This is a genomic window from Spirochaetota bacterium (assembly GCA_026414805.1).
GTDB lineage: Bacteria > Spirochaetota > UBA4802 > UBA4802 > UB4802 > UBA4802.
In genome coordinates, this window is record JAOAIH010000016.1 from 1 (window position 1) to 50,403 (window position 50,403).

Consider the following 50,403-nt stretch of genomic DNA (forward strand, 5'->3'; position numbering starts at 1 on the left):
TGAAGCCTGTCAGGAAGACAGGCTTTAGTTTTTTGGAGAAACCAGCAGGTCGTCCCGAGGCAAGTCGGGACCGGGGGAGCATGAAGCCTGTCAGGAAGACAGGCTTTAGTTTTTTGGAGAAACCAGCAGGTCGTCCCGAGGCAAGTCGGGACCGGGGGGCAGTTTATATAATTTTTAATTCATATTCCTTGCGCAAAGCATTTTTTACAAATTTTGTTTTTGGATAACCCAGTGCTATTACTGCATGGATTCTATGGTTTTTAGGAATAAGTAATTTTTGCTTTATATAGTTTGCATTGTTAATTGTTGCAGATGCATATCCAATGAAGCAGCTTCCCAAGCCCATTGCATGTGCTACCAGTGTAATGTTATAGGCAGCATATTGTCCATCTTCAACGGGCATACTCCCTTCCATGTCGCTGTGGACAATAATCACACATGGAGCTTCATGGAATAAAAGATCCTTCCCTTCTTTTGCACGTTGAAGACCTAGTTTTACTGATTCATAATTATTTTTATAGTAATGTAGTATTCTTGTACCGGCAAAAAAGATTGACATGTATCGTAACAATGGATTCCCAGCAATCTTATTAAGCCTGATGAAAAAAGATTTAATATCTTCAGCAAGGGCTAAAACCTTTTCCCTGCTATTTATGACTACAAATTGCCATCGCTGGCAATTACTTGCAGATGGTGCAAGTACTGCTGCTTCAATTAAATCCTTTATTATGTCTTCCTTGATTGGTTCTGGTTTGAATTGCCGTACACTTCTTCGCGAATGAATAAAACTGATAATATCTGCTGGTTTAATTTTGGGTTTTGCTATTGTAGTATCTCCAAACGAAAAAACTAATTTTTTTAGTTCTTTAAAGCTTATGGCATCAAATCTACAGACACAATAGCAATGTGAACATAATATACAATCGTCATTTATAATTGTGATTTGTTTATTTTGTATTGATAAGACCTCTTTGGGGCATATGTTTATGCATTCACCACAACGTGTACATTTTTGTTTGTCAATAATTGGACCAGTCAAACTAACACCTCCTTAATTGAATGTATACAATAATTTATAATTTGGTTGTGCGTTTTTTCAGTAATTTTTAAGAAAAAACAATCTTAATATATTTATATTCAAATAAGTCAATTCTTGTTTATTTTTATTGTTTAAAAATTCAGTAAATGGCATCTCTTTGAATAGTAAAACTCACCATCACAATTGATGATTTCATTTGTAATCCATTTGAAAACGTTTTGTTGTACCATGATGTTTCACTGTATGTACAAGACCCAAACTAAGTGATACTGATACCGATTTGTTGCCTGCTATTATAAATGCCAGTCCAACCATCGAAGCATTTACTTTATTTGTTGATAGATCATATTCTATACAAACTGGTATCACTGGATTTGAAGTATTTGTAATTTTTTTCTGTTAATTTCGGCTCATTGAGACTGTAACTAAAAAGATAATACGGAGTTATTTTAAAGATTTCATACTATTTAAGCGAAGGATCTATCTTATGGATTGGAGTTTCTATTGACAGAGTTTAATTAAATCACATGTAAAATATATAGTGAATCACAAAATTATATAGAAAGAATTAAACATAAATCCAATCTATTATACTATAAATATAATGTATATGTTATCACTGTTGTTAAAATTGTAGGAATATACTCTTTCTTTTGTCAGTGAAAATTGAGACAAGTATATTGCTATAATTTGATCAGGGTATAGTATATCTTTCAATACAGCATTAATAATACTTTATAAAATATTGTATATCAACAATTAATGGTTGACTTTTAAAATAATTTACTATTTTATTGGTTATTAAAATATATTTATATCTTAATGACTAAATTATGTGCACTTCTTAAAAACTGCTTTAATCATTTGGAATTAACTAAAAAAAGCAGTTTTTTACAATAAATGTGTCCATAAAGGGACACGTCCCTGAAATGTAATTTTATAATTTCTATTTCTATTGTATTGATTTATTTAAAGTAATTTTCCGGAGTATTTTGTATGTTATTATTAAAAAAGTTTTTAAAAAGTTATGATAATAAAGACTATCTAACCCGACAGCAGGCTGAGGCATTATTTATTCTTTATTTTATTCTTACTGTGGGTTTGGTTGCGTTGGGTATTTCCATGTTCATATTATACCGTGCATACCATCCAACCCATCTTGGGGTAGTGTTGTGTGAACTATCCCTGCTCATAGCATTTTATCTTACTGTAAAGGGAAGGATTATATTAGCAAGCTATTGTATGCTATTGCCACTGAACATTGTTTTGTGGTACATAATATGGCTAATAACAGGAGTTGATGATACTCTCACAGTTATTGATTCAATATTTTATGTTTTCCCTTTGATTGCAACAACTACTCTCATCAGCAACAGAACTTCGGTTATAGTTTTTACAATATTTAATGGTGTTGCTCATGCACTGTATGCAACTCATTTTTATAAAACAGGTGTTTTGAATCATAAACAGTTTCTTGATTTGTTGCAGGATGGTGTTATTGCAATAAGTGCGTTTGGTGGTATTTGTGTGGCATTCATAACTATGAAAATGAGATCACATGATAAGATACTTGTATCAGTAAATGAGGTGCATGAAAATAAATCTAAAATTGAAAATATTCTGCAACAAACGTATCAAGTTTCTCAGGATCTTGCTGTTGCAACATCAAAACTTGTGGGCATGACCGACAATTTTTCACAAACTACTCAGTCACAGGCTACAACGCTGGAAGAAATAACATCTTCAGTAGAGGAAGTCACCGCAAGCGGAGAGGGGGTGCTTGCAATGGTGCAACATCAGTCAGGTATGGGAAATGAAGTGAAAAACAATATGGATTCATTATATCAGATAGTTACCGATGTAGGAGTCAAAATTCAGGAAGCTATCGAAATACGAAATATTTTAAATGCTATGGTTGACCAATCTAGAAATGAAATACAGTTTACTCTGGTTGATGTTCATAATGCGCTTTCCCAATTTCAAGGCATGAAAAATACTGTTGAAATCATTGAGGATATTTCGGATAAAATAAATCTTTTATCACTTAATGCGGCTATTGAAGCTGCAAGAGCAGGCGAATATGGGAGAGGGTTTGCGGTAGTTGCTGAGGAGATAGGCAAGCTTGCGGATAACACACAGGCAAATTTAAAAATTATCAATGATATGTTTAACAAAAGCAACGTGGGAATTACCCAGGCTTCAAAACGCCTTGATGGTTTTATAAATGTACTCAATACTATGATAGGAAATATTGAGAAATTATCTGGCAGTATAGATGAAGTAGTAAAGCTAGCGCAGCAAGACCTTAATCTTAACAGGCACACACGAGATTCGCTGGAGCAGTTACTGCAGGAGTCAAGTAATATTTTAACTGCAACAAATGAACAAAAACAAGCCCTTGATGAAATAGCAAAGAGTATTAATATATTCAACGATACAATCCAGGATATAGCATCCAGTGCACAAAATCTTTCGGATTTTTCTGTTGAGCTGTCGTTTATGGTACAAAAACTCAAAAGTCTATCTAACATTACATAAGTGATAGAAATAAAAATATAAAAAGTTGTTGACAAAATTTATTTTATAACGAATGTTCGATATAAATAAATATAATGATATATATAAATTTTTTATGGAGGTTTGCACAGTTATGAAAACAAACCAAGTATATGATGCAATTGTGGTGGGAACTGGTCCGGGTGGGGCAACCGTTGCAAGGGAGCTATCGAAAAAAAAGAAAAAAGTTTTGATGTTAGAAAGAGGCTCTGACCCCACCATCAAAGGCACGTACTTGCAGGCAGCATCCATGTTTATGCCCGGCAAAGGCACTCTGTTTACATATGGTGGGCTTGCAATGGTTCGCGGCATCACAATGGGTGGCAGCTCGGTATTTTATTATGCAACTGCATTTGATCCTCCCACCGCTATGCTCAAAAAATATGGTATTGATATTACTAAAGAGATAGCTGAATGCAAAAAAGAGTTACCAATAGCTCCGTTGAAGGATGAGCTCATTGGACCCATGGCAAAGCGCATTATGCAGAGTGCTCGTGAGTTAGGTTATCCGTGGGATAAATTGCCAAAGTTTGTATATCAGGACAAATGCAGGGCTTCTTGCGATAAATGCAATTTGGGATGCCCGTATGGTGCAAAATTCAATGCACGAATGTGGGCTGAGGAAGCTGTAAAGTTGGGTGCATCATTAATAGTAAACGCTAAAGTTGAGAAAGTCATTTTTGATGGTAAACGTGCTATTGGCGTTGAATATACAAAAAAAGGAAAAAAAGAAAAAGTATATGGTAGTGACATCATCATAGCTGCTGGTGGCATAGGCTCGCCAATTATTTTACGCAACAGTGGTATTAAAGGTGCAGGGTTTGATTACTTTTTTGATCCATTGATTTGTGTGATGGGAACAGTTACGGATATAAAAGGCGGCAGGGAATTCCCTATGGCATGTGGACATCAGTTTATTGAGGATGGTTACGTAATGACTGATATGACAGTGCCACAGCTTTTGTACCAGGCATTTGCAGCAGAGGTGCTGCGAGTTGACCGCCTTTTAAGTCACAGCCACACTCTACAAATCATGATTAAAGAAAAGGACTCTTTAGGTGGCTATCTAACAAACAATGAAGGTGTGCGAAAGCGACTGGCGTTTGATGACAGAAAGAAACTTATGCATGGGTATGAGCGTGCAAAAAATATCTTAAAAAATGCAGGTGCAAAAAATATCTTCAAATCCTGGTATATTGCAGCACATCCTGGTGGCACTGTAAAGATAGGCCATCTTCTTGATAAGAACTTACAGACCGAAAAAGAACACCTGTATGTGTGTGATTGTTCGGTAATACCTGAAGCATGGGGGCTTCCGCCAGCGCTTACATTGTACAGCTTAGGCAAGCGCCTGGCCAAGCATTTAACAAAATCAAAATAAATTTTAATATAGATATGGGGAACTAAATGCCAAAAGTAGTGGATCATGATGCATATCGTGATGATTTATTGTCACGTTGTTTCTGGGTTTTTGCTCAGTATGGATATGACAAAATGACAATGCGGCAAATTGCAAAGGTGCTTGGAGTATCAACAGGCACCTTGTACCATTATTTTCCAAATAAACAGGCAATTATTAAAGCACTGTTTGACTGGGTTATGCGCACCAATGTAGGAGATGTAAAAAACAGGGTGCGGGATATTGATGTCACAAGCATGCGAATAGATATTGCTAAAGATTTCTGGAAACAAAACGCCGAATACTATCGGCATGTAATGTTGCTTGCGTTTGACCTGTTGCGAAACACAAGTAAAGAAGAACATGAGCCAGTGTTCAAATCGTTTGCTGATTATTATAAAAATGCAATGGTTGAAATTTTTAAAATACCGTACGAGTTTTCTGAACTGTTGTTTATACTGTTTTTAGGTTCGGTTTTTCACTCAATTGTTACTCCTCAAAGTTTTTCATACGATAATGCCGTTAATACCATTGTCACACTCATACGTGAAGCAGTAAAGGAGAATGGATGTAATAAAGCACCATATAAACAAACATCACAATAATCATGTGCGATAGTTACTGAACATTATTGCACTGGTTTTTATTGGAGGAGTTGCCAATGAAAAGTCAAAGGCTTTCAACAGTGTGTATACAGCTCATTTTCACAAAAGAAGGAAAAGCGTTTCTCCATCAATCAATACAAGCATTTTTTTTACAGTGGGCTAAAGGCAGTATAATAAGAAAGGTTGTAGCTAAGCTTATAGTTGTATGCATATCACCATTTGTAAAAGTGCAAAAGGAGGATATTCCTGTTGAAACACTGCTTAATGACGAGCAATGGTGGAATAATGTGGGCAAAAGTGTTATGCACGCTATAGCAACACATGACATGGCAGTGGCAAAGAAATATGCAGAGAGTTTAGGGAAGCATGTGCCAAATATTTTGGGAATGATAGCAAATGGTATATGGATGTATCCTGCAAAGGTGGTGGCATTGCTTTCGTGCATTCCCTCATTGGTTAATTGTGCAATCAGGGCAATACATACAACGCTAAAGCCAATAAATGAACAAGCACCAGATCTTCTGGCGGATGTTGTGAATTCGCTTTTAAAAGAAATTGATACCAGCGCTTTAGGTGGTAGTGCCAATCAACTGAGTGAGCTTATTCGCAAATTAAATACTGGTGATGAGCTTATCAGGGAATCGGCATTTTCGCCACTTGAAAACACTATTACACATATAATTGCTGCAGTTGTAAATGGTACAGGAGTAGATGATAGCAATAGGTTTTTTAACAATATACTATCGCTCAAAAATAAACTGCGAAATGGTGTATGTGATGCATTGAGTGGCAATCCTGATACCGTGCGTGCAGTGATACATTATGTTTTGCTCAATACTTTGCACAAAATTTCTACAACGCGAAAATTGCTCAATGAATACTCTGTGCAGGATAGTGTTGATATTCCTGTTGAAGAGATTGCATATTTAATAAATGACATGATGCGGCTTGGTGTGTTGCTTCATCACAATAATAAACTTTTGTTTGATTCGCTTGTACATCGTTTTGCGCATTCGCTTGATACTTCAACAATTGAGGAATTTGTTAGCAAAGTTGGTAATGATTGCTTTGCTGCGTTGCAGCCAGTTCTTGTGCGTGTTTTCTCTTTTGTACTTAAGTGCTGGACTACACTTTTATACAATCAAAGCAGCGAAATGCAAGAAGCACGCAAAGCATTTGCACGCGCCTTATTAAGGGATGTGGAGGAATGATATGTTTGATGAGATGTATATGATAGCGCAATCAATTGAGAATGAATATATTAAGAACGCAAAAAAAGAAGGAAGATTATGCATTGGCTATACGTGTTCATATTTTCCTGAAGAAATTTTGCACTCATTGGGGATAGTGCCATATCGTATAAAAGGGATTGATGTTCATTCATTGTCTGTGGCTGATGCAGCGTTTGGGCCATTTATTTGTAGCCATCCTAAGTGTTTGCTGCAGCATTTTGTTGATGGCCACTATGCATTTTTGGATGGGATTATCATTACACCAGGGTGCGACTCAATGCGAAGGATTGATGAGTGTTTAAGAAAAACTGCTGAAAATCTTAGCTTGTCTGTAGTCCCGGGATTTTTCTTTCACTATGCAGTTCCACATAAAATAACAGAGTATAGTATCAAATGGCTTGTGGATGAGTTGCAACGATTTATTGAGCGTGTTACGGCTCATTTTCAATTATCATTTTCACTAGAAAAATTGAATGAGTCCATACGGTTTTACAACAGGCTAAGGACTCTTATAGCACAACTTAATGAACTACGCATGCAACATCCACCAGCTATTACTGGTGCTGATGCAGTTGCTACGTTTGTTTCTGGTTTATCGATGCCACGTGAAATCTTTGCACAAAAATTAGAGTCACTATTATCGCAATCAATGCACAGCCATTATGATAGGTTGAGGCTTATGCTAATAGGCAGTGCAAACGATGATATTCAACTGCTCAAATTAATTGAAGGTGATATCGCAGCAGTTGTAGCTGACACCCTGTGTTACGGACCACGGCTTGATGTGGATTATGTCAATGAAGATGATGAACCATTACACGCATTAGCTTTTAGATATCTACAACATAGCCATTGTCCACGGATGTTTGGAGGGTATAGACAGCGCCTGGCAAAAGTGTTAGAAACAATAGCAAAAGCACAGGTTGATGGAGTAATTTTACAGAACATACGCTTTTGCGACCTGCATGGTGCAGAGAATGGTCTTCTTGAACGCGATTTAGAAAAAATAGGTGTACCGTGTGTTCGCTTAGAACGAGAGTATGGTCCTTTAGCTGATTATGAAAGGCTCAGGATGCGAATAGAAGCATTTATTGAGCGTATACAGGCAAGGAAGGTTACAAAGACGCATAGCTAATAAGAGTATTTGAGGGGAACAATGCTTATTGCTCTGCCCCATCCCTTAAATTTCATTTGTTATAAATGGGGGATGAGAGGTGAGGGTAAATAAATGTTATTTTATTTGGAGGGTTCCATGCGGCAAGCGTTAAAGCAATATAACTTTGACTGGATGTTGTGGCGTACCTATTTGGCTGGTTCCAGGTTGCAATCAGGAACACAAAACGAATATGCATTAGCATTGCAGTATATACCTTATTTCAGAGAACCCGTGATGCAGATATTTAAGACTAAAGCAGGGCAGCTTTTCCTTGAGATGGTGGCACTGTATTTAGATAATATAGTGAATGCTCATGCACGTGGCAAAAAGACATGTATGACCACCTTTTGCTTTTCACCGGCAATATTATATGCACTGGACATAGTACCCGTTACTCTGGAAGTACTATCTGTTATGATGACATTTTTGTACAAACGTGGTACAGCAGAGTTTTTGGATTATTGTAATGAAGCAGGATTTACAGAAACATCGTGTTCATCACAGCGTGGCTCGATGGGAGCATACTTAGCTGGCATTGGAGCACCAATCGATATGGTGGTTACCGATTCGCCGGGAGTATGTGATACCAATGCCAATGCATTTGCATTCTTTGCAGCATATAAGGATGTACCATTTTTTCAACTCAATATGCCACCATGGCTTGTGGAAGAGCGAGTTACACGCTATCATGTGGAAGATTATAAAGCTCTTGTTCAATTTTTAGAGGAACAAAGTGGCAGAAAGCTTGAAGATGATACCTTGCAGCAGATATTGCTGGAGCTACACAAACAGGATGAGCTTATAAACATTCTAGAACAGTACCTTTGCTATAAACCTCTACCACTTCCAGTAACTACCTGTCTATTTATCTATGCGGGGAGGTTTATGTTTGCGGGGATGCCTATTTACACCAAGCTTTTAGAAATGCTTGTTGAAGAAGGAAAAGAAAACGTGATGTTGCAAAAACAAGGATTATATCAGGCTTTAGAAAAAGTGCGTGGGTTTTTTTGCTATATTGACCACTATACACACAGCCTTCGCCTGTGGCAGATGCTTGATGAACTTGGCATTGGCTATTCTGGAAATATTTTGAGTCATTTCTGGGCTGACAGCAATCCCCCTGTAGTAAAGTATAACTGTAGGGAAGCTGCATATTCAATAAAAACAGATACTCGTGATGATATGCTGGTAAGCATTGCTGCCATTAATTCTCGAATGCCGATGATAAAATCCATACGTGGACCCTATGACCTGCCGTATATGTGGCTTGAGGATACGCTGGCTCTGGCACGATTGTATAATGCTGACTTCATTGTATATAATGGGACACCAGGTTGTCGCAACACCTGGGGAATGGTAAAGTTATTGGCACAGGATACTGAAAAAGCAGGATTCCCCACGCATATTATGTATGCTGATGCATTTGACGACCGTGTGCAGTCATGGGAATCAACACGTGACCGCTTTGAGGAGTTCTTGCGGGTACGGAGGCTTATATGATTGTTGCTGGATGTGACATAGGTTCGCTCACCACAAAGGCGCTTCTTTTTGATGGAAACAAAATTATTGCATCATCAATAGTGAAGTCAAATCCAAAACCTGAGGAAGGAGCATTAGAAGCGTTGGGTAATGCGTGTGCGATAGCAACTGTTAATACAAACGATATTGCATATTGCATTGGCACTGGTTATGGGCGCAAACGCATACCCTTTGCACACGAGACAATCTCCGAGATATCATGTCACAGTAAAGGAGCATTCTATCTTTATCCCAATGTGCGAACCATCATCGATATAGGCGGGCAGGATTGCAAGGTGATATCTCTTACAAGCGATGGAGAAGTTGACCGATTTGTCACCAATGATAAATGTGCAGCAGGTACTGGAAGATTTTTAGAAGTGATGGCTAAGATATTAAAGATTGAATTGCAGGAGCTATCGCACATGGCAAAAAAAGGCAATGCTGCTATTACACTTGCATCAGCGTGTACTGTATGGGCGCAAGCAGATGTAATAAAATATCTGAATGAAGGAGTAAGCAAAGAAAATATTGCTCTTGGGGTATGCCGTTCAATGGCAAAACGCGTATCGGTACTTGTCAATCAACTGCAATTGAAAAAGGATGTATGTATTACTGGGGGTGTGGCAAAAAATGACGCAGTGGTAAGGGAGCTTGAAAAGCTTTTAGGGGTAACAGTAGTAAAAATTTCCAATGTAGATCCACAGCTTACTGGCGCATTAGGTGCTGCGCTGTATGCGTACAGTAAGACAAGGGGGAAACAATGATTGTAGCAGGATGTGATATAGGTTCAACTACGGCAAAAGCCGTAGTGCTTGAAGATACAAAACTACTTTGGCATGCAATAGTACCAGTTGAAGGTAGCCCAAAGGATGCAGCAATGGAGTTGTTTGAAAAACTTCAGCGTGTAACTGGAATACCCAAAAGTGAAATTGCGGCAGTGTGTGGTACTGGCTATGGACAAAAGAATATACCGTATGCAACTTTTGTGGAGTCAGAGATTGTATGCCATGCAAAGGGTGTATTGTGTGTTGATCCACAGATACGCACTATAGTTGATATTGGTGGCCAGGATGCCAAAGTATGCCGCATAGATAATTTTGGAAATGTTGAGAGGTTTGTGTATAACGATAAATGTGCATCTGGCACAGGAAGGTTTTTGGAAATTACTGCTGATGTTCTTGAAGTAAAGTTAAATGATTTAGCACACCTCCATAAAAGTGGCCATAAAGAAATTGCATTGTCAAATCAATGCGTGGTATTTGCAGAATCAGAAATAATTTCGCTTTTAAACAGTGGCCAGGAAATTGGCAGTATTGTAAAGGGGTTGCACAAAGCACTTGCATCACGTGTTGCATCGCTAGCGTTAAGCATTGGCACAGTGCCAAAAATAGCATTCACTGGTGGAGTAGCGCTTAATGGTGGAATGGTTGAGGCACTTGCACAGGTGCTTAAAACTGAACTGGTTGTACATCAGTGGTGCCAGATAATGGGTGCATTGGGGGCAGCGTTGGTGGCGCGTGAAAGGGTGGAAAATCGTGTTGCATCATGATATTAATAAAATTTTTGAATCAATTGCTATACGCAAAGAATGTAAAGTATATAATTGCACAAGTTACCCTGCCTGGCCACAGGCATATAATAATCAGATGATTTTTAAAGAAGAAATAGGTGCAGAATATGGTGGTCCGTATGGATCTTGTGCACTTTCAACTGTATGGAATGATGTAGTAGATGGGAGGCTTACACTGCTTGGTAACACAACTTTTGCAGCCCAATCTGCATGGGGTCGTCTGACTCTTGTGAAAGCAAACATAAGCAAGCCACAGGATTATTATGTGTATCAGCAAAAATGTATGCTTGTTCCTATAATGCACGCAATGGAAGGAGTTATGATACGGGTACATCCATCAGAATATAAGGAGTGGGTACGTGTACATTATGATTATGTTCATAGCAATTCAATTGTGAATTTTTTTTCACGCCTTCACCAGTGGTACAAAGAGATAGATGGTGTACAGGCGTGTGAAAGCATTGTGATATGTTTGCAAAGGGAAGATCTTGGTTTGCTTGCACCACTGGTTGAAAAGCATAAAACCATTATGCATACATTTGCAAAGCGATTACAGGAGCATATAAAAGAATGCGATACGTGTGATAACAGCCAAATATGCAGAGAGATAAATTCTATGGTTGGTGGCACCTAAATTACAAAACAACCAAAGCAATTGCTATTACAGTGTCATTGTAGATGTAATAATGTGCAAGGAAGAATCGTGTAGTGGGGGGAGTAGAGGGAACCTTTGGAGTGTGGCTTCAGGATGACAGTGTGTGCATGTCATTCTGACCCCGATTGTATCGGGGGAAGAATCTCATGTATTAGAAAATGATGAGATCCTTCAGCCACTACGTGGCTTCAGGATGACAGAAAGGTAGTGTGGCTTTAGGATGACAGAAAAGGGAGTGTGGCTTCAGGATGACGTTGCCCCATAGTATTGATTGCCCAAATGTGTTGAGGTACTTGTATGAACACACAAACGCCAAAAGTTATAGCCTTTTGTGGTAAAGGTGGATCAGGCAAGACGTCGGTATGCACAATTGTGATAAAGTATTTAATGGGTACGGGCAAAAAAATACTGGCTATTGACGCTGATCCAGCAGAGGGGCTCTCATGGGCATTGGGGGTTACGCCATCTAAAACACTGGATGATTTGCGTCAGTCACTATCGCATGCACTTAACACAAAGCAGGTAACAAATAAAGATGAACTATATGCAATGGCACATTATGAACTACTTTCAGGTCTAATTGAGCATAAAGGCTTTGATTTTTTGGCTGTTGGGCGCCCGGAAGCTGAAGGATGTTTTTGCAGCATAAATTCATTTCTACGCCATTGCATTGGCTTGCTTGTACAGCATTATGATGTTGTGTGCATAGATGGTGAGGCGGGCCTTGAACAGGTTAACCGTAGGGTGCTTGATACTGTCAACCATATAATAATTGTGAGCGATACATCACTTCGTAGCATGTTAGTATCAAAAAGTTTGATTGCGCTTTCAAAAGAGCGGATGAATGGAGCACAGTGCAGTATTATTATAAATAAAGTGGGCGATAGTTACTGTGAAGTTAATGGACTTCCTGTTATTGGGACACTGCCACTATCAGAGACTATTTGCCGTTTTGACACTGCGGGGAAAAGCCTTTTAGAGATTGATGAAAATGATGAATTCTATGTAAGGCTTAAAGAAATTATTATACCATATATCTGAAAGTATCCATATTATATGAAGTACTCATGTGGCTTAACCACTGTGATAAGTAATTGAAGTTGCACTCTCCTTATTCAGATTCAATTATCATATCCACTCTGTGCTCTGTAACGTGGTAAAATATTATTGAAATATATTATATTATACTGTAGCATATAAGTGGAAGCTATTATTGGCCATTTTTATATATGAGGTGTAGTGGTGAGCACAGTTTCCAAATCTTCACTTGGAATTCTGGACTATCTTAATGATTCTGTATTTATACATACCTTTGATGGTACAATACTTGAGGTAAATAAAACAGCAAGTGAGCAGCTTGGATATTCAGTTGAAGAGCTAAGGGGGATGAATATTCGTGATCTTGATACACCGGAATTTGCAGCGTTAATTCAGGAGCGTATAGAAGAATTCAAACAAAAAGAAAGATTAATTTTTGAATCAGCACATAAACGAAAGGATGGTAGTGTTGTTCCTGTTGAAGTGAGCATACGTCCAATTAGTTATGACAACACTCCCTGCATTATAAGTGTGGTGCGCGATATCACTGCTCGTAAACTGATGGAAAAGTCTCTACAGGATAGCGAAGCAAGGTTCAGAGCAATTGCTGAGAACATATCTGATGTTGTATGGATAGTTGATTTTCACTTTGAATTTATATATATAAGCCCTGCAGTAGAACAGGTCTTAGGCTTTACTCTTGAAGAATATTTAAAAAGGCGTGTGGATGAAAGATACCCACCAGAAGTGTTGCAGGATATGTATGTAAAATTATTAGAGGAATTAGAAAATGAAAAAAACCCAAATATCGATAAAAACAGAACCCGTGTTATTGAGATACAGGAATATAGAAAAGATGGCTCTTTGGCAGATTTAAGTGTTCATGTTAAATTTTTACGTGATGAATCAGGAAAGCCTAATGCCATAATAGGAGTATCACGCGATGTAACAGAGAAAAAAAAGGCCGAAAAGGAGATACAGCGGTATAAGCTCATTTTTGAACAATCGTTGAATGAAATTTACCTCTTTGACAGTAAAACACTTAAATTTATGTATGTCAATCATGCTGCACTGAATAATCTGGGGTACTCATTTGAAGAAATGTCACAAATGACTCCTGTTGATATTAAGCCTGAATTTACGTTTGAGACGTTTAATAAAAAAATAGAACCATTAAAAAAAGGAACTAATAAAAAGATTGTATTTGAAACTGTACATAAAAGAAAAAATGGGAGTGTATATAATGTAGAGGTTCATTTACAGTTGGTAAAACATGATGGAGAGGAATATTTTGCTGCTATCATCCTTGATATAACAGAAAGAAAAAAAATAGAAGCAGCACTTAAGGAAAGTGAAGAAAAATTCCGGATACTTGCTGAATCTACTCCAATGGCTATCATAATGTATCAGGACGATAAATGGATCTATGCTAATCCAGCAGCTGAACGTATAACTGGTTATACCAAGGAAGAATTATATCAAATGAATTTCTGGGATATTATTCATCCTGATGAACAGGAATTGGTAAAAGAACGCGGAAGAAAACGACAAAGAGGTGAACATGTAACGCCAAGTTATGAATTCAGGATTGTTGATAAAAGTGGTTTGGTAAAGTGGGTCTTTATAACTGGGGCTTCTGTTATTTATAAAGGAAGAACTGCCGGGTTACTATCGGTTCTTGACATAACTGAAAAGAAAAAGGATGAAGAAGAAAAAAAGAAATTACAGGAACAGCTGTTACAATCACAAAAGATGGAAGCAATTGGCACTCTTGCAGGTGGTGTTGCACATGAGTTCAATAATATGCTCAACATAATTGCAGGACATGCTGAGTTGGCGCTAATAAATATTCCCAACGATAGTCCTGCTCGCCAAGATGTTGAGGAGATAAAGAAAGCAGCTCAGAGGTCCGCAGAGATTACAAAAAAATTGCTTACCTTTGCCCGAAAGCATGAGGATGCATACACCACAATAAATTTGAATGAAACTATTGATGCAATTATTGGCATGCTGCAAAGGCTCATTGGTGAAAATATACAGCTTATATGGAAACCCTTGAAAAAAGAGCTGTTGGTAAAAATTGATCCATTGAGTATTGATCAGATTTTGGTCAACTTGTGTGTAAATGCCCGTGATGCCATTAGTAATCATGGCAATATTACTATAAGGACGAGTGTTGTTAATTTAGATGAAGTTATGGCTTTACAAAATGGAGTATTCCCAGGGGATTATGCTGTAATTGATGTCAGCGATACCGGGCAAGGGATGGATGATGAAACACTGCAACACATTTTTGATCCATTTTTTACTACAAAAGCAGTGGGTAAAGGGACTGGGCTTGGCTTATCTACTGTGTATGGAATTGTAAAAAATAACGGAGGATTTATCAAAGTTAGAAGTGATAAAGGGAAAGGCTCAACATTTTCCATTTATTTACCTCTATTCATTGAAAGAAAAGAATTTGCACCCTATTATGACGAAGCAATAATGACGCTCTATCGTGGTACTGAAACTATTTTGCTTGTGGAGGATGAAGTTTCAATTTTAAATATGACCAGAAAGATGCTGGAGAATTTGGGATATACCGTGTTACCTACCAGTGATCCATTTGAAGCACTGGAAATTGCAAAAAAATATGCCGGGACAATTCATCTTTTATTCACTGATGTTGTAATGCCAAAGATGAATGGTGTGGATTTGTCAAAACTTATCACAGCACTGCATCCATCTATTAAGGTTATATATACATCAGGTTATCCTGCAGAGATACTGTCGCAACATAATTTTAAACCAAACACAGTCAATTATTTGCCAAAGCCGGTGTCGTTTGCCGTATTGGCTTCTGCCATTCGTACAATTTTGGAAAGCTGATGCTACATTTCCAGCAGCATTTTCTTGATTTCCCTCTTTAATATCTTACCAACCCCGCTTGTGGGCAACTGATCCATAAATACAATGAGTTTTGGCACTTTATATGGTGCAACATGCTGCTTGAGGTACTGGAGTATCTTTTCCTTTTCTTGTTCAGATTTTTCAATTCCTGGTTTTAACACTATTGCACAGCCAACACGCTCTGACCCCGGACGCTCTGGGTCAGGTATCCCAACTGATGCTGCAATCTCCACATCTGGATGCTGAGCCAGTACTTCATCAAGTTCACGGGTAAATACCTTAAATCCTGATACAATAACCATATCTTTGACCCTATCTACAATATAAAAGTATCCATCTTCGTCCATCTTTGCCACATCACCGGTATACATCCAGCCATCCCTTACAGCTTTTGCTGTTTCATCAGGTTTGTTATAGTATCCCTTCATTAACTGAGGCCCACGAATAACTATTTCGCCGGTTTCGCCAATTTTTGCTAGCTGCCCAGTTTCAGGATCTATTAATTTTACTTCTGTATCGGAAATAGGCATACCAATGGAACTTGCTTTTTTTGTACCAAAGCGTGGATTACAAATCATTACTGGAGACATTTCGGTCATCCCATATAATTCAATAAAGTTGCCCTGGCCAATGATTGCTTCCAGTGACTTAATATATTCAGCGGGAAATGGTGCTGCTGCACTCAAACACCATTTTAGGTGACTCTTAAGATTTAACTTTGCAAATTCTGGGCGTTTTAGCAGTTCAAAGTATACTGTAGGGACATTTACCACAAAAGTTGGTTTATACGTTTTGAGTGCGCTTATTAAAAAGTGTGCATCTCTGGGGTTGGGTACACAGATCTGTGTTATTCCCTGTGTCATGGAAAAACCCCCTAATGCTAATCCTGCAATGTGGAATAGTGGAAATGCTGATAGCGCAATGTCTTCTGGTTGTAAGTCCAACCAAGTTAAAACCTGATGTCGATTTGACATATAGCTTTTCTGAGTAAGCATAGCGCCTTTGGCAGGCCCTGTTGTACCACCAGTATACATCATAAATATAAGATCTTCCCAATTCCGTTTTACCATTATATGGTCTGCTTTTGAGCTTTTTACCACATCCATAAATCTAACCACTTTTTTCCCAGTCAAAGCAGCAATTGGAGCAGTTGGTATTTTTTTAAGAAGTTTTCCTAATACACGCTTTATATCTGGAAGAAAATCAGCAATCTCAGTTACTATCACCTCAGAAAATGGTGCTTTTGAGCTAACCTCTGCAATCTTTTCAAACAGAATATCTAAAGTGATAACAACTTTTGTTTTTGAATCATTTAATTGATATTCCATTTCGGATGGGGTAAGCAGCGGACTCAAACCCGTGGATACTGCACCAGCTTTTTGAACTGCTATAACCCCAATATAATGCGCCGGAATATTTGGTAAATGCAGTCCCACAACATCATCAGGCTTTACACCTATGTCCACAAGATAATGTGCCAGCCTGTTCGACAGCTCATCTAATTGCTTAAAGGTGATGTTAGTACCCATATAGATAAGCGCTGTTTTGTTTGGGTACTTTGCAACAATTTGGGCAAATTTCTCTGCAAAGGTTTTTGTTTCGTACTGCAAGTTAGGTGCTACGTGGCTGTCGTAATGCTGTAACCATGGTTTTTGTGAATACACATCATTGTTCATGGCAACCTCCAAAAATTGGTTTTATGTATAATAGTAAATTATGCACTCTGATATATTGAAACTAAACTGCTCTGCAATAGGGCATGGATTACTGCATGGCTAATTCCTCCGGATATGGACTAAGATATTTTTGCGATAGCAAGTAGCTATCGTTGAATCGATGAGCCCAATTGAGCAAAAGTTCTGTTAGTACATTTCGACGTATTTTATTTTTGCTATATTTATCAATGAGGTGAAGGAAATGCTTTTTTTCATTCACATTAAGTTTATCTGAGAAATAGCCAAATATATGGAGCAGGGTATTCACATGCTGTTTATGGGAAGGCTTTTTCCTAAATGCAGAAACAAATACATCCCTGTATTCATTAATTAGTGTGTTTAGCTGCCCTTTTGTGTAACTGGCTACTATCCTGCCTAACTGAGCAAGTTTTTTTTGATTATATGTCATTAAAATATATTTATAATTTTGATGAAACTGTATTACACTTTGTATGTCAGGGTTTTTTGAAAATGTTTGACGTATGTCAGCAAATGTAAAGATCCTTACAAGAAAGTGTTCGCGGATCTCTTCATCGCGAAGCCTTCCTTCATCTTCACAAGGGATATTGTCAAACCGTTCAAGCACATGCATGGCAAATAGCCCCTTCCCTTTGCTGTGAAATATGGTACCCTTGCTGTCTTTGTAAATTTTAGTTCCTGAAATGCCACATGATGGTGATTTTGCTTTAAGTATAAAACCATCAATATCATGAAGTGCTTCAAGATGTGATTTGGCAAATTGATGCATTGCATGGGTTACATCTTTTCCGGTTCCAGGCTGAAATAATTTACATTGGCCGTTGTCATAATATACTAAAATTCTATCTCTGGGTACTCCTAATCCTATTGCTATTTCAGGGCACACGTTAATAGAGTGACAAAATTTTAAAAGAGAGCTAACAAACTCATCATGTATTGTTTGGCCATTATAACGTACATTTTGGCCATTAAGGCATGCACTAACACAGATAGTTGGCGTTGGAAATTGCAAATTGCTAACCCTTTGGTTTATTTTTTTATAAATACGCATAGCCTACTTTTTAAAAAGTTTTTCAACATATGCATAAATATAAAGTATAATCATACGGCCCACAATGTACGTCAATTCTTCACGCCAAACATCAATATCAAATTAATTCATATAGGAATAGTATATAATGTTTAGTGTGCTGTCAAGAATAAATTTTGGTTGACCGTCCATCCAGTATATGATATTATGCCATCGATTTTAATATGAGGGTAACAGTATGTTTCGCAATAGAATAATGGTACTATACAAAGAGGAAAATCCTCTTATAAAGAAAAGGTCTTTATTGCTGTATGTGATGAATGGCGTTATATTAAGTGTAATACTTCCCCTCCCATTGATAATCTTACTGGTGAGAGGTGATTTTTTACGACCTTTTATTATTGGAATTGTACCTGCAATTGGCACTATGATTAGTTTGTTAGTCTTAATGAGGGGTAAATATTTTTCTGCAGCAAATGTAACATCGTTAACGACATCAGTTGCAATTGTAATTGGTATATACCTGCAATTTAGCGGAACAAAGGGAATGGGGTATTCATCCATGGTGTATTTAATGCCTGCGGGGATTGTGTTTTCCTCGCTTTTTTGCAGTAGAGTATGGACTACCGGAATTGCTCTGTTTTTTTTCATAAGTAACTGTTTGTTTTATTATTTAAATACCATGCAGGCAGTTATTGAAAAAAAGATTTTATTCACAGGGTTTGTAGATAGTAGTATGTCAATCATATTCTGTTATGCATTATCATTTTTAATAGTGAAAATTATGAAAGAGTCTATGCAGGAGATTCAAGAAGAATCTGATAAGAATAAACAACAATATATAACATTGAAGCAGCTTGTGGGTGCAATACAGGATGCATCATCACACTTGATGGACGCTGTTGTGCAGATGCGGAAGATGACTACAAAACTTTCAGAGCAGGCACAGAGCCAGGCTGCTTCAGTAGAGGAGGTAACTTCAGCCATTGAAGAAGTGAATGCAAGTATGGATATGGTTAGCCAGCATGTAAAAGAGCAAACGGTAAACCTCAAGACGCTTGATGGTCTCACGAGTGATTTTACTCAGCTTGTTGAACAGCTCAAAGCTACCATAGATACTGCTGCGCAGAAGATTTATGCCACAGCTCAGCAATCACAAAAAAATGAAAAAACACTGGAAGAGCTTAACACTACAATGCATGATGTTGGAATAAAATCACAGCAGATGAATTCTGTTGCCGACGTTATTGATTCCATTGCAGAGCAAATAAGCCTGCTGGCATTGAATGCTTCAATTGAGGCTGCCAGAGCAGGTGAGGCGGGGAGAGGTTTTGCAGTTGTAGCAGATGAAATATCAAAGCTCTCGGATCAAACATCTCAAAGTTTGAAAGAGATATATAATTTAATTAGGGAAACAGAAAGCCAGATTCAGAAAGGAATACATATTGTTCAAGAAACAGTAACAGCAATGAGCATCGTAATAGGTAATGTAGGGCAGATTGCCGATGATATACAGAAAATCAGTGAAATCATGCAAGTGCAGGCTGAAAAAAATAAAATAATCAGCAATAAAACAAAGGAAACACATGCACATGCAGATGAAATCAATTATTCTGCAAGTGAACAGATGGTTGCGTTGGGCGAAGTTGCCAAATCCATTTCCATGATTAATGAGTATACACAGGACTTATCAAATGCTGTGATGAATCTTGTGGAAATAGCAAAGGATGTGGATTTTCAGTCAACTGCGCTTATGGAAAAAATCAGGTTTGTTGGATGAATTTATTGAGTGCAGTCAGTAAGTATATCATAATATTTGTAGTGTTGTACACAAAATTTCTTCCCTTTATGTTCTAAGATAGCATCAGGCATGCACAGTCTGGTTATCATGTATCGACGTGGCGTTTTAAATTTGATATATTCCTTATAATTTAAAATTGAAAACGCAGAGTTTTGTAAATCTTCTGATACAGTAAAATAGCTAATACCATGATGCTTAAATGCTTGGTAAGTATATGAATTTACAATATAGCAATAATCCCCTGCACATACAATTGCATTTTTGTTTTTGAAATATTCTAGCCATCCATACGTTGGTATAATAAAACGGGTGTGGCCATTTGCTATGAGCATGTCAATTTTTTGAATAGTATCATCTAACGCATTTTGTGGTACAAAAACTGGCAATTCAATAAAAGTCTCTGCATTGATTTGGGAATGCTGAATATTTTCAAATTCAATATAGTGATGTGTTTTTACAGTGGGTACTATTGCGCTGTTATCTTCCTGAATAGATTTGATGTATGCAGCAATTTTGCTTTTTCTTGTTTGATTATTATGTTGCAAGTACAGCTTGAAATCATTATATAATTTGGAATATACATCACGGCGTATTTGCTTTACAACAGAAAGCGGGATAAAAATACCATCCTTAACGTTTACGGTAACAATAGCTGTAAATGGGAAACTGGATGTCTGCTGAAAGATTTCTTCAATATTACATGCCGATAGCTCATGTGCCAGTGCTTTCTGTACAGGAACCTGTACACAATATTCCTTTGAAAAATCTTTGATTGAAGCATTAATATTTATTTGATGGTCAATATCAATATGTACATGTGCAATATATGGTTTGTATGGAACTTTTTTAAGTTGCTGCAAATATGATAGTTCTCTGCTTTCACCTATTTGGTATACATCCATTGGAGTTTCTCCCTTAATTCTGATAAACCATGTAAGAATGCCCTGGTTTGCATTGTACGTGTAATGTAGCAATGTACCTTCATGAATTTTTTTCCCAAAACGGTCAATAATCCGCAAGCGTGCCCCTTTTGTGATGTTATGGATGGTTTTTATTATACATGAGTTGGAATTGATAGTGATTACCGTGCCAATGAATGTTCCTGCCACACCAGGCTTTTGGGTATCAACTAGTTTTTCATAAGAGCTATCGAACATATATCCTTTGCTTGAGTTGCGAAGGGTTGGTGGATTGCTTTTATAGCTGGTGCCATGAAAAAGTGAGTCAATTAATTTCCTATAATAGCTTACAACATCTTTAATATACCAGGTGCTTTTTAAGCGCCCTTCAATTTTAAAATTTGTAATCCCTGCATTAATGTAATCAAGTATTGATGGTCCTATTGCCAAATCCTTCATGGAGAAAGGGTAACGTGTTTTATTTGATACTGCAAATGGGAAGCGGCATGGCTGTAAACATCTACCTCTGTTGCCTGATTCTCCAAACAGGTAAGACGAGAAAAGACAGCATCCTGAAAATGAAAAACACATGGCACCATGAATAAATACTTCATAGTCAAGGGGTACTTTGTGCACTATGCTTTTGATTTCATTAAGCGATAGCTCCCGCGGCAATATAATGCGTGACACACCTAAGTTTTTAAGAAATTGCGCATGCAAGCTGTTATGACAGAATGTTTGCGTTGAAGCATGAATCGCTAAAGAAGGAAAGTAGGTGCGCATGAGGTGAATAAGCCCAATATCTTGCACTATAACTGCATCTACTTTTACATCCTCTGCAACGTCAAGAATATCAATTACCTGTTCAAATTCGCTGTCAAATATTAATGTATTGAGGGTAAGATATACTTTTTTATCATGGTGATGTGCATAGTTGACTGCAAATTTAAATTCATCGATAGTGAAATTTTTTGCACGTTTGCGAGCATTAAAATCTTTAAGACCAAGATACACAGCATCAGCACCAGCTTGTAGTGCAACTATAAAAGCTTCGGGTGAACCTGCCGGGGCAAGGAGTTCAATACTGTGTTGTTCTATTTTCCTCATGCTTTTAATACTTTACCAGGCATTACACCATGCGTTATTTTTCCGTTTTCAACAATATGGCATCCATTTATAAATACATGTTCTATACCTTTTGCAGCAGCTGGTTTACCTTCTTTAGTAAAATTTTCATTTATTGTGTTTGGGTCAAAGATTACTAAATCTGCATACGCATTATTTTTAATTATACCACGGTTTTCTAAATTATAACGACTTGCAGCAAGGCTAGTAATCCTCCGGATTGCTTCTTCAAGAGGGAACAAACCCAACTCGCGCGCATAGTGCCCTAAAAAGCGGGGAAAACATCCATATGCTGAAGGCGGGGGAGTGCCTTCCTCATAAGAAGGTAGAATAGAATCCGCACCTATGCTCATCATTGGGTGTGTAAGCATAGTATTGAACATCTTCTCAAGCCAGGGCCGTGCGGGATAGCCATAGGTGTATGTTACTTCGCCTTCTTCTTCAAGTGTCAATCTGCACAGTGCATTAAATGGATCTGTTTTCCACACTTTTGCAATTTCAATAAATGTTTTTCCTTCAGCCCAACGGTTTTTGGGACTTTTTACCGATAGCACTCGCACAGGTTTCCACCCAATTGCCCGAATGTGAGGATCAGACCATGAATCTTCCTCCCAGTGAGGCCACTTTGGTACTGTTGTTTCCATCTGCTTTTTTATTTTCTGCCGTATATCGGGATTTTTGAGGCGCTCTAGTAGTTTTCTGCGTCCACCTCTGTTAACCCACGGTGGAAATAATGCTGTGATTGTGGTGTTCCCCATGGTATAAGGGAGTGCATCCATCCCAATATCAATTCCTCTATCGATAGCTCTATTAATAATTTCCAAACCTTTCTCTAAAGCCGGATTAGGTATTCCGGGCAAGGGAATGATAGTGTTGATTGCTTCAATGATGTTAAAGAAATATGGTAGCACATTGCTGATTAAGGGAAGAAATGGCAATGAGTGAAGGTGTGAGATTTGCAATGGCACTCCCGCGCTTTCAGCTATGGTTACTGCTTCTGTGATAGAGTATGGCAATGTGGTGCAGTATCCCCTGAGATGTGACACATAGGGCCTGCCATATTCACTTGTAACTTTAGCTAATTCAATAAGCTCATCGGTATGAGCATACATGCCGGGATAATACATTAGCCCCGTTGAAAAGCCAACACAACCAGCATTCATTGATTCGCGTAAAAGCTTTTTCATACGCGAAAGTTCTTCATCTGTACAAAATCGGTTTTCATCTCCCATTACTGAAATGCGGATTGGGCCATGTGCTGCAAGCTGAGCGACGTTAATCATCAGTTGAGTTTTTTCAATATAAGAAAAGTACTCTTTCATCGATTCCCAATAAAATTGCTTAACTGGTACACTCATGCTCTGGATAAGCTCTAAAACCATTGATTTGTATTTGTCAATACATGGCGCCATGGCCCAGCCGCAGTTGCCAACAACTGCTGTGGTAACACCTTGTTGCACAAATGATGAAAACCTATGTACAGGATCTTGATCAACTATATACAAGTCGTGGTGGGAATGAATATCAATAAATCCTGGGGCAATAATTTTGTCAGAAGCATCAACACTTTCTTTTGCAACAGCATCATTTAGTTGATTATCGAGTATAATCCGATCTTTTAGTATTGCGATTGTTCCTTTATATGCTTTTTTTCCTGTACCATCAATTATGGTACCATTTTTAATTATGTAATCAAACATACACTGCACCTCTTTTCATTTTGATTTACAGTATAATAATAACAAGAATTGCTTACAACTCATAGTGTATTGTTTGATTACTAAAATTTTCAAGTTATTTTATGGATGAAGATTGAATGATGTAAAGATAGAAGTGCAACTTTAGTAGGTAGCAGGTCAATAGTATAATATTTTTGCGATAGCTGTCAAATTATGGTACTTATGGCAGAAACACCTTATTTTAGTATCTTGGGTGGTGGTCCCCAGTAGAATTTGAGGCAATGGATGCCTTTTTCTCTATAAAAATCAAAAGTATATGACCTGTTTTCATAATAACGCGGAAGATTAAATGGATAGTTATCGGTATTAATTTCTTTTAATCGCTTCTTGAAGTATTCAAAAAATTCAACAAGTACATTATCCACACAAAAAGCAATAATATTGGCAACTGACATCTTCCATAGCTTCTTTACATCTAAAAAAAACTCATATTCTGAATGGTACAATACCAAATGCACTCTCTTCCAAGGCTCATCTTGCTTACGTTTTCGGTATGCTATGCGTTTAAAAGCCATATATTGCTTTTTTTCTTTTTTGGCTGCATACATCACCATATATACTATAAACGATCGTAATGGAAGCGATAGTTTTTTAGAATAGGAATGCAGAATAGCTAAATGCTGAAATGAAATACAGGTTGTAGTTTCACAATCCATAATTTCCTCCCAAAAATTTATATTTGTGATGGAGATACTACCACATAGAATAATTATGTCAATACAATAAATCAGGAATATCTTTTAAAGCATAACTGGTCAACGATTATAATATTATCTTGACATACAAATGAATACACGCACACTATACGAGTATGAAAAATGCAAAGTCTTTTCAACAGTTAAAAGAATCTGAAAAGGAAAACAGGAAAAAAATTATCATTGATGCAGCAGAACGCGTGTTTGCATCAAAACCATTTAATCAGGTAACAATGCGTGATATTGCCAAGGAAGCAGGCATTACCCCCGGAGCAATTTACCGGCATTTCCCTGACCAGCAGTCGCTTTTTGTCGAAGCTTTTTTACGAGGAGCAGAAAAAATAATTAAGGAGTTAGAACAGATTATATCAAAGAGCAAAAATCCATTAAAAGATGCTATCGCCATATTTTTAAAATTTTTAATGAAAAATGACCAGTATTTCAGGATGATGACGCATTTTATGCTTGATGCCCAGTTGAGCCTGGACCTGGTTGAAAAGCTCAATGACGCTGAGCGGAAGTTGCTTGACCAGTTTACTAAATTATTTAACAAAAAGCCAAATCCACGGTTACATGCACATAGCCTCTTTGCTGCACTAAACGGCATAGTTATTACATTTCACAATTATCCTGGCAGAAGTAAGAAAGATATTCACCAGCACATGAATCGCCTTGGTGATATGCTGTATCAGCTATTTTCTAAGTGATGTTAACTCCTGTGCATGTTCTACTTCATGCAATGCACAATTCTGGAATTCATGTAAAAGGTCATGACACGCATTTTCCCATAGAAGACAGAACTTGGCATTGTCCTGCCCGGGATAGATAAAATTGCTCTGCACACATTCAGAAAATAACGCTGCAATTTTGTTCACTAGACTGGTTTCTGCATTGTACAGAATGTCTTTAATAAATTCATTCACAGGATACCATGTCGATGCCCGCTGAATGTCACGGTAAATTTGCGTTAAGAGTACATTGCGTGGACCTTCCCATAATTCGTTGATCATCATATCTCGAAAAAGACGAGGCAGGCTTGAAAAATCTTCCATAACACCATGTCCACCAAATACTGATATTGCCTTTCGCAACACATCAGTTGCGTCCCACGAAGCCACAATTTTTTGTAACATAATGAGTATTCTAACGCAAAAGCGCTTTCGTTGTATTTCTACATCTTCATCAGTTATCAATCCGCCTCGCAATCCACCAGGCAAGGATTGGAATAGTTCATAGATTTTGAATGCACCAGCAAGTGTACGCTTTGCATAATGATTTAATTCTTCAAGTTGACGCTTGAGCAGTGGGAACTGATTGATAGCAAATCCAAATGCAGTGCGAAATTGTGCATACTGTGTTGCTTCTCGTGCAGCGCGTATCATAGCCGCTGCAGCAGATAATCCCACTGTTAATCGGGAATGTGTGAGCACTATCCCCACCACATTTGCAATGCCTCGTTCAATTGGCCCTACTTTATAGGCGATAGCTCCATTGAATGTAATCTCTGCTGTGGGAAGTTCTGCGGTACCAAGTTTCCATTTGAGTCTGTCGATAGTATATCCATTGCGTTTTTGAAGATTTTTATCAATATATGATGGCATGACAAACAAACCAACATGCTCTGAACCTTTGGGACGGGCAGTAATAACAACATAATCAGCATGTGTGGCCGAACAGAAAAACTTTTTACCGTAAAGGAGCCAGTGGTCACCATTTTCTACTGCTTCTACATCGTTGGCAGCAACATCCGAACCACCCTGTATCTCGGATAGGTATTGAGCACCAATACCAAAATTGCCATTGATACCTTCTTTGCAATGTACCAGGATTTTTTCAAGTTCCGGATGGTCATGGTATTGCTCAAGTAGCGCAACCAATCCTTCAGTACACACGAGTGGACATGCAATACCAGCTTCACCATTTTGATAAATCAATATTTGTTTTACAAGGCGTTCCCATGGTAAAGTTTTTGAAGAAAATATCCCTTGGCCAAAAACTTCTTTTTCCATTTCTTCTAGTGCCGTTGGGCGTATGATACGGTCAATACGGTGGTTGTGACCATCATAGTGCTGCATAAAAATCCTGTTATGGGGTTGAGCAATCTCATCAGCTATATCACGCCAACGGTATGAGGCTAATCTGGATAGCTCCCTTGTACGGATATCAACTGTTTCAAAATCATCTTTTGAAAAGTACCTGGTTACCTTTTGCAAAAAAAGGTCATCAGCGTAATAGTCTATATTATTTCTCCATTGCAGGTATTCATCAAAGCTGTAGGATGTATTTTTTGCCATAATCCCTCCTTATAGTAAACAATATTTACGCAAGTAAACCATATTTACTTTAAAATATTTTGTCAAACATTTATTTCTTGTTTTTCTGGATTTTGGAATAACAATGTTATAGTAATTTAGCACATATCAAATTGTCTGTGATGCATTTATTCTCATTTCTTACAACGTATATTTTTAAAAACTTTGATGTAATCATGTTTATATATAAATATTAGCAATGCTACAATTCTTGGATTTATTTTAAACTGTTGTAACTTTTTACCTGCAATAATAAGTACCATTGCAAGGATACTAAAAGCGTAGAAATTGTATTAGATTTTTTATCACACTTGTGATTTTTATTGAATTTAAGCATTTTGGAAAATCTACTTTTAATCTAACCATATCATATGTGCATGCTTGTTACTTTGCTTAAAGCATTACCAAAGAGTGCATTCTAATACTTCTTTGCATTGTAAAAAAATAAAAGGATTGCTATATTGACGGTGTGTTAACACATTGATAATATACATAAATAAGGGCTTGATGTATGGATGACATAAAAAAAATAAATGAGCTAATTTTGCAGCGTTTGCAGCAACCGTTTATAGCAGACAATAATGCTTTGCATTTTATTGAATCATCATTAGGTTTGTTTCCTGAACAGATATCTGAAAGCATATTGGAAGAGTATGGAATTATTGATTTGATTGTGGTGCCCGACGAACAATTCAGAAAAATTATTGAACCATATATACCCGCAAAAGGGATACCTGAAGAAAATGTTAATGAGATAGTGTTTGGAATTGAAAGATATATTACATATATATCATTACATATAGCAGGTCAGGTAATTACATATAGTGATCCTTCAGTTTATAAAACGTTTGTGACAAAACTATACTTACCAAAAGAAAATATTCCTATACCAAACAATCAACAACTATTGAACAAATACATTACTGCCAGAATAGCAGTGCGATTGTATGCAAAAATTGAAAATTTACAGATAATTAAAAGGCTAATCGATAACCTTGTTTTTGAAAATGATGAATCCCTATTGTATGATTGCATAAAGCTATTTTCACACATAGTGTATGATACCGCAGATATATATACTGCTTTATCTGTTCAGAAACAGCGGTTGCAAAAACAATTGCTTGAAATGTACGAATTTAAACAGCTTATGCAGGTATACAGTATGGAATTCTTAATGTCAGTACGAAGGAATGTTCCTTTAACAGATCAGCGCTCACTACTGTATCAGATAACATTAATTGATACGATATGTACTGCACTCTTTGGCATTCCTGCAAAAGGCTTTGTGCACGATTTAGAATTTGAAATTAATGATTATACTATAAATCAGTTATTCAATAGACTGTAGCAGTTCTATTCAGTCAGTGTAAAATCATTGATTATAAGTACGTCATGAAAACCTTCCTGTTTTGAAGGCAATTCTTTTTTACTGTGTAATTGACGGATTACATACTCTGGTATGGTTAATTGTAAACGCTTGCTCTGCTCCAAACATTTTTCAAGGGGCGTATCAAGAAATATAGCACCTATTGTTTTTTTATTTTCCTTTGCAATAGTGATAAAACGTTGCCGGGATTTTTTTGTCATAAAGGTATTGATGATCAGTACATTGCGCTTATTCTGAATAAAGTGTTCGGTTATTTTACGCTCAACGTGTTTTGCAAGCACATCATCTTCTTCTGTAAATTTTTCAGCTGCCCATGGCTCACCAAAGTGAGTCATCTCGTACATAAGTTTTCTGAGTTCCAATCGTGAAATACGGTATAATCCAGAATTTTTAAAATATGTATTTGCAAATTCAGTTTTTCCTGATCCGTATAATCCGCATAGAAGAACTATATTGTATGTTTTGAATTTTTCTATTGCTTCGTAATATTTCATTTTCTTTCTCCTATATAAATTATTATCATTTCATACTTAAATTATGAAGTGACCTAAAGAATCTATATGTAAATAAGAGATTTTTCCCATATTTTATCCCGACCCGGATGAAAATGTAAATATTGGAATCTCCGTGATATCAACATTATTGCAATGGATATCATGATGTGAATATAAAATCCAATATCTATTATACTATCGACATTATAATGGCAAAAAACAATACTTAGTTACTATCGCCATACCTGGCCTTTGCAATACATGCATCCATATTAGGAACCAGGACATCATTCTGTATGCGGCCACGTAAAGGGGTTGCTTGGTAATCTTTAATAAGAACCGGGTTACCTATAGCACTATCCGGGTATTTTGCATATTCAACCACAAATAGCGGAGTTTTATATTTTTTTGCACTTTTTGCTGCTTCAAAACATCCTGCATTGTTTGCCGTTTCAATGATGATAAGCGCATTAACCATGGCAGCAATCATACTGTTACGCTTATATGAATTGTGCAGGGCATATTCTTCCTGTGGGACAAAAGGAGAAATAAAAAGCCATTGTGACAGATTAATACTGTCTTTGAGAATATCCGGGATAATCAAATTATCCATGCCCATAGGTATAACCACAATTGTGTTACCACCAGCTTCTACCGCCCCACGATGCGCCATGATTTGAGGACCCTTGGCAAAGCCACTTACTACAGTAATAGAATGCCGTGCTGCTATTGATGCTGCGTGATAGGCAATGTGGTAACCACGCTCGCTTGCATTGTGGTCGGATAGTAGTGCAATTGTGATTGTTTTGATAATATCACTATTTCCAAAAAAATACAATATGGGTGGAGGGTAATCTATATTCTTTAGAATTTTTTCTGGATAGCGGCTATCAAAAAAAAGAACGGGTTCAATGTTTTTTTCAATCAGGTCTTCGTATTCTTTTTCTGTTTTGTCGATAGCTCTTGGGATTTTTGCAATGTACTGGCTCAACTCTAATGAAAGACCGGTTTCATGAGCTATCGCTTTTGGCTCAAGCTCAAAAATGTCATACAGCGACAGCTGAAGGCTTGCAAGCAATGAATGAATTTTTTTTAATGAGGCAATGCCTATGCCTTCAATACGCGATAATGCCATCCATAATTTTGTGTCGTTCATAGCTAGTAGTGTGCGTTTGATTATTGATAGCGATTGTGAGTGTGGAATATATTTAATCAACAATATTTTTGTGCTATTGTGCGTTATTTCTTAAATATATATATTGATAAAGTAGTTAAAATGAAAAAAATGTTTTTTACTGGAGCGATAATTATCTTGAAATTTTTATGCTGTATGATTAAAAGCGAGTCATGGGCTATTTACGTATGTTCTAGTAGAAGGTTTAAAAGGAAAAGCTGATTATGATAAAGATGGTTTTATTAAAACTTTGGAATTAGCAAATTATGTAGATGATCAGGTTCCAGCATTAGCTGAAAGGTTATTCAAAAAGGGTCAATATCCAACTGCCACGCCACATGGGCAGGCATTCCCAATTGGGAGGATAAAGTAATGGTTGTTATGTAATAGCATGTATCACAATATACTACAGTGAGGTGATAGTATGCAAATACGAATTCTTTTTATCAACTTTATTGTACTATTGTCTTTAACAGTTAATGGGTATGCTCAGGAATATATTACTACCGGTATTATGCCATTTACTGCTGCTAACAGGAATCAGTCTGAAGTGGTTGTTTCTCAATTAACAAAGTCTCTACAGCAGTACCCGTTTATAAAATTAGTTGAGCGTTCACAGATGCAAAGTATTGTCAATGAAATCCAGCTTTCTATGACAGGACTTGTGAATGAACAAAGCGCTTTGCAGCAAGGGAAGATTTTAGGAATAAAGGTTATGATTTTTGGAGCTATCGACAAAAATACGATAAGTGCACGGGCAGTGCATACTGAAACAGGGCGGGTGATTGCTTCATCAAGCCATACGTTTCAAGCTGTAGAACAGGTTGGCACCGAATTGGCTTTGGGTATTGAAAGCTTTCTGGCACGTGAAAATTTAAAGAAAATGCGTAACGATAGCCCCGATATTCAAGTTGATTTTTGGGTTGAAACAAAAGACGGTAAAAAAGTAGATCCCAATCAGGGCTTAAAAATTGGCAATTCAGTTAAGTTTAAATTCAAAGCTAATAAATCAGGCTATGTGACAATTGTAGATATACAGCCCAATGGCGAAGTAGTGATTCTTTTTCCAAACCAGTTTAAGCAGGACAATAAGATTATGGCAAACACTGTGTATTCAATTCCTTCTGATGATGACGGATTTGAGTTAACGGTAACTGAGCCAGCAGGTGAGGATACAATAACATTGTTCTTTACTGAAAAAAAGGTTGATTGGCTGGATATGAAGAAGTTGCAGGGTGAAGGTTTTAAAACTGTCAATACCGAAGAGAGGTTTGCTGTCACACGTGGTTTTGCTGTCACTGCTACGCAACTCAACAACAAACAGTGGGAGAGTGTTATATTGAATATAAATGTTAAAAAATAAGGTAATTTCTAAAAACCGTTATTTTGGTTGTCCCCTTGTGGGCACAATACAATAGATAAAACTGCTTACTATTTATATGAATAATTCCGAAAGAGAGCAGTTTTTTATGATTTTTTTAGAGGCACAGATGAAAAGAATATTTATATTTATTGTTATATGTATGATGTGCTTTATGCTAACTGGAATGGCAAATGCAAATGATAACAGTGTGTATGATGATGCAAAGGCAATAGAGCGCGATTCAAAAAATGCCCAAAAAGAAGCAGAAAAGAAAAACTATGACAGTGCAAGAGAAGAAGCCGGTAGGGGGTTTGATACGCCAACAGACCCTTTAAATAGTAACCGTGAGTATGATATTCCAATGCCGGGAGAGCCACAGATTGATAATGAATAAAATTATTTTACCATCAGTAATTGCAATTTTACTATTAGGAGTATTATATGCTAATGATGCCATAATAATTAAATCAGGTTGCTTACGAGCAACGATAAATGCTATCACCTTTGAATTAAAAAATTATCAAGCAAAGTGCAAAGTAGCCAAACAGGCAGGTGATATTAAAACTACAGAAAAAATGAAAAAGAGAATAGCTCAATGCAATGATGATCTCAAACGTTTCACATCAATGTCAGCTGATAATTATCTTTTGCCAGATATATCCACTAACACTGAAAAACAAAAACTTTTTGAATTAGATAAAACATTTGGCCCTCTAATGCCACCTGTAAAAAAAGAAGTAACAATTACCTTCAAAGAAAAATGCAGAGAAGGGGCATTACTTGAAATTGATGGCATAACCAGGTCAGGGCCCTTTTATCATGTGGCTGGAATCGTAAATAATAGCTATGATAATTTGGAAGTAGGGAGGCATTATAAATTGATTATTTATCTTGTGTATAAAAAAGAATATTTTGGTTTTATTCCAAATTATTATGTATATATATCCCATTATGAGGCGATATAAATGATGAAAAGCGTTAAACCCGGCAGGGCTACTTGGCTAGCTTGCTTTATTGGTTCAATAAGTATTGTTGTTTTTGGCATAGCATGGAGTGTGCTTGTTGTACCCTTATTTGCACAGGAAAATGAGATGCAGCAACCCCATCTTTACTTTTTTCTTTTGTTTGGAATTGTTTTTATTGGGATAGGCATTGCCAGCACAATCTTTAATTATAAAAATACTTATAGTAAAAACCGTTATTCATTATATGATGTTGTCGATAGCTCTCAAGAGGACTTTTTTAGATTTAAGACTAACAATTATAACACTAGCACAAATAGTATGAATTATTGTCCATATTGTGGAAATGTCATTTAAAATGACTATACATTTTACCCCGGTTGCGGAAGGAGAATACGATAGTATGTATACGATAGTTCCTATTGATTGGCTTGAAACTAAATTTGATGTGCATCATGATAACGAGCTTATTGGCAAAATTATTAATGAAGTTCCATGGTTTAAAACCAAAAGTATAATTCAGAGTAACGATACAACATACATTGCGCTGCGTGAAAGTTTATGTGGGAAATGGTTTTTAACATCTTCCAGTGATAAGGCTGTAATTGCAAGTGCAACCAAACCAAGTTTTTTTATAGATAAATTTATAATTCACTACAACACACAAAAAATAGTGCTTCATTCGCCATATTTGAGTATTAAAAACTATTTTACTATTAAAAGAAACAATCTTGAAATAGGAAGAATACAAAGAGCAGCGTTGCTATCGACTAAATGGGCATGTGAAATTAAAGAAGAGCTACCTCTTGAAATCGTTTTATTTATTCTGTATCTATCGCGAATTGTTATCAGTAACAGAAGTTCATAAATGTGTGATAAAAATTCCAAGTCAATCTACAGTAACTATCGCAAAGTATATTATGGTATTGACATTATCTGGCAGTACCGTATCATTTTACTTTAATCATGATATTATTACATAGGGGTTGCTATGACACAAAAAATTACTGTAGAAAAAAAGGGGCATCTGCTGCTCATTGGGCTTAACCGCCCCGAAAAGCGCAATGCGTTTGATGTGGATATGTACTGGGACCTTGCAAAGGCCTATGGCACATTGGATGCTGATGATGACCTGCGCTGTGGTGTGCTGTTTGCGCATGGGGATCATTTCACTGCTGGTCTTGATCTTGTGCAGTGGGTGGAGCCATTTTCTAAAGGTGTGTACCCCACATTGCCGGAGGGCAGTAAAGATCCGTTTGGCATTGATGAAGACAACCGGGTGTCAAAGCCAATTGTTGCTGCAGTACAGGGTATATGCTTCACAGTGGGCTGGGAGCTGATGCTGGCAACCGATGTGCGGGTTGCAGCTACCAACCTGCGTCTTGCCCAGATTGAGGTAAAGCGCGGGATATATCCGGTGGGTGGTGCCACAGTGCGGCTTTTTGAGGAGATAGGCTGGGGCAATGCCATGCGGTATTTACTCACAGGCGATGAAATGAATGCACAGGAAGCCTACCGTTTGGGGTTGGTGCAGGAGTTGGTGGAGCCGGGGAGACAGCTTACGCGCGCAATTGCAATTGCAGAGGTTATAGCAAAACAGGCACCACTTGGGGTCAGAGCAATTTTGCGCTCGGCAAGACTTTCACGCGTTGAAGGGGCAAAAGCTGCACTTGCGCGTCTTTTGCCCGACCTTTTGCCAATTATGAAAAGTGAGGATGCTCAGGAAGGTGTCAAAGCATTTATTGAGCGACGCGAAGCCAACTTCAAAGGCAAGTAATAGCACAATATTAAATAATGGGGTAGTCAGGTGGTCCTGGTTGCCCCATTAACGCTTTTACAATGTAATACGCTATTGTAATTGTGTACCCTAATTTCAAACCTGTACTAATTAAAAAACCTGCAAAAGTGAGGAATGCTGCCTTCAGTGCAGTCCAAGCGTCATTGTGTGCCATAAGTTCACCAATGAATGCACCTATGAAAGGACCAATAATTATGCCAATGAATGGCAAAAGTATGCTGCCCACTATTAATCCAATCATTGAACCTGCTACCCCTTTCTTTGAACCGCCAAAGCGGTTAACAATCCATGAAGGTAAAATGTAATCAAGCACAGTGAGTATGGCGGCGATAGCTCCGGATATAAGCAAAAAGGTAAAACTAAAAGAAGCAAATCCACTGAGATTAATGAGAATAATTGCAAAAAAGCTAAGTGGTGGTCCCGGAAGTATTGGGAAAATTGAACCTAGTATACCGCCAACAGCGCACAAAAGCGCAGTTATTAATAGTGCTATTTCCATGATTGCATACCAATTATAAGGATATACACAGGGATGCAGGTGCTATGCATCCCTGCTTTACTATTTTTTACCACTCGTCACTTTGCTTATCTATATATTTTTCACGTACAATGGCTGTAATATCATCAATATAGAAGTAATTCCATGCTGGCAGGCGTTCTAATGTGCTTGGGTTATATAGTATCTTGACAATTTCAATATTTCTTTTTTGAGCTAAATATTTATCTTCTTGTGCAATTTCATCGGTAATGGGAACTGATAACTTCCGCCAGCCCAAAAAATTCAATTTACCCATTACCAGGCGTTTTATATTGCCATTTGCATCTTTCACAAGGATTGAAAGTTCACCGGAGAAGTTTTTCCCATATACCCACATGTTGATATATTTACAGTATTTATCTATGATCAAAGGTTTTGCAGGAATGATTGTTAATACCGAACCACTTTTAGCAAAAACCTTCACACCTAAATATCGCTTTGAGTTTTGTACAGGTGCAGGATAGTCGGTTCGCATTGCAACACCTGCTTTTTCATCTTTTACCACACGCAAACTTATATTTTTATCAGTATATTCAGTAGTTTCAAAGTCTTCTAATATGATTTCTTTATATACCTGGTCACTGAGCTGTTTTTCCTGTTCTAGAACTTTTTGCGCTTCTTTTGCTTTCTCATCCTGTGCATATACAATGCCAATTGAACAGCATAACAACAGTGCCATAAGTCCGTATATGATTTTCTTCATACTGCAAATGACCTCCTTCTTTATTTTAGCTTGTTGTGCTTCATTATATATATGAAGCACCGTAATGTCAACAGAAAATATTTTGCTGTTTGATAAATTGCAATTTAATCAATCCTGATTTCAGCATATACACCAAAATGGTCTGATAAATGTATGCCATCATAAAGAGTAGTGCAGCATACCCGTGAATCAATTATATTATCAGGTGCAATTGCTTTATTCAAAATAATGTAATCTATTCGCTTTGGTTCAAGCTCATGAATTTTATTAAGATGTGAATAGAGTGAATCAAATTTTTTATTTGTGTCAATTGCATAATATTTCTGTATGTTGGTGTTTTTTAATGGATTCCAGGTGTAGGGATCACGATTTTTTGAGCTTACATATGTATCGTAAAAGCCTTGATTTAAGAAATACTGCATTTCAGGCGAATCCGGAGTAGCATTGAAATCGCCCATCACAATCAAAGGAAAATTTTCAGGAACTATCGCCTTACAATATTCTGCCATTAGTTTTGCTTCTTCCATTCGCCACTTATTGTCTGCCTCAAGTTTACGTATTGTTGCAGGCACAAATCTTTTCGGGCTAGGAGGGCGTCCCCTTCTTTAAGATTGATAGGAATTCCTAAGCGACCTACTTTTAATCCTGCAACACCAACATGGTAGATGTAGCCGTAGTTAATGTCCCGTGCAAGCCTTTTAACGTAATCAGGCAAAAAGTTTGCTTCATTCAAAGCTATAATGTCAGGATTAAGACGAGCTATCTCTTGCAATAGTGCCTGATATCGCTTTTGGCGGATTTTTGGGCTTTCGTATTCTCCCATTGTAAAGGTACCAATATAATCAAGCCCCGACCACACATTTATACTCGAGCATTTTATGCTGTGTGTTTGTAATCCTGTAGGTTTTTCCTTTGTTGTGCATGATATCATCGTCATCATTCCTATTACCATTATAGTCGTATAAAATAGTAAAGCCCGTGTGTGCATCATGGCAACCACCGTGTGTGGGTACATAGGTTACATTATCTATCATGGCAAATTGATTATTATACCAGGAAATTACAATGGACTGATTTCATTAATGTCAATACTATTTTGGTGGCAGAGATTTACCAGTAACTATCGCCCATTTAAATTGTAACAAAATTATGAATTGTATTTCAAAATGCGGTAGTGTAGCTAAATATGCTAATTTAAGTTGACTAATGTAAGTAATGTGTGACTATAATCGAATTCTAATAATTAATATTAACCTAAATATCCAAAAGAAGAGGTGGCTGGCATAAATCGTATCATAAAGAAATGGGTAGTGTTATATGGAAGACGTATGAAAAATAGCGGATTACAAAAAATTGTACAACTGTTGACAATAAGTGCCTTTATTATCTTTACTATCAATACTTTTGCTTTTGCTCACAATGATTTTGACTGGATGTGGTTTGTATATGAAAAGGGAAGCTACTATGACAGTGCATATACTGTATACAGACCTTTGTATTTGAAAAATATATATAATAATGGGTCGTTTACTGCTAGTCTTATGCCAGTGATATGCTGGAAATATGTTACACCCAGGCAGCATACCACAAAGGGTATATTTGGCTTTTATGAGGCAGTGGACTATTGGGGACAACAGCATTACGAAAATGATACGGGGCTATTCCCGTTGGTATTATATGGGGTTTCAACCGATGAAAAAGATAGATATTTTCATCTGTGGCCGTTTGGTGGCACCCTAAAAGGGAAGCTTGCAACTGATTCAATTACCACTTATGTTTTTCCTGGTGTTGTACTATTTTTTTTGTATCCTACATCATCGTATTATGTTATAGCCGTTTATCTTGTTGCATCACTCATCCCCGTTTATGTACACTACACCAGTAAGGACTATGATGCCCACGGGATTTTGTGGCCGTTAATTCAATGGGGCAAAAGTCCACTGCGTGATGATCTGCGCATAATGCCATTGTATGCACATAGTAAAAAGAAGGGGTTTTATGATACATATTCGTATGGGCTTTTGTACAACGTTCGTAAGGAATATATTGGCAATGATATTATGAATACAGTGTTTTTTGTACCATTATATGCACGGCGCTGGCTTGAATCTGGCAAGGCTGAGGGTTCTTCATTACTATGGCCATTCTTTTCATGGGGATATAATGATAAACATGGGAATCTTGAAATCAATTTTCCATGGCCTCTTGTACAACTTCGTGATTGTGATGACCCGTATATTTATAAGCGAATCTTCTTCCCATTTTATGGTAAATATATTGAAAGAAATAAAAGTACTTTTTTTGTTACTCCACTTTACTTTGTACTTGAAAAACAAAGCAGCGAGTTTGAATCTCAATATTCTATTTATGGCATACTTTTCTGGTATTTTAAACGAGATTATACCCAACAGCATCAGCGCTATGGCAGGCACTGGCGTTTTTATAAATTATGGCCGTTATTTCATTATGAGTATAATGACAGGGGCGATAGCTCTTTTGCTTTCTTATCAATATTACCTTTCAGGGATGAGGAAGGCTATGAGCGATTGTATCAACCGTTTTTCAGCATAGTGGAATATTCAAAACAGTCTAATGGTGATAAGCGTTTTGGATTATTGCTAAGGACATATTTCCAGAGCTGGAACGAAAATTATTTCACAATGAAGATACCTTTTATCATTTCATATTCTGTAAAAGATAGCACAATGCAAAATATATCATTACTTATGTCATTTTTTAGCTATACTGATGACGATACTGTTGAAGAATTGCGTATTGGGTGGATACCTATATACAGAAATATTAAAGATAAAGAAGCATACAATGCAAAACAAAAAAAAGCAGTAGCAATACAAAATGCAGAAGGAGGTGCAACTTTCCTTGATCACGGATTTGTATATGCGGCACATGTATTGCCAAAAGCAACAGTATATGTAGTGAGATTTTGACATATTGTATATATGGAGCACATTAAACACGAATTTATAGTTACACTACCAGGAAATGAGTATGGCAGAAAAAATACAAAAAATTATTGTTAATTTTATTTATGATATAGGGGCAAACACCTTACGGATTATTTCAATGATGGGGTACTGCATGCTGCTTTTTTTGGAGGTTGTATATTATTCCAAAGCAGCATTTGAAAAACGCCGTGAAATTTTAAAGCAAATGTATTACGCAGGGGTTAAAACATTCATCGTTGTATCAATCGTAGCACTCTTTACAGGAATGATTTTAGCACTGCAAACGGGATTAGAGTTAAAACCGTATCAGCAGCAGGCACTGGTTGGCAATATTATCATTGCCACTCTTACACGCGAAATGGCCCCGTTTGTGACTGCAATCATTTTAATTGCTGCAGTTGGTTCAACAATGGCAGCGGAAATTGGCACTATGACAGTTTCTGAAGAGATTGATGCACTGGAGATGATGGCTATAAGCCCAGTCAAATTTCTGGTAATGCCACGGGTTATTGCTCTTGCAATTATGTTGCCTGTTGCAACAATTTATACCAACCTTCTTGGAAGTATTGGTGGTGGTATTGTTGCATACTTCCAGCTAGATGTAAGTTTTGATGTGTATTATACGCATGTTCTTGAGTCATTGCATTTCAAGGCTACTTACGTGGGGCTTTTAAAAGCCCTGGTATTTGGCATAATGGTTTCAACTATTAGCTGTGCCAATGGATTGCGTGCAACAAATGGAGCGTTAGGTGTTGGGAAGGCAACAAGAAATTCTGTTGTTTCGTCGTTTTTAATGGTACTGATTGTAGGATACTATATCACAGCACTCTTTTATGGTAAATAAGTGCAGGATGGAATGTAATTAGATTATGATAGAATTTAGAAATGTAACCAAAGTATTGAGTGGCGTTAAAGTGCTTAATAATTTAAGCTTTGAGGTTGAAAAGGGAGAGACCTTTGTCATCATCGGACGTTCAGGAACTGGGAAAACCGTTACTTTGAAGCATATTGCTGGATTGCTTACTCCTGATGAAGGTGAAATTTTTGTTGATGGTGAACGCGTTAATGGCCATAATAAAAAGCAAATTGAAAAAATTCGTGAAAAAATAGGTTTTGTATTTCAGTCAGGAGCATTGATAAACTGGATGAATGTTGAGGAAAATATAGCTCTTCCGCTTGTTGAACATAAATTATACCCACCAGATGAGATAAAAAGGATTGTTGAGGAAAAGATGGATTTATTGCAACTAACTTCAGCACGTGATAAAATGCCAGCTGAAATAAGTGGTGGCATGAAAAAACGAGCAAGCTTAGCACGAGTCTTGGTGAGAAATCCTGAGATAATACTATACGATGAACCAACAGCTGGGCTGGATCCAGTTATGTCAAGTTTGATTAACACAATCATAATTCAATTAAAAAAAGATTTTAAGATTACTCAAGTTGTTGTGACTCATGATATGGATAGTGCGTACGCCATTGCCGACCGCATTGCAATGCTGTATGATGGAACAATTATACAATGTGATGTCCCTGAAGGAATCCGCAATACAAAGAATCCTATTGTGCGGCAATTTATTACGGGTTCTTTAGAGGGGCCAATTGAAGTGTTATAAAATTTAATATGGCAGGAGGAAATATGAAACAGGAAATTGCCGTAGGGATAGTAGTTATACTGGCAATGATTGTGTTAGGATATTTTACTATAATAATGAGTGGCGAGATTATTGATACCCATAAATATTATCCCATGACAGTAGTATTCAAGGATGTTGAAGGGTTATCAAAAGACGATAAGGTACGGATAAATGGGGTTTTGTCGGGATATGTTGATTCTGTGGATTTAATTGATAACCATGTTGTTGTGAAATTGCGCCTTTATAATCATTTTACGCTCTATGAAAATTACGAAATAATTGTCAGGAACGAAACTGCATTGGCTGGCAAATATGTGAGCATTAATCCAGGAACTGCCATGGATGAACATGGCAAGCAATATGCTGTAATAACCACTCGTGAAAATCTTATAGGAACATCAGTACCCGATCCCTTTACTATGCTTTCGCGCCTCATAGCTGACAACAGGGGCAACGTTAATGCTACTGTTAAGAATTTGAGGGATATAACTGATAAAATCAATACTGGAAAAGGAACACTTGGCAAAATCATTAATGAAGATACAGCTCATGCACAGGCTACTGATTTGATAAAACAATTGCAGGATACTATTGAAGATACCCGTGAACAGGCACCTATTACCAGCTTCCTTAGAGCTGCATTAACAGCTTTTTAGCAATATATGCATTAAATTTGTAAAATTGCCAAATTCCTGCTATTTTGTATAGAAGGTTACTATATACCTATCATTTTCATTTGGGTGAATTGATGTAAGAATCTTTATAGCTGTGAAACATCATTGTTAAAATTTTGCTTGAATATAAAAATTACTGGTTTTTTGCTTGCACCATATTCGTTTCTAAGAAGCTTTGATTTTCATCTGAACGCATAGATATGAAAACGTATAAAAATATGATATAAGGAAAGGAATGTCTGCATGCCCAAGCGCACTGATATCAAAAAAATTTTAATAGTTGGATCGGGTCCTATTGTTATTGGCCAGGCATGTGAGTTTGATTACTCAGGTTCACAGGCCTGCAAAGCGTTACGTGAAGAAGGTTATGAGATAGTTCTTGTCAATTCAAATCCTGCCACAATAATGACCGACCCTGAAATGGCACACCGAACCTACATTGAACCAATAACACATGATATAGTAGCACAGATCATAGAAAAAGAAAGGCCTGATGCGTTATTACCCACTGTAGGAGGCCAGACAGCATTGAATATTGCTGTACAGCTTTATGAAAGTGGGGTTTTGCAAAAATTTGGCGTTGAACTGATTGGAGCAAAGATTGATGCCATAAAAAAAGCCGAGGACCGAGACCTTTTTAAAAAGGCGATGCTTAACATAGGGTTACAGGTGCCAAATTCTGCGCTGGCATCATCTATTGATGAGGCAATAAAGGTACTAGATACTATTCCACTTCCAATTATTATCAGGCCGGCGTTTACATTAGGCGGTACCGGTGGTAACATTGTATACAATCGGGAAGACTTTGTTGAACTGGTTCGCAAAGGGCTGGATGAATCACCAATAAGCCAGGTTTTACTTGAAGAATCAGTTATTGGTTGGAAGGAGTTTGAACTAGAAGTAATGCGCGACCTTAACGATAATGTTGTCATTATATGCTCTATTGAAAATTTTGATCCTATGGGCATTCACACCGGTGACTCCATAACTATCGCCCCCCAGCAAACCCTGACCGATAGAGAGTATCAAGTGCTTAGAGATATGGCTATTAAGATAATTCGCGAGATTGGGGTAGAGACTGGAGGTTCCAATATTCAGTTTGCGGTTAATCCTAAAGATGGAAGAGTCATGGTCATTGAAATGAATCCGCGTGTCAGTAGAAGTTCAGCATTGGCATCAAAAGCTACTGGATTCCCCATAGCAAAAATAGCAGCTAAACTTGCGGTGGGGCTTACACTTGATGAGATTGCAAATGATATTACCCGTGAAACACCTGCATGCTTTGAGCCAACCATAGATTATGTGGTGACAAAAATACCACGCTGGGCATTTGAAAAATTTGAAGGAGCTGATACAACGCTTGGCACACAGATGAAATCGGTTGGTGAGGCAATGGCTATTGGACGCACGTTTAAAGAGTCATTTCAGAAAGCATTGCGTTCTCTTGAGATTGACAGGTATGGATTTGGCTCAGATGGCAATTTGAAAATAGATGTATTTGTTGATCAATTGCCTGAGCGACAAAGAAATGATGTAATTGAACAGAATTTACGAATACCCCGTGATACCAGGATTTTTTATATTAAAAAAGCACTTGAACTTGATTGGCCTGTTGAAAAGATACATGCTCTGACGTCAATTGACCCATGGTTTTTACATCAGTTGCGCGAGCTTGTTGAAGCAGAGCGGCAATTTGTTGAAAATGCGCGCAATGGATTACAAAAAGAGCTTGTGCTTAAAATGAAGCGCCTTGGTTTTTCAGACAGACAGCTTGCATTTTTATTATACAGAGATGAATTACGAGCATTATATGAAAAAGGTCCTGATGCTCAGAAGGATTATTCTAAGCGGCTAACAGAGCTTGAAGACACTATAAGGAAGTTCAGATTTGAGCAGGCGATAGTGCCTGGTTATAGGCTTGTTGATACCTGCGGTGGCGAATTTGAAGCCTATACACCCTATTACTACTCCTCGTACGATGATGAGGATGAAGCTAAACATTCGCAGAAGAAAAAAGTAATGATTCTAGGTGGTGGGCCTAACCGAATTGGGCAAGGTATTGAATTTGATTACTGTTGCTGTCATGCATCATTTGCATTACGTGAGTACGGGATTGAATCAATTATGGTAAACTCAAACCCTGAAACAGTATCCACCGATTATGATACCTCTGACCGATTGTACTTTGAACCGCTAACCTTAGAGGATATCCTTCATATTTACAATAAAGAACAACCAGATGGCGTAATAGTGCAGTTTGGAGGTCAAACGCCGTTGAGACTAGCACGGCGTCTTGAGGCAAATGGCGTAAAGATCCTTGGTACATCACCTGATTCAATTGACAGGGCCGAGGACAGGCAGCGTTTTGCAGAAGTTGTGAATAAACTTAAACTCAATCAGCCTGAAAATGGCATTGCATTTACCCGTGATGAAGCGGTAGCACAGGCTGCACGCATTGGGTACCCAGTGCTGGTACGTCCTTCGTATGTACTGGGGGGGAGGGCAATGTCCATTATATATGATGAAAAAAGCCTTTTAGAATATATAGTTTCTGCTGTTGAGCTATCGCCCGAACATCCTATCCTGATTGATAAATTCCTTGAAGATGCTCTTGAAATAGATGTGGATGCGCTGTGTGATGGTACGGATGTATACATTGGTGGTATAATGGAACACATTGAGCTTGCAGGTATTCATTCAGGTGATTCTGCGTGTAGTTTGCCCCCGGTGAGCGTCAAGCCCACAATGATGCAGACAATAGTTGAAACCACTACTGCACTGGCAAAGGAGCTTAACGTTGTAGGGCTTATTAACATTCAGTTTGCAATAAAGAATGATATTTTATATGTGCTTGAAGTAAATCCGCGAGCTTCGCGTACAGTACCGTTTGTATCAAAGGCAACAGGTGTGCCACTTGCAAAGATTGCTGTATGGATTATGCTTGGCAAAAAGCTTAAAGACTTTGAGCTGACCCATATGAAAAAAATCCCTTACCTCAATGTGAAAGAAGCGGTATTGCCATTCAATAAATTTCCTGGTGTTGATACACTGCTTTCACCTGAGATGAAATCAACAGGGGAGGTAATGGGGATTGCTTCAAACTTTGGTGAAGCATTTTATAAAGCTGAACTAGCGGCAGGCGATAGATTGCCACTGTCTGGCACAATTTTCCTTAGTATTAATCAGAGGTCAAAGGAAGAGCTTCTTGAAGAGATGCGATTACTGTATAAAGAAGGCTTTAAGCTTATAGCAACTGAAGGAACTGCTGCGTTCCTTAACGAACACGGTATTCCCTGCCAACGCGTGTATAAAGTGAGCGAAGGCAGGCCCAATATTGTTGATATCATAAAAAATAAGCAGGTGGACCTTATTATTAATACCCCAACTGGAAAGAGGCCAAAAGAAGATGCCTATACCATACGCCAGGCGGCAGTGAGGTATAGGGTACCAATAATTACCACACTAGCTGCTGCAAAAGCTGCGGTTCAGGGGATAATTTCTATGAAAAAAGCTGGACATTTTACTGTAAAGCCTATACAGGAGTACCATCTGGAGGTGCAGTAGTGTGTGAAGAAAAGATACTGATGAATGCCAAGCAAATTAATGATGCAATAGAAAATATCAGTAATGATATTATTAAAGAATTTGGCGATGTATCAAATATTGCCATTGTTGGCATTCAAACCCGGGGTGTAGAGATAGCAAGAAGGATAAAAAAGTATATAGAGAATTATAGTGGAAAAGAAATAAAAATGGGCACACTTGATATTACGTTCTATCGTGATGACCTGGCAACGCGTGGAGTGCTTCCTGCAATCAAAGAAACTTCTATTACGTTTAACATAACAAAAAAGAACATTATACTGGTGGATGATGTTCTGTTCACTGGAAGGACAATAAAAGCTGCACTTGAAACATTAATGTCCTTTGGAAGGCCTCAGATAATACGATTGGCAGTACTTGTTGATCGCGGTAACCGTGAATTACCAATTCAGCCAGATTACTGTGGTATAAAAATAAATACAAAAGTTAGTGATAAAGTAAAGGTGCGCCTTAAAGAAACTGATGGTATTGATGATACTGTGTTGTATTGTTCAGAATAATACTATTCAACGATGAAGCCCACATATCATTGCATTCCTTGCCATATTAATCATATCTATCGTGTGATTTCTGTTCTAAACTTGGGTGCAGATACTGCATTTGAGTTGATGAAGGAACTCACTTCCATCATAGCAGGTGATTTTTCCTGCCCGCCTGATTGTGCATATGAAATGTACAAATCAATACGAAGGCGTATTGATATAGATCCCTTTGCTGAAATAAAAAAAGAAAGCAATGCTTTAATGATGACACTGTTGCCCCGATTAAAGTCAGTAGTGCTATCAGGTAATACTCTAAAACAAGCAATGCGGATTGCTCTGGCTGCCAACCTGATTGATTATGGAATTAGCGCACATACGTACAATGATGATATAGCGTTGCAATTTGCAAATATAGTTGATGATATAACAATTCCAGAAGATTTTTACACGCAATTTATTGCATCGGTTGCTCATTCAAAGAAAATACTTTATATAGCTGACAATGCGGGTGAGATAGTTGCTGATATGCTACTTATTCAACATCTTCCAGTGGGTAAAATAACCTGTGTTGTCCGTGGAGGCCCAATTATAAATGATGCAACAATGGAAGATGCAAAACAGATTGGGTTAGATGCAGTTGTAAGAGTAATTACCACTGGCGACTACACACCGGGCATAAACCTTAACCGAAGCAGCAAAGACTTTTTATATGAGCTATCGCAGGCTGACATGATAATCCTAAAAGGGCAGGGAAATTTTGAAACGATGATTGATGCCGATGTAGATAGCTTTGTTAAAAAAGGCATGAAGATGTTTTTTATGTTTAAAGTAAAATGCCTGCCAGTTGCTGAATTCACTCAAAAGAAGGTGGGTGATAGCGCCTTTATAATAAGGGAAATATAAAAAGGGCACAGTATGTGCCCTTTTTATTTAAAAATATACTATTATAGTAGTGAGCTATTTCTTTACTGGCGGTTTGAGAAGTGCCATAACAATCATAAGACCTACTACACCTAGTACCAGTGTAGGCCAGAAAGCTACCTGATAAGAGCCAAATACATCCTTTGCCTGTCCTGATATAATGCCACCAATGATCGCACCTAAGCCATAAGCAAAGAATACTATGCCGTAATTGCGGGCATAGTTTTTTAAGCCAAAAAATGCAGCGGTAGTTGTAGGAGCAATTGCAAGCCACCCACCTAGGATAAGCCAGAATCCGCAAAATGCTACTGTATACAGTATTACATCGCCTTCTTTTGCCATGAGCATCATTATAGAAACTGCTATGATAATCAAAAGGTTCAGAATTGCAGCACCTTTTGGAGTGATCTTATCGGTAAGCCAGCCAAAAAGTGGGCGTCCTACTGCATTGAATATTGCAAAAATGCCTACCAGGGTAGTTGCAGTTTCCCCATCAATTTTGATTATTTCACTACCAACTGGCTTGGATATACCTATTGCCATTAAACCTGCTAAACAACCGATAATATATGCCAGGAAAAGTCCCCAGAAAGTAGAGGTTTTTACCATTTCGGATGAATCAAAGTCAACTGCACTTGCTGCAGCAGCTGAAGGGACCCATCCAGCAGGTTTCCATCCAGCTTCAGGTGTTTTAATTGGCAGTGCAAGCAGTATTAAAATAATTGCAAAACCTATACCAAAGTACAGGAAGGTCATTGAGAGTCCAATTGATGGAATTAGCGCACCAGCCAATTTTCCAGTTATTAGAGCTGATCCACCAAAGCCAGCTAACATAAGACCGGTTGCTAAACCTTTCTTGTCAGGGAACCATTTACCAGCAATATTAATGGGGCATCCATATACAATACCAACACCGCCACCTGCGATAATACCATATGTTAACACTAATACATAAATATTCTTCATTTCACCAGCAAAGTATGACAGTGCCCATCCAAGACCAACAATAAGGCCACCAAGAATAGCTATTTTCTTTGGCCCATATTTTTCCATTATTCTTCCAGAGAAAAACATCATTACCGAAAATGACGCCAAAAAGATCATAAATGGCAGATTACCCTGGGAAGCTGTAACACCAAAACTTTCTTTAATTACTGGTAAGAAAATACTATACGCATACACACTTCCAAGACATAAATACATTATTAAGCTAGTAACCACGTACACCCATCGCCCGGCTTCCGGTGACAGGCCAAAAAGTTTGTTGTGATGTGTCATATAACCCGATCCTCCTGAAAATTTTTTAGTAACATATAATTTATACATTTAAGACAATAATTGTGAAAAGCAAAATTATTTATAGTCTATTAGTCAAGAATAATTTTTTAGGGTGCTAAATTGCTTCTTTTTTATTGTTATCTGCTTTTGATATGTTCTGTGCCTTAAAGTTTGAATAAAACTGCTTTGTCACAGCAAAAGGTTCATCATATTGTTGTGAAGCATTCCACCATATAAATCCTTTCACTCCTGCATCGTGGACAGCCTGTATTTGCTTGGCCATATATTCCTGAAAAGACAAACCAGACATTGCTACCCTTATTTTAAATGCCTGTATGTACATTACTATCTGTGCATTTTTAGTGCGCTCTTTTGCCCTTTTAGCAGTTATAAACACAGTGTAGTATGGGTCAGCCATAAGCTTTTTGCTCCACGTATAGTGTGAGGGATAAGCCATGGGACAGATCACATCAACAATAGGGTCTAGTCCTTCCATACGCTGTCCTATAATATCGTTTGTATTAAGTGGGACTCTTCCAAAAATATCACAGGCAATTTTTACATTATATGGCTGTAATTCGGATTTTGCGCGCGCTAAAAATCCTTCAATTGTGTTATACCGTTCCTGTAATGGTATATGCTTTAGTATACCATGATCATTGAACCTTATATAATCAAATTGAATTTCCCTGAAGCCAACTTCACAGGCTTTTTTTGCCAGCTCCAGCCTTCCTTTTATGAGTTCCTCAGGGACTGGATATACTTTCAATCCATCGGGGAACATAACCACACGGGCAATAGGATAAAATCCCTGTGATACCACATAATCAACACTCTCTTTTGGGATTAAAAACTTATTGTTGGTTTCATTGTGAGCATCAATGACAACTGCATTAAATCCAGCGTCTTTTGCTCTTATTATAAAATTTTTAAGAAGATTCATGTTGCGCCCGGATTGTGAGTTAAGGTATATGCCTTTATAAAATTCCGGGGCAGGGATAGGTTGTTTTATTTGTTCAACTGTTACCTGCGTATCGCTTTTACCAAACATCTCAAAGCCAACAAGTATAGCTACTATCGCTATGCATAAAACAAAAAGTACCGCAACTCTTTTCATATGTCATCCTTTCTATTAGTTATAATTATATTTGTATGGTAAATGGTGCTATTATCACAATATTTGTCGACTAAAATATATACTTGATGCATCAAAAAACAGTGCTAAAATTTTAATTTACTTATTTTGGGTGTCATGTAATAAGACTAAAAGTAGAGTATCTTGCCATAAATAATGGAAACTTCAATGATTAGCCATTCTGCCAACCCATTCAGGTCGCTTAAGGTATATAATTTCAGAGTGTTCTTTATTGGGCAGTTTGTTTCGCTCATTGGGACATGGATTCAGCAGCTTGCGTCAAGCTGGCTTATGTACCGTTTAACTGCATCGTCCTTGTGGCTGGGGCTGCTTGCCTTTTCTGCTCAGTTACCAATATTTATATTAACTCCAGTAACTGGTGTTGTGGCTGACCGCTATAACCGCCATAACATATTAATGATTACACAGATGCTGTTATGTGCACAATCACTGTTGCTGGGGCTTTTGGTAGTATTGGGATATATTACACCAATATGGCTTTTGGCACTTAATATTATGCAGGGGCTGTTTAATGCTTTTGATATGCCTGTGCGACAGTCCTTTGTATTTGACATGGTTGCTGAAAAGGAACTGTTAAGCAACGCTATTGCCTTAAACTCCGTGGTATTTAACAGTACCCGCCTTATTGGACCACCACTTGCTGGTTTTCTGGTGGCGCAGTTTGGCGAAGGGGTGTGCTTTTTAATTAATACTGTTACCTTTTCAGGTATAATTGTTGCTTTGTTGCTCATGAAGAATGTTCAATCAACTAACTTTTCGCGTGCTGGTGATTTTAAAGAAAATATAATAGAGGGGTTCATATATGTTAAAAATCATTATCCAATACGCACAGTGTTGCTGCTGCTTGCACTTATAAGCTTGTTGGGCATGCCGTTTATGGTGCTGATGCCAGTTGTTGCAGTAGAAATCCTTCATGGTGATTCACATACTCTTGGGTTTTTGCTAGGAACTGCTGGGTTAGGTGCGCTGTGTGGGGCACTATTTGTTGCATCGCGAAGTCATGCAACACGGTTTGAAAACAACATCGCCGTTGGATCGCTTTCACTTGGATGCGCTCTGGTATTTTTTTCGTTCTCACGTAATTTTTATCTTTCACTTGGACTCATGTTTATTATTGGTATAAGTTTAATTGTACAGATGGCTTCTTCTAATACATTCATTCAGTCAATGGTGGAAGATTCAATGCGTGGCAGGGTTATGAGCCTGTATACCATGTCATTTATGGGTATGGCAACTATTGGTAATCTTTTTGCAGGAGCTATCGCCCAGCATATTGGTGTGCAATATACCCTGCTTTTAAGTGGAATGGGCTGTACTGTGGTTGCTGCAATGTTTTTTAAACAATTGCATACACTGAAAAAAATACTAATAACTCAATACAGTTATGCAACAAAAAGTTTAAAAGAGTAAGTAAAATCTGACTATAGGCCCATGGTTGAGTAATATAAATGATGTATCATAACCAAGTTCACTGGAATCAGAGGCGTGCCCACCCCACTTTTGTAGAAGTGCCAGATTGCCACTGTATCCAATCGCTAATGCAGAAGTTTCGGTAAAGAAATATGCCAATCCATATGCAAGATCTGCACCCATATACGAAACTGTCGATTTTTGACCCACAATTTTTTTTCCTGGATTAAGTGACATTGCCCATTGCAAAGCTTCGTCACTTAATGTTCCCTTACCCAGCCCAAATCTGGCAATGTACGAGAGCCATGGGGTTAACCCCATATCAGGTTTGGTTAACTCGTTGTCCACACCACGGATTGCAGAAGATAAAGAATCCAATCCTAAAATTATTGAGTATAACGATATTTGGTATTCTTTATCATATATAGGTGTACCGGATGTGATAAGAGCTTCATCTAAGAATTTAACACGAACTGGAATAGTAAGAGCAGTATGCCCAAAACCAAAGTATCCAAAATCATTGGGATAATATATCAAATCATAATGTTTGATTTTCAATTTATAATCAAAAGATGATGTCATACCAGAGGCCAAAATGCCATCCCACTTTGCTGTACCTTCCAGATTGCCATATGTTATTTTAAGGATAAAGCCCTTGTATCCAAGGTACCCAAGTATTTGCTCAATTCTTCCAATCATTCTGTCACCAGTATCGATATTGATGCCAAATGTAATTCCATAGTCAGAAAGACGTATGTTTGACTCATATGAGGTTAATGCTGTACGGTCAAATTTATATTTTAATGGTATTTTTTCATCATAGTCTTTGGCAAAAAGATACGAAACATTCCACCACACCCATGGTTGTAGATTTACCCCAATCCATATTTGATCATCTT

Annotated in this window: 45 protein-coding genes; 29 read left to right on the forward strand and 16 right to left on the reverse strand. The window is 37.5% G+C overall.

From position 1 onward, the window contains the following. Window positions 1-163: 163 nt before the first annotated feature. Window positions 164-1,039, reverse strand: coding sequence for a nitroreductase family protein (locus N3F66_04865; protein ID MCX8123478.1), 876 nt, complete (start codon window positions 1,037-1,039; stop codon window positions 164-166). 996 nt (window positions 1,040-2,035) lie between these two features. Between N3F66_04865 and N3F66_04870 the strand changes: the two genes are divergently transcribed. The 11 genes from N3F66_04870 (at window position 2,036) to N3F66_04920 (ending at window position 15,642) form a co-directional block, all read left to right on the forward strand. After that, window positions 2,036-3,577 carry a methyl-accepting chemotaxis protein gene (locus N3F66_04870; GenBank protein MCX8123479.1) on the forward strand — a complete coding sequence of 514 codons (1,542 nt, stop codon included), beginning with the start codon at window positions 2,036-2,038 and terminating at the stop codon, window positions 3,575-3,577. 112 nt (window positions 3,578-3,689) lie between these two features. Further along, window positions 3,690-4,976: an FAD-dependent oxidoreductase gene (locus N3F66_04875; GenBank protein ID MCX8123480.1), complete on the forward strand. Its 1,287-nt coding sequence runs from the start codon at window positions 3,690-3,692 to the stop codon at window positions 4,974-4,976. A 26-nt stretch (window positions 4,977-5,002) separates the two neighbouring features. Next, window positions 5,003-5,599, forward strand: a complete 597-nt coding sequence (locus N3F66_04880) for a TetR/AcrR family transcriptional regulator (GenBank protein MCX8123481.1) — start codon at window positions 5,003-5,005, stop codon at window positions 5,597-5,599. A gap of 56 nt (window positions 5,600-5,655) precedes the next feature. Next, window positions 5,656-6,810: a hypothetical protein gene (locus N3F66_04885; protein MCX8123482.1), complete on the forward strand. Its 1,155-nt coding sequence runs from the start codon at window positions 5,656-5,658 to the stop codon at window positions 6,808-6,810. A 1-nt stretch (window position 6,811) separates the two neighbouring features. Continuing rightward, window positions 6,812-7,966, forward strand: a complete 1,155-nt coding sequence (locus tag N3F66_04890; GenBank protein ID MCX8123483.1) for a 2-hydroxyacyl-CoA dehydratase family protein — start codon at window positions 6,812-6,814, stop codon at window positions 7,964-7,966. Between the two features lie 117 nt (window positions 7,967-8,083). Next, window positions 8,084-9,487, forward strand: coding sequence for a 2-hydroxyacyl-CoA dehydratase family protein (locus tag N3F66_04895; protein MCX8123484.1), 1,404 nt, complete (start codon window positions 8,084-8,086; stop codon window positions 9,485-9,487). After that, window positions 9,484-10,272: an acyl-CoA dehydratase activase gene (locus N3F66_04900; protein ID MCX8123485.1), complete on the forward strand. Its 789-nt coding sequence runs from the start codon at window positions 9,484-9,486 to the stop codon at window positions 10,270-10,272. Before N3F66_04895 ends, N3F66_04900 begins: the two co-directional genes overlap by 4 nt. Continuing rightward, the gene (locus N3F66_04905) at window positions 10,269-11,057 is read left to right on the forward strand and encodes an acyl-CoA dehydratase activase (protein MCX8123486.1); all 789 of its coding nucleotides are present in this window, start codon (window positions 10,269-10,271) and stop codon (window positions 11,055-11,057) included. Before N3F66_04900 ends, N3F66_04905 begins: the two co-directional genes overlap by 4 nt. Beyond that, window positions 11,044-11,712, forward strand: coding sequence for a hypothetical protein (locus N3F66_04910; protein ID MCX8123487.1), 669 nt, complete (start codon window positions 11,044-11,046; stop codon window positions 11,710-11,712). The genes N3F66_04905 and N3F66_04910 overlap by 14 nt, the downstream gene beginning before the upstream one ends. A 318-nt stretch (window positions 11,713-12,030) precedes the next feature. Then, window positions 12,031-12,774 carry an AAA family ATPase gene (locus N3F66_04915; GenBank protein MCX8123488.1) on the forward strand — a complete coding sequence of 248 codons (744 nt, stop codon included), beginning with the start codon at window positions 12,031-12,033 and terminating at the stop codon, window positions 12,772-12,774. A 201-nt stretch (window positions 12,775-12,975) separates the two neighbouring features. Next, the gene (locus tag N3F66_04920; protein ID MCX8123489.1) at window positions 12,976-15,642 is read left to right on the forward strand and encodes a PAS domain S-box protein; all 2,667 of its coding nucleotides are present in this window, start codon (window positions 12,976-12,978) and stop codon (window positions 15,640-15,642) included. Window positions 15,643-15,644: 2 nt separating this feature from the next. Here the strand turns inward: N3F66_04920 and N3F66_04925 are convergent, their stop codons facing one another. After that, complete coding sequence (locus tag N3F66_04925) at window positions 15,645-17,339, reverse strand: AMP-binding protein (protein ID MCX8123490.1); 1,695 nt, start codon at window positions 17,337-17,339, stop codon at window positions 15,645-15,647. An 88-nt stretch (window positions 17,340-17,427) separates the two neighbouring features. Then, complete coding sequence (locus N3F66_04930; protein MCX8123491.1) at window positions 17,428-18,369, reverse strand: DUF523 and DUF1722 domain-containing protein; 942 nt, start codon at window positions 18,367-18,369, stop codon at window positions 17,428-17,430. Window positions 18,370-18,625: 256 nt separating this feature from the next. Between N3F66_04930 and N3F66_04935 the strand changes: the two genes are divergently transcribed. Then, entirely contained in the window at window positions 18,626-20,167 is a 1,542-nt protein-coding gene (locus tag N3F66_04935; protein MCX8123492.1) for a methyl-accepting chemotaxis protein, read from the forward strand. Window positions 20,168-20,169: 2 nt separating this feature from the next. On the opposite strand, the gene N3F66_04940 is transcribed toward N3F66_04935, so the two are convergent. The 3 genes from N3F66_04940 to N3F66_04950 all read right to left on the reverse strand — a co-directional run bounded on the left by N3F66_04940 (window position 20,170) and on the right by N3F66_04950 (window position 24,607). After that, window positions 20,170-22,194 (reverse strand): U32 family peptidase, encoded by a 2,025-nt coding sequence (locus tag N3F66_04940; GenBank protein ID MCX8123493.1) that lies wholly within the window; start codon window positions 22,192-22,194, stop codon window positions 20,170-20,172. Next, window positions 22,191-23,912: an amidohydrolase family protein gene (locus tag N3F66_04945; GenBank protein MCX8123494.1), complete on the reverse strand. Its 1,722-nt coding sequence runs from the start codon at window positions 23,910-23,912 to the stop codon at window positions 22,191-22,193. The genes N3F66_04940 and N3F66_04945 overlap by 4 nt, the downstream gene beginning before the upstream one ends. A 215-nt stretch (window positions 23,913-24,127) precedes the next feature. Then, on the reverse strand, window positions 24,128-24,607 hold the full coding sequence (locus N3F66_04950) for a hypothetical protein (protein ID MCX8123495.1): 480 nt from the start codon (window positions 24,605-24,607) through the stop codon (window positions 24,128-24,130). Between the two features lie 155 nt (window positions 24,608-24,762). Between N3F66_04950 and N3F66_04955 the strand changes: the two genes are divergently transcribed. Further along, window positions 24,763-25,353, forward strand: coding sequence for a TetR/AcrR family transcriptional regulator (locus N3F66_04955; GenBank protein MCX8123496.1), 591 nt, complete (start codon window positions 24,763-24,765; stop codon window positions 25,351-25,353). On the opposite strand, the gene N3F66_04960 is transcribed toward N3F66_04955, so the two are convergent. Next, window positions 25,339-26,940, reverse strand: coding sequence for an acyl-CoA dehydrogenase family protein (locus tag N3F66_04960; protein MCX8123497.1), 1,602 nt, complete (start codon window positions 26,938-26,940; stop codon window positions 25,339-25,341). The two genes, N3F66_04955 and N3F66_04960, sit on opposite strands and share 15 nt — an antisense overlap. 529 nt (window positions 26,941-27,469) lie before the next feature. Between N3F66_04960 and N3F66_04965 the strand changes: the two genes are divergently transcribed. Beyond that, window positions 27,470-28,306, forward strand: coding sequence for a hypothetical protein (locus N3F66_04965; GenBank protein MCX8123498.1), 837 nt, complete (start codon window positions 27,470-27,472; stop codon window positions 28,304-28,306). 5 nt (window positions 28,307-28,311) lie between these two features. On the opposite strand, the gene N3F66_04970 is transcribed toward N3F66_04965, so the two are convergent. Together N3F66_04970 and N3F66_04975 are read right to left on the reverse strand one after the other, a co-directional pair. Then, a complete protein-coding gene (locus N3F66_04970; protein MCX8123499.1) occupies window positions 28,312-28,839 on the reverse strand; it encodes an AAA family ATPase in 528 nt (175 codons plus the stop codon). A 226-nt stretch (window positions 28,840-29,065) separates the two neighbouring features. Continuing rightward, window positions 29,066-29,995, reverse strand: a complete 930-nt coding sequence (locus N3F66_04975) for a DNA-processing protein DprA (GenBank protein ID MCX8123500.1) — start codon at window positions 29,993-29,995, stop codon at window positions 29,066-29,068. A gap of 268 nt (window positions 29,996-30,263) precedes the next feature. Between N3F66_04975 and N3F66_04980 the strand changes: the two genes are divergently transcribed. The 7 genes from N3F66_04980 to N3F66_05010 all read left to right on the forward strand — a co-directional run bounded on the left by N3F66_04980 (window position 30,264) and on the right by N3F66_05010 (window position 34,115). Beyond that, window positions 30,264-30,386: a hypothetical protein gene (locus N3F66_04980; GenBank protein MCX8123501.1), complete on the forward strand. Its 123-nt coding sequence runs from the start codon at window positions 30,264-30,266 to the stop codon at window positions 30,384-30,386. A 51-nt stretch (window positions 30,387-30,437) separates the two neighbouring features. Further along, window positions 30,438-31,376, forward strand: a complete 939-nt coding sequence (locus N3F66_04985; protein ID MCX8123502.1) for a DUF4384 domain-containing protein — start codon at window positions 30,438-30,440, stop codon at window positions 31,374-31,376. A 127-nt stretch (window positions 31,377-31,503) separates the two neighbouring features. Further along, on the forward strand, window positions 31,504-31,770 hold the full coding sequence (locus N3F66_04990; GenBank protein MCX8123503.1) for a hypothetical protein: 267 nt from the start codon (window positions 31,504-31,506) through the stop codon (window positions 31,768-31,770). Then, window positions 31,763-32,341: a hypothetical protein gene (locus N3F66_04995; protein MCX8123504.1), complete on the forward strand. Its 579-nt coding sequence runs from the start codon at window positions 31,763-31,765 to the stop codon at window positions 32,339-32,341. Before N3F66_04990 ends, N3F66_04995 begins: the two co-directional genes overlap by 8 nt. Continuing rightward, window positions 32,342-32,695 (forward strand): hypothetical protein, encoded by a 354-nt coding sequence (locus N3F66_05000; protein MCX8123505.1) that lies wholly within the window; start codon window positions 32,342-32,344, stop codon window positions 32,693-32,695. A 1-nt stretch (window position 32,696) separates the two neighbouring features. Continuing rightward, window positions 32,697-33,206, forward strand: coding sequence for a hypothetical protein (locus N3F66_05005; GenBank protein MCX8123506.1), 510 nt, complete (start codon window positions 32,697-32,699; stop codon window positions 33,204-33,206). Window positions 33,207-33,329: 123 nt separating this feature from the next. Next, the gene (locus tag N3F66_05010; protein MCX8123507.1) at window positions 33,330-34,115 is read left to right on the forward strand and encodes a crotonase/enoyl-CoA hydratase family protein; all 786 of its coding nucleotides are present in this window, start codon (window positions 33,330-33,332) and stop codon (window positions 34,113-34,115) included. Window positions 34,116-34,125: 10 nt separating this feature from the next. Here N3F66_05010 and N3F66_05015 read toward each other — a convergent pair whose 3' ends face one another. The 4 genes from N3F66_05015 to N3F66_05030 all read right to left on the reverse strand — a co-directional run bounded on the left by N3F66_05015 (window position 34,126) and on the right by N3F66_05030 (window position 36,368). Next, window positions 34,126-34,635: a DUF456 domain-containing protein gene (locus N3F66_05015; GenBank protein ID MCX8123508.1), complete on the reverse strand. Its 510-nt coding sequence runs from the start codon at window positions 34,633-34,635 to the stop codon at window positions 34,126-34,128. Window positions 34,636-34,702: 67 nt separating this feature from the next. Beyond that, the gene (locus tag N3F66_05020) at window positions 34,703-35,377 is read right to left on the reverse strand and encodes a flagellar filament outer layer protein FlaA (GenBank protein ID MCX8123509.1); all 675 of its coding nucleotides are present in this window, start codon (window positions 35,375-35,377) and stop codon (window positions 34,703-34,705) included. A gap of 104 nt (window positions 35,378-35,481) precedes the next feature. Then, window positions 35,482-35,886 (reverse strand): hypothetical protein, encoded by a 405-nt coding sequence (locus N3F66_05025; GenBank protein ID MCX8123510.1) that lies wholly within the window; start codon window positions 35,884-35,886, stop codon window positions 35,482-35,484. Beyond that, window positions 35,886-36,368, reverse strand: coding sequence for an endonuclease/exonuclease/phosphatase family protein (locus N3F66_05030; protein MCX8123511.1), 483 nt, complete (start codon window positions 36,366-36,368; stop codon window positions 35,886-35,888). Before N3F66_05030 ends, N3F66_05025 begins: the two co-directional genes overlap by 1 nt. Window positions 36,369-36,705: 337 nt before the next feature. Between N3F66_05030 and N3F66_05035 the strand changes: the two genes are divergently transcribed. The 7 genes from N3F66_05035 (at window position 36,706) to N3F66_05065 (ending at window position 45,642) form a co-directional block, all read left to right on the forward strand. Next, window positions 36,706-38,325, forward strand: a complete 1,620-nt coding sequence (locus N3F66_05035) for a hypothetical protein (protein ID MCX8123512.1) — start codon at window positions 36,706-36,708, stop codon at window positions 38,323-38,325. A gap of 61 nt (window positions 38,326-38,386) precedes the next feature. After that, window positions 38,387-39,187, forward strand: coding sequence for an ABC transporter permease (locus tag N3F66_05040; protein MCX8123513.1), 801 nt, complete (start codon window positions 38,387-38,389; stop codon window positions 39,185-39,187). 25 nt (window positions 39,188-39,212) lie between these two features. After that, complete coding sequence (locus N3F66_05045) at window positions 39,213-39,959, forward strand: ATP-binding cassette domain-containing protein (protein MCX8123514.1); 747 nt, start codon at window positions 39,213-39,215, stop codon at window positions 39,957-39,959. Between the two features lie 23 nt (window positions 39,960-39,982). After that, complete coding sequence (locus N3F66_05050) at window positions 39,983-40,636, forward strand: MlaD family protein (protein ID MCX8123515.1); 654 nt, start codon at window positions 39,983-39,985, stop codon at window positions 40,634-40,636. Window positions 40,637-40,897: 261 nt separating this feature from the next. Then, window positions 40,898-44,218, forward strand: a complete 3,321-nt coding sequence (carB, locus tag N3F66_05055; GenBank protein MCX8123516.1) for a carbamoyl-phosphate synthase large subunit — start codon at window positions 40,898-40,900, stop codon at window positions 44,216-44,218. Continuing rightward, a complete protein-coding gene (gene pyrR, locus N3F66_05060; protein ID MCX8123517.1) occupies window positions 44,218-44,757 on the forward strand; it encodes a bifunctional pyr operon transcriptional regulator/uracil phosphoribosyltransferase PyrR in 540 nt (179 codons plus the stop codon). Before carB ends, pyrR begins: the two co-directional genes overlap by 1 nt. A 12-nt stretch (window positions 44,758-44,769) precedes the next feature. Next, entirely contained in the window at window positions 44,770-45,642 is an 873-nt protein-coding gene (locus N3F66_05065) for an ARMT1-like domain-containing protein (protein MCX8123518.1), read from the forward strand. Between the two features lie 54 nt (window positions 45,643-45,696). Here the strand turns inward: N3F66_05065 and N3F66_05070 are convergent, their stop codons facing one another. Continuing rightward, entirely contained in the window at window positions 45,697-46,938 is a 1,242-nt protein-coding gene (locus N3F66_05070) for an OFA family MFS transporter (protein MCX8123519.1), read from the reverse strand. Between the two features lie 115 nt (window positions 46,939-47,053). Continuing rightward, window positions 47,054-48,055 carry a putative glycoside hydrolase gene (locus N3F66_05075; GenBank protein MCX8123520.1) on the reverse strand — a complete coding sequence of 334 codons (1,002 nt, stop codon included), beginning with the start codon at window positions 48,053-48,055 and terminating at the stop codon, window positions 47,054-47,056. Window positions 48,056-48,241: 186 nt separating this feature from the next. On the opposite strand from N3F66_05075, the gene N3F66_05080 reads away from it, so the two are divergent. Beyond that, entirely contained in the window at window positions 48,242-49,504 is a 1,263-nt protein-coding gene (locus N3F66_05080; GenBank protein ID MCX8123521.1) for an MFS transporter, read from the forward strand. On the opposite strand, the gene N3F66_05085 is transcribed toward N3F66_05080, so the two are convergent. Further along, window positions 49,493-50,403: hypothetical protein (locus N3F66_05085; protein MCX8123522.1), on the reverse strand; the 911-nt coding region annotated here is incomplete at its 5' end. The genes N3F66_05080 and N3F66_05085 overlap by 12 nt on opposite strands.

What these genes read in the sequence shown, in the direction of transcription:
- N3F66_04870 (MCX8123479.1), top strand. Translation starts at nt 2,036, where the DNA reads ATGTTATTATTAAAAAAGTTTTTAAAAAGTTATGATAATAAAGACTAT.
- N3F66_04875 (MCX8123480.1), top strand. Translation starts at nt 3,690, where the DNA reads ATGAAAACAAACCAAGTATATGATGCAATTGTGGTGGGAACTGGTCCG.
- N3F66_04880 (MCX8123481.1), top strand. Translation starts at nt 5,003, where the DNA reads ATGCCAAAAGTAGTGGATCATGATGCATATCGTGATGATTTATTGTCA.
- N3F66_04885 (MCX8123482.1), top strand. Translation starts at nt 5,656, where the DNA reads ATGAAAAGTCAAAGGCTTTCAACAGTGTGTATACAGCTCATTTTCACA.
- N3F66_04890 (MCX8123483.1), top strand. Translation starts at nt 6,812, where the DNA reads ATGTTTGATGAGATGTATATGATAGCGCAATCAATTGAGAATGAATAT.
- N3F66_04895 (MCX8123484.1), top strand. Translation starts at nt 8,084, where the DNA reads ATGCGGCAAGCGTTAAAGCAATATAACTTTGACTGGATGTTGTGGCGT.
- N3F66_04900 (MCX8123485.1), top strand. Translation starts at nt 9,484, where the DNA reads ATGATTGTTGCTGGATGTGACATAGGTTCGCTCACCACAAAGGCGCTT.
- N3F66_04905 (MCX8123486.1), top strand. Translation starts at nt 10,269, where the DNA reads ATGATTGTAGCAGGATGTGATATAGGTTCAACTACGGCAAAAGCCGTA.
- N3F66_04915 (MCX8123488.1), top strand. Translation starts at nt 12,031, where the DNA reads ATGAACACACAAACGCCAAAAGTTATAGCCTTTTGTGGTAAAGGTGGA.
- N3F66_04925 (MCX8123490.1), bottom strand. Translation starts at nt 17,339, where the DNA reads ATGAACAATGATGTGTATTCACAAAAACCATGGTTACAGCATTACGAC.
- N3F66_04935 (MCX8123492.1), top strand. Translation starts at nt 18,626, where the DNA reads ATGTTTCGCAATAGAATAATGGTACTATACAAAGAGGAAAATCCTCTT.
- N3F66_04940 (MCX8123493.1), bottom strand. Translation starts at nt 22,194, where the DNA reads ATGAGGAAAATAGAACAACACAGTATTGAACTCCTTGCCCCGGCAGGT.
- N3F66_04945 (MCX8123494.1), bottom strand. Translation starts at nt 23,912, where the DNA reads ATGTTTGATTACATAATTAAAAATGGTACCATAATTGATGGTACAGGA.
- N3F66_04950 (MCX8123495.1), bottom strand. Translation starts at nt 24,607, where the DNA reads ATGGATTGTGAAACTACAACCTGTATTTCATTTCAGCATTTAGCTATT.
- N3F66_04955 (MCX8123496.1), top strand. Translation starts at nt 24,763, where the DNA reads ATGAAAAATGCAAAGTCTTTTCAACAGTTAAAAGAATCTGAAAAGGAA.
- N3F66_04960 (MCX8123497.1), bottom strand. Translation starts at nt 26,940, where the DNA reads ATGGCAAAAAATACATCCTACAGCTTTGATGAATACCTGCAATGGAGA.
- N3F66_04965 (MCX8123498.1), top strand. Translation starts at nt 27,470, where the DNA reads ATGGATGACATAAAAAAAATAAATGAGCTAATTTTGCAGCGTTTGCAG.
- N3F66_04970 (MCX8123499.1), bottom strand. Translation starts at nt 28,839, where the DNA reads ATGAAATATTACGAAGCAATAGAAAAATTCAAAACATACAATATAGTT.
- N3F66_04975 (MCX8123500.1), bottom strand. Translation starts at nt 29,995, where the DNA reads ATGAACGACACAAAATTATGGATGGCATTATCGCGTATTGAAGGCATA.
- N3F66_04985 (MCX8123502.1), top strand. Translation starts at nt 30,438, where the DNA reads ATGCAAATACGAATTCTTTTTATCAACTTTATTGTACTATTGTCTTTA.
- N3F66_04990 (MCX8123503.1), top strand. Translation starts at nt 31,504, where the DNA reads ATGAAAAGAATATTTATATTTATTGTTATATGTATGATGTGCTTTATG.
- N3F66_04995 (MCX8123504.1), top strand. Translation starts at nt 31,763, where the DNA reads ATGAATAAAATTATTTTACCATCAGTAATTGCAATTTTACTATTAGGA.
- N3F66_05000 (MCX8123505.1), top strand. Translation starts at nt 32,342, where the DNA reads ATGATGAAAAGCGTTAAACCCGGCAGGGCTACTTGGCTAGCTTGCTTT.
- N3F66_05005 (MCX8123506.1), top strand. Translation starts at nt 32,697, where the DNA reads ATGACTATACATTTTACCCCGGTTGCGGAAGGAGAATACGATAGTATG.
- N3F66_05010 (MCX8123507.1), top strand. Translation starts at nt 33,330, where the DNA reads ATGACACAAAAAATTACTGTAGAAAAAAAGGGGCATCTGCTGCTCATT.
- N3F66_05015 (MCX8123508.1), bottom strand. Translation starts at nt 34,635, where the DNA reads ATGGAAATAGCACTATTAATAACTGCGCTTTTGTGCGCTGTTGGCGGT.
- N3F66_05020 (MCX8123509.1), bottom strand. Translation starts at nt 35,377, where the DNA reads ATGAAGAAAATCATATACGGACTTATGGCACTGTTGTTATGCTGTTCA.
- N3F66_05025 (MCX8123510.1), bottom strand. Translation starts at nt 35,886, where the DNA reads ATGGCAGAATATTGTAAGGCGATAGTTCCTGAAAATTTTCCTTTGATT.
- N3F66_05030 (MCX8123511.1), bottom strand. Translation starts at nt 36,368, where the DNA reads ATGATGCACACACGGGCTTTACTATTTTATACGACTATAATGGTAATA.
- N3F66_05035 (MCX8123512.1), top strand. Translation starts at nt 36,706, where the DNA reads ATGAAAAATAGCGGATTACAAAAAATTGTACAACTGTTGACAATAAGT.
- N3F66_05040 (MCX8123513.1), top strand. Translation starts at nt 38,387, where the DNA reads ATGGCAGAAAAAATACAAAAAATTATTGTTAATTTTATTTATGATATA.
- N3F66_05045 (MCX8123514.1), top strand. Translation starts at nt 39,213, where the DNA reads ATGATAGAATTTAGAAATGTAACCAAAGTATTGAGTGGCGTTAAAGTG.
- N3F66_05050 (MCX8123515.1), top strand. Translation starts at nt 39,983, where the DNA reads ATGAAACAGGAAATTGCCGTAGGGATAGTAGTTATACTGGCAATGATT.
- carB (MCX8123516.1), top strand. Translation starts at nt 40,898, where the DNA reads ATGCCCAAGCGCACTGATATCAAAAAAATTTTAATAGTTGGATCGGGT.
- N3F66_05065 (MCX8123518.1), top strand. Translation starts at nt 44,770, where the DNA reads ATGAAGCCCACATATCATTGCATTCCTTGCCATATTAATCATATCTAT.
- N3F66_05070 (MCX8123519.1), bottom strand. Translation starts at nt 46,938, where the DNA reads ATGACACATCACAACAAACTTTTTGGCCTGTCACCGGAAGCCGGGCGA.
- N3F66_05075 (MCX8123520.1), bottom strand. Translation starts at nt 48,055, where the DNA reads ATGAAAAGAGTTGCGGTACTTTTTGTTTTATGCATAGCGATAGTAGCT.
- N3F66_05080 (MCX8123521.1), top strand. Translation starts at nt 48,242, where the DNA reads ATGATTAGCCATTCTGCCAACCCATTCAGGTCGCTTAAGGTATATAAT.